Origin of the sequence: Oerskovia sp. Root918, assembly GCF_001428945.1 — a bacterium.
In the GTDB taxonomy this organism is placed as follows: domain Bacteria; phylum Actinomycetota; class Actinomycetes; order Actinomycetales; family Cellulomonadaceae; genus Oerskovia; species Oerskovia enterophila.
In genome coordinates this window covers 458,624-516,056 of sequence record NZ_LMJG01000001.1, presented here as the reverse complement: position 1 = coordinate 516,056, position 57,433 = coordinate 458,624, and the positions used below count along the sequence as shown (strand labels likewise).

Here is a 57,433-nt window from a genome sequence, read left to right as displayed (position 1 = left end):
CCGCGCAGTCCGCCCGTTGGCGGCCCTCCTCACGGTCGGCATGCTGGCCACGAGCCTGGCGGCGTGCTCGCCCGCCGACGACACCGACAGCGGGTCGGGCGGCGACACCGCCGCGAGCGACTCGCCCGAGGGGGTCGACGACGGCACGCAGCTCACGCTGTGGACGCGCGCCCCGATGGAGAAGCAGGCCACCCTGCTGGTCGACGCGTACAACGCGAGCCACGAGAACCAGGTCTCCCTGACCATCACGCCCAACGACGACTACGTCGCGAAGGTCGGCGCGGCGGCCGGCAGCGGGAGCCTCCCGGACCTCTTCGCCGCGGACATCGTCTACGTCCCGAACTGGACCTCCCAGGGCCTGTTCACCGACATCACCGACCGGATCGACGGGCTCCCCTACGCCGACGAGCTCGCGCAGGGCCACATCGACGCCGGGACGTACGAGGACCAGGAGTACGTCCTGCCGTTCGTCCTCGACCTCTCGGTCATGTTCTACAACAAGGACCTCTACCGCGAGGCCGGGCTCGACCCCGAGAAGCCGCCGACGACGCTCAAGGAGTACGGCGAGCACGCCAAGGCCATCAGCGCGCTGGGCAAGGACGGCGTGTCCGGCACGTACTTCGGCGGCAACTGCGGCGGTTGCACGCTCTTCACGTGGTTCCCGTCGGTCTGGGCCGGGGGCGACCAGGTCCTGAGCGCCGACGGCACCGAGTCCCTGCTCGCGAGCGACACGGCCAAGGACGTCTACGCGGTCTACAAGGACATGGTCGACTCGGGTGCGATCGGCACCGGTACCAAGGACGAGACCGGCGCGACGTGGACCGGCCCGTTCCAGGAGGGCAAGGTCGGCGTGATGCCGTACCCCGCGACCCTGCTGTCGACCGCGGCCGAGACGGTCGACGTCGGCGTCGCCCCGATCCCCGGGCCCGACGGCGGAGAGTCCACGTTCGTGGGCGGTGACGGCATCGGGATCTCCAAGGACTCGAAGAACGAGGCGGCCGCCTGGAACTTCCTCTCGTGGCTCACGAGCGAGGACGCGCAGGTCGAGGTCCTGGCCAAGAACAACGACGTCGTGTCCCGCGCGGACCTGGCCGACAACAAGTACGCGGCCGTCGACCCGCGCCTCGTGACGATCAACGAGGTCGCGGCCAAGGGCAGCACGCCCGTCGCGATCAACTTCCAGCAGGCGTTCAACGCTCCCGACAGCCCGTGGCTGACGCTCGTCCGTGGAGCGGTGTTCGGCGACGCGAAGAACATCGACGCCGACAACGACGAGATCACGGCCGTCCTCGACCAGTAACCAAGCTCCGTCCGCCGAGGACGAGCACCGTGGTGGGTGCGCACCGTCGCACCCACCACGGTCCACCCGAGTCAGAGAGGACTCCCGTGACCACGCACACCACGGCCCCCGTGAGCACCCCGAGGCCCGCGGCCCGCCCTGCCGGGCGCCGCCGCAAGCGCAGCGCCCTGCGCGGCCGGGGAGCCCAGGGCTGGCTCTACGCGATGCCCACCGCCGTCTTCGTCGGGCTCTTCTTCATCGTCCCGATCCTCCTCGTCGTGCAGATGTCGGTCTCCGACTGGCCCCTGCTCGCGGGCAACCGCGGCCCCAACTTCCCCGAGAACTTCCAGGACGTCGTCGCCAACAAGTACTTCTGGCCCTCGATCGTCTTCACGCTGAAGTACACGGTGATCGCGACGGTCCTCCTCCTGGGCCTCGGGCTCGGGATGGCGCTGCTGGTCCAGGAGAGCACGCGGTGGAAGGGGTTCCTGCGCACCGCGTTCCTCGTCCCCAGCGCGCTCGGCCTGGCGTCCGCCTCGCTCCTGTTCTACGCGCTCTACTCCCCTCAGTCCGGCCCGATCAGCCCCTTCCTCGAGAAGCTCGGACTGGTCGACGAGCCCATCTCCTTCCTCGGGACGCCCACGGCGGCCCTCTGGTCGACCGTCTTCCTCATCGTGTGGCGCTTCGCGGGCTTCTACATGCTCCTGCTCCTGGTGGGCCTGCAGAACATCCCCGGCGAGGTGTACGAGGCGGCGCGCATCGACGGCGCCAAGCCGTTCCAGATCTTCCGGAGCATCACCCTGCCGCTCCTGCGCCCCTCGCTCATGCTCTGCACGATCATGTGCGTCACGGGCTCGCTGCTCGCGTTCGACCAGTTCTACATCCTGACCAAGGGCGGCCCGGACAACAGCACCATCACGGTCGTCCAGCTCATCTACAACATGGCGTTCCAGGGCCAGAACGACCTGGGCCGTGCTGCCGCCCTGTCGATCCTCGTGCTCCTGGCCCTGATCGTCATCAACGCCCTGCAGTTCCGCGGCATGCGCCAGACGGACGAGAAGTGAGGACCCCGGACATGCCCACCACGACCGAGACCCCGTCCGCTCCCGTCCCCCCGTCCGCGACCGCCACGCCACCTGCGGCGGCACGGCGACGACGACGGGTCGGGCGCGCAGCCCCGACCACGACGCTCGGGGGCCTCGCCCTGCGTACGCCGTACTACGTCTTCACGGGCGGCCTCGCCCTGATCTTCCTCTTCCCGCTCATCTGGGCCGGCGTCGCCTCGGTCTCGCCGCAGGCGGGCAGCGCGCAGACCGACGGCTGGGGGTTCGGGAACTACGTGACCCTCGCGGGCTACCAGGCCGGGATCGGGCAGTACCTCCTGAACTCGGTCGTGGTCTCCGGGCTGACCGTGCTGTTCACCCTGGTGACCTCGCTCCTCGGCGGCTACGCGTTCGCCCGCTTCACGTTCCCCGGCAAGAACATCCTCTTCATGCTGACGCTCGGGATCCTGATGGTGCCCTACGCGACCCTGCTGATCCCGCTCTACGTCCTCCTGAACGCCCTGCACCTGCAGAACTCGCTCCTCGGGCTCGCGCTGGTCCTGACGATGTTCCAGCTCCCGTTCGCGACCTTCATGATGCGGATCTCGTTCGAGTCCGTCCCCACCGAGATGGAGGAGGCGGCGCTCGTCGACGGGTGCACGTCGTTCGGAGCCCTGCGGCGGGTGCTGCTGCCCGCGGTCAAGCCCGGGCTCATCACGGTCGGCCTCTTCGCGTTCCTCGCGGCCTGGAACGACTTCATCGCGCCGCTGATCCTCATCTCCGACTCGTCCAAGCTCCCGCTCCCGCTGGCCGTGGCCAACATGCGCCAGCAGATCATGGGCATCGTCGACTACGGGGCCACCGAGGCGGGCGTGGTCGTCCTGGCCCTGCCGTGCGTCGTCCTCTTCCTGCTGCTGCAGCGGCACTACGTCCAGGGCTTCATGTCGGGCGCGCTCAAGGGCTGACCTCCGGGTCGCCCGCGCAGTCCCGCCCCACCCATCACCTCGCCCATCCTCGTGGGCATCGACCTCACCGGAGGAAATCCGTGACCACCACCACCAGCCGGTCGACCGGCGGCCGACCGGTCGTCCCCAGCTCGTCGGTCCTGCGTCCGCTCGGGCTCGACGAAGTCCGGATCACGGGCGGCTTCTGGGCCGCCCGCCAGGAGACGAACCGCGCAGCCACGCTGGCCCACATCGAGCACTGGCTCGAGAAGGAGGGGTGGTTGGGCAACTTCGACGCCGCGGTCGAGGGCCGTCTGCCCGCGGCCCGCCGCGGGCGCGAGTTCTCCGACTCCGAGGTCTACAAGCTCCTCGAGGCCATGGCCTGGGAGCTGGGCAGGAGGCCCGACGACGAGCTCGACGCCCGCTTCGACGCGATCGTCCGGCGCGTGGCGGCCGTGCAGGAGCCCGACGGCTACCTGTCCACGATGTTCGGACGGCCTGGCCAGGGGGACCGCTACTCGGACCTCGAGTGGGGGCACGAGCTGTACTGCTACGGCCACCTGATCCAGGCCGCGGTGGCCCGCGCCCGCACGGGCGGCGACCAGCTCCTGGTCGACGTGGCCCGGCGGGCCGCCGACCACGTGTGCGCGACCTTCGGGCCCGACGGCCGCCAGGGGATCTGCGGGCACGCCGAGATCGAGGTCGCGCTCGCCGAGCTGTCCCGGGTCACGGGCGAGCGTCGCTACCTCGACCAGGCGGCGCTGTTCGTCGAGCGGCACGGGCACGGCACGCTGCGCGACATCGAGTTCGGTCGGTCCTACTTCCAGGACGACCAGCCGGTCCGCGAGGCGACCGTCTTCCGGGGGCACGCGGTGCGTGCCAACTACCTCGCGGCGGGTGCTCTCGACGTCGCCGCGGACACAGGCGACCACGACCTCCTGCACGCGGTCGCGACCCAGTGGGAGAACACCGTCGCCCGGCGCACCTACCTCACTGGCGGGCAGGGCTCGCACCACCAGGACGAGGCCTTCGGGGAGGACTTCGTCCTGCCCCCCGACCGGGCGTACGCGGAGACCTGCGCCGGGATCGGATCGATCATGACGAGCTGGCGCCTGCTGCTCGCCACGGGCGAGGCCCGCTACGCCGACCTGGTCGAGCGGACGCTCTTCAACGTCGTCGCGACGTCCCCGGCGCACGACGGCACGTCGTTCTACTACACGAACACCCTGCACCAGCGAGTCCCGGGAGCCGTCGCACCCGCGGACGTCGCGAGCGCACGCGCCTCGTCCTCCCTCCGGGCCCCCTGGTTCGAGGTCTCGTGCTGCCCGCCCAACGTCGCACGCACGTTCGCGAGCCTCGCCGCGTACTTCGTGACGGTCGACGAGGACGGCCTCCAGGTGCACCAGTACGCCGACGCGGAGATCCGCACGGCGCTGCCGGACGGCACGCCTGTCGAGGTCGACGTCCACACCGACTTCCCCGACTCGGGGGTCGTGACCTTCCGCGTGCTGCGGGACACGGACCGAGACTGGTCCTTGCGGGTGCGGGTGCCCGCGTGGTCGGCCTCGGCCCGCCTGTCCTCGGGCGGTGAGACGTGGAGCGTCGGGCCGGGCACCGCAGAGGTCCGGCGGACCTTCCTCGCGGGCGACGAGGTGCGCCTCGAGTTCGACGTGTCGCCACGTGTCGTGACGGCCGACGACAGGATCGACGCCGTGCGGGGCTGCGTCGCGGTCGAGCGCGGGCCCGAGGTGCTGTGCGCCGAGTCGCTCGACCAGACGGTCGACGACGTCGCCGAGCTCGTGGTCGACGCCTCCGTGCCGCTGCGCGAGGAGGACGGGGTCGTGGTCGCGACCGGGCGGAGGGCTGCGTCGACGGACCGTGCGTGGCCCTACCCGGAGAACGCGAGCGTCGGGCCGGAGGGCCAGGGCGACCGCACGGGTCCGGCCGGCGAGCCGCTCGACGTCGTCCTGACGCCGTACCACGACTGGGCGAACCGCGGGCCGTCGACCATGCGCATCTGGCTGCCGACGGCCTGACCCGACCCGTCCTGGGGTGCTCGGGCGGGGACCGGGGGTCCTGGCCCCGGACCGCCCGAGCACCCCAGGACGTCCCTCTCGAGCTGGTCGGTGCGGCTAGCCGTCGACGCGGACCACGAGCGCGGTCGCGAGCGCGGCCACGCCCTCGCCGCGGCCCGTGAGCCCGAGCCCGTCAGTGGTGGTCGCGGTGAGCGTCACGGACGCCCCGGCGGCGGCGCTCAGCGCAGCCTCCCCCTCTGCTCTGCGGCGCCCGAGGCGGGGACGGTTCCCGATGACCTGGACCGCGACGTTCCCGATCTCGAAGCCCGCGGCGCGGACCCGGCGCGCGGCCTCGGCGAGCAGCGACGCCCCGCTCGCCCCGGCCCACTCGGGCGCGCTCGTCCCGAAGTTCGACCCGAGGTCGCCCAGCCCGGACGCGGAGAAGAGCGCGTCAGCGGCAGCGTGCGCCGCGACGTCGGCGTCGGAGTGCCCGGCCAGCCCCCGCTCGCCCGGCCAGTGCAGCCCAGCGAGCCACAGGTCGCGTTCCTGCCCCTCGGGCGCGAACGCGTGCACGTCGGTCCCGATCCCGGTGCGGGGCAGGTTCGTCGGACGTCCTCCGTGTGCACTCATCGGGCGTCCTCCGTGAGCAGCTTCTCGATGTAGTAGAAGTCCCGCGCGGTCGTGACCTTCATCGCGAGCTCGTGACCGGGCACCACGAAGACCTCCTCGCCCAGCGCCTCGACCAGGCTCGCGTCGTCGGTCGCCGCGGTCGCCTCGGTCCGGGCCCGGGCGGCCCCTGCCACGTGCGCACGCACGAGCAGCGCCCGGTCGAACGCCTGGGGCGTCTGCACGGCCCGCAGCAGGGTGCGTTCCGGGGTCGAGGCCACCCGGTCGACCCCGTCCGGGAGACCGTGCTGCGGGTCGCGCGGTGCGACGACCTTGATCGTGTCGACGACCGGCACCCCCGGGATGACCGCCTGGTGGCCTTCGCGCACGGTCTCGACGATGCGTCGGATCATGGCGGCCGGGGCGAGGGGGCGGGCCGCGTCGTGCACGACGACCACGTCGACGTCCGCACGCGCGCGCGAGAGCCCGGCGGCCACGGACGACTGGCGCGTGGCTCCACCCGCGACGACGACGACGGGCACGCTCACGTGCGGGTCGTGCTCGAGCACGTCCGACATCGCGGACACGAGGCCGTTCGGGGCCGTGACGACCAGCGCGTCGACCACGCCCGACGCGGTGAGGCGGCGCGCGGCGTGCAGCACGAGGGGCAGGCCACGGAGCGGGACCAGGGCTTTGGGGAGATCGAAACCGAGGCGCGTGCCGGAGCCGGCGGCGGTCAGGATGGCGAGGGTCGTCACGATGTCACGGTAGACGATCTCGGCTCGTGGACCGTCGTCGGACCGCGGCCGAGACGATCGGTCGGGGCCGGAAGCCCTGCCCGACCCGCCGTGGTCGGGAGCCCCGCGAGGCCGAGCGCCCACAGACGACGACGCACGGGCTGCCAGCAGCCCGTGCGTCGTCGGTGGTACGTGGTGAGTTCGCGGCTCAGGAAGCCAGGACCTCGTCGAGGATGGCCTCGGCCTTGTCCTCCTCGGTGTGCTCGGCCAGGGCAAGCTCCGAGACCAGGATCTGTCGAGCCTTCGCGAGCATGCGCTTCTCCCCGGCCGAGAGGCCGCGGTCTGCGTCACGACGCGACAGGTCGCGGACGACCTCTGCCACCTTGATCACGTCGCCCGAGGCCAGCTTCTCGAGGTTGGCCTTGTAGCGGCGCGACCAGTTGGTCGGCTCTTCCGTGTATGGTGCGCGAAGAACCTCGAAGACCTTGTCGAGACCTTCCTGGCCGACGACGTCGCGGACGCCCACCAGGTCGACGTTGTCCGCCGGGACCTCGATCGTCAGATCGCCCTGAGCCACCTTCAGCTTCAGGTAGATCTTGTCCTCCCCGCGGATGGTGCGGGTCTTGATCTCTTCGATCTTTGCGGCACCGTGATGTGGGTAGACAACGGTCTCGCCTACTGTGAACGTCATCTGCAGATGTCCCCTTTCGCGGAGGTCGATCTTACCACGGGGGCCCCTGCGATTCCGAGCCCTCGCCTCGCTCGCGGCCCGCGAGAGCCCCGTGATTCCGCTGCTCACGCCCGCCGCACCCTGGCGATCGATGCCGTTCACGAGCGGTTCACGCTCCCGTGAGCCCGTGGGGCGCACGTCTCCGCAGCGCGGGAGACGCCCGAGGCCACCCCCTACGCAGCGACCGGGCGGCCGCAGGCATGCCCCCTCGTACCGTCCCCCGCGCTGCCCGAGCAGTGCATCCGCCGGAGCGACTAGGCTGTGGTCATGTGCGCCCGGGCGCCGAGCACCGGCCCCACCCGTCGCACACCGAGACTGCCCGCAGCACATTGGAGCGCACGTGACCAGCACCCCGTCCCGCTTGACCACGCCTCGGCGATCGCTCGTGCTCGCGATCCCCGCGATCGTGGCGGGCGTCCTCGCCGTGTCGGCCTGCTCGCCCATCACGACGGACATCGCCTACTCGCCGTCCGACGGCGTCCGGATCAACCTCACCGACGAGGTGCGCGGGCTCAACCTGCTCATCATCTCGGCCGCCGAGGGCGAGCCCGGCACGCTGCTGGGCGGCATGGCCAACGACTCCGACGAGCCCGTCGAGATCACGGTCGCACCTGAGGGGACCGACCCGATCGACGTGCCGCTCGAGGCCGGCGAGACGGTCTACCTGAGCGTCGACAACGGCTTCGAGGCGCAGTTCGGCAACATCGACGTGCCGCCGGGCGGCACCATCTCGGTGACCCTGACGTCGAGCACGGGCGAGACCCAGACCGCCGAGGTCCCGGTCCTGAACGGCCTCCTGCCGGAGTACGAGGACTACCTGCCCTGATCCGCGGCTGACGGCCCGGCCCCCGCAACGACGGAAGGGTCGGTGCCCGTCCCCCGCGCGACGAGCGGTGCACGACGGCGAGGCGCCCCCAGGAGGGGTGCCTCGCCGTCGTGCTTCCCTCGTGGGACGGACCGGAGAAATCACCCTGACGCGTGTCGGCGGCTCCCGATAGCATCCCGCCATCGGGATCGGCCGTCGTGGCCTCCCCCCTCGTAGAAACGGCACGCCCGTGGCTCTTGCCCGCCTCCGCCCCGCCCGCTCCCTCGCGGTCGGCGCAGTCCTCCTCACGTCGGCTCTCCTCGTCTCCGGCTGCAGCGCGATCCTCGGCCCGCAAGAGGCCCAGCGCGACGAGCCGAACGGCGAGGTCACCGCGGCCTCCGACGCCGACGTGTTCTCGCTCCAGCTCGGCGACTGCATCAACCAGGCGGAGTCCGACGCCGAGACCGAGGAGTTCGCGTCCCTGCCCGTCGTGCCGTGCGCCGAGCCCCACAACGGCGAGGTCTATGCAGAGCTCGAGCTCGAGGACGGCGACTTCCCCGGAGCCACCACGGTCGAGGACCAGGCCATGGAGCACTGCCACGGGCAGTTCGAGGCATTCGTCGGGCTGAGCTACGACGAGTCCACGCTCATCTTCTGGCCCATGTTCCCCAGCGAGCAGAGCTGGGAGCTCGAGGACGATCGCGTGATCCAGTGCTTCGTCGGCCCCGAGTCCGTGACGGAGACCGTCACGGGCACGCTCGCGGGTGCGGCGGTCTAGCGCTCCCGGCCCACCCAGGGCGTCGACGTCGAGGGCGGTCCGGCGACCGGCCACCCTCGACGTCGGCACACCGCGAGGTCACCCGAAGCGGCCCGAGATGTAGTCCTCGGTCGCCTGCACCGACGGCGAGGAGAACATCGTCGCCGTGTCGCCCATCTCGACGAGCTTGCCCGGCTTGCCCGTGCCCGCGATGTTGAAGAACGCCGTGCGGTCGCTCACGCGGGCCGCCTGCTGCATGTTGTGCGTGACGATCACGATCGTGTAGTCGTCCTTGAGCTCGGACATGAGGTCCTCGATCGCGAGCGTCGAGATCGGGTCGAGCGCCGAGCACGGCTCGTCCATGAGGAGCACCTGCGGGCGCACCGCGATCGCACGGGCGATGCACAGGCGCTGCTGCTGGCCGCCGGACAGCCCGGAGCCCGGGCGGTCGAGACGGTCCTTGACCTCGTTCCAGAGGTTCGCGCCCTGCAACGAGGACTCGACCAGGTCGTTCGCGTCCGACTTGGAGATGCGCTTGTTGTTGAGCTTGACCCCCGCCAGGACGTTCTCCTTGATCGACATCGTCGGGAACGGGTTGGGGCGCTGGAAGACCATCCCGACCTGGCGGCGGACCGCGACCGGGTCGACGTCGGGCGCGTAGAGGTCCTGGCCGTCCATGACGGCCTTGCCCTCGACGTGCGCTCCCGGGATGACCTCGTGCATGCGGTTCAGCGTCCGCAGGAACGTCGACTTCCCGCAGCCCGAGGGGCCGATCAGGGCCGTGACCGAGCGCGGCTCGATCGCCATGGTCACGCCCTCCACGGCGAGGAAGTCCCCGTAGTAGACGTTGAGGTCCGAGACGTCGATTCGCTTGGACATGATGTGCTTCCTTCCGGTGGCCGGTCGCGCGAGGTGCGCGGTCCGGCTCGACTGCTGGGCTCGGCTCAGCGAGCGGTCTTGGGCGAGAACAGGCGGCTGATGAGGCGGGCGATCAGGTTGAGCAGCATGACGATCAGGATCAGGGTCAGGGCCGCGGCCCAGGCCCGGTCGATCCCCACGCCGCCCTGCTCGTACTGGCGGTAGGCGAAGACCGGGAGGGTCGCCATGCGACCGTCGAAGAGGTCCCAGTTGACCTGCGTGATGAGACCGACCGTGAGGAGCAGGGGGGCCGTCTCCCCGATGACCCGGGCGATCGAGAGCATGACGCCCGTGACGATGCCCGCGATCGAGGTCCGCAGGACGACCTTGACGATCGTGAGCCACTTGGGCACGCCCAGCGCGAGCGAGGCCTCGCGCAGCTCGTTGGGGACCAGGCGCAGCATCTCCTCGACCGACCGGATGACGACCGGGGTCATGAGGAGCGACAGCGCGACCGCGCCCATGATCCCCGCGCGGTACGCGGGACCGAAGATCAGCGTGAAGAGCGAGAACGCGAACAGACCCGCGACGATCGAGGGGATGCCCGTCATGACGTCCACGAGGAACGTGATCCAGCGGGCCAGGGCGCCGCGCCCGTACTCGACCAGGTAGATCGCCGTGAGCAGGCCGATCGGGACCGAGATGACCGTCGCCGCGCCCGTGATGAGGAGCGTGCCGACGATCGCGTGCCAGATCCCGCCGCTCGTCATGTCGCCGTAGACGCCGACCATGTCGGTCGACAGGAACGTCGCCCCGAAGAGCTTCGCGCCGCGCGTGACCACGATCCACAGGAGCGAGACGAGCGGGATCAGCGCGAGCAGGAACGCGAAGGTCACGAGCGTGGTCGCGAGGCGGTCGGTGGCCCAGCGGGCGCCCTCGACGACGCGCGAGGTGATCGTGAGGCCCAGGGCGTAGAGCACGGCGCCCAGACCCAGGACGCCCGCGATCGTGGGGGTGCCCGTGATCGCGAGGATGCCGAGAGCGACGAGCACGCCACCCGCGGCGAAGGCCCACGGCGCCCAGCGCGGCAGACGCTTCTGCGTCGCGACGAGCTGGAGGGTGCCCGAGCCGTCGGGGACGCCGGGCGTGGCGGGGGTGAGGTCGGTGACCGTCATCAGTTCGCTCCCGAGAATTCCTTGCGGCGCGCGATGATCCAGCGCGCGATCATGTTGACGACGAACGTGATGACGAACAGCGCGAGGCCCGTCGCGATGAGGGTGCTCACCGCGAGGCCGCTCGCCTCAGGGAACTTCGAGGCGATGTTCGCGGCGATCGTCTGCTGCTGTCCCGGCTTGAGGAGGAACAGCGAGTAGAGGAACCCGGGCGAGATGACCATGAGCACGGCCATGGTCTCGCCGAGCGCGCGGCCGAGGCCCAGCATCGAGGCGCTGATCACGCCCGAGCGGCCGAACGGCAGGACCGCCATGCGGACCATCTCCCAGCGCGTCGCCCCGAGGGCCAGGGAGGCCTCCTCGTGGAGCACCGGGGTCTGGAGGAACACCTCGCGCGAGACCGCCGTGATGATCGGCAGGATCATGACCGCGAGGACGATCGAGGCCGACATGATGTTCTTGGCCGGGGCCTGGTATCCCGCGAACAGCGGGATGAAGCCCAGGGTCCCGCTCAGCCACGTGAAGAACGGGTTGAGGATCGGGAGCAGCCACAGGGCGCCCCACAGGCCGTACACGACGCTCGGGATGGCCGCGAGGAGGTCGATCAGGTAGCCGAGCCCCTGCGCCAGGCGCCGGGGCGCGTAGTGCGAGATGAAGAGCGCGATGCCCACCGAGACCGGGACCGCGATCGCGAGCGCCAGGATCGAGGCGAGCAGCGTCCCGAACACGAGCGGACCGACGTACGCGAGCAAGGAGTCCGCCTTGAACCAGGAGATCTCCTGGAGCTCCTCGGGGCTGGCCGTCAGCGCGGGCCACGCCTCGATGACGAGGAACACGGCCACCGCGGCGAGGACCACGAGGATGAGGATCCCGGCGCCGGTCGACAGGCCGGCGAAGACCCGGCCGGCCAGGCCGCCCTTGGTCGCGGGGACCTGGGGCTCGGACCCGAGCCCGGCTCGGGTGGAGGGAGGAGAGGTGACGGCCACTGATGCTCCGATGACTGAGGTGCGGCGGTGGTAGGACGACGATCCGGGGGTCACGCGCCCGTGGCGGGCCGCGCCGGGCTGACAGCCTCGACGCGACCCGCCCCTGGGTGTACGACCGTGTGCAGCTCTTCGATCAGCTCTTGACGGTGATCGAGTCGAGCGCTGCCTGGACCTCGGTGCGCAGCGCGCTCGAGATCGGGGCGGAGCCGGCGACGGAGGCCTCGGCAGCGCGCGCCTGGCCCTCCTCGCTGGCGACGTAGGTCAGGTACGCCTTGACGTTCGCGGCGTCCTCGGCCTTGTCGTAGGTGTCGCACGCGATCGAGTAGGAGATGAGGACCAGCGGGTAGGCGCCGGCCTCGGTCGTGGTGCGGTCGATCTCGACGACGAGGCGCTTGTCGGTCGCGTCCGCTGCACGCGGCGAGGCGTCGACGACCTTGGCCGCGGCCTCGGGCGAGAACGGCACGTACTCCTCGCCGACCTTGATCGCGGCCGTACCCAGGTCACCGGCGCGCGAGGCGTCGGCGTACCCGATGGCGCCCTCGGCACCCGTGACGGTGTCGACGACACCCTGCGTGCCCTGGCCCGACTGACCGCCGGACAGAGGCCAGTCGCCGCTGGCCTCGTGCGGCCACGCACCGTTCGAGGCGGCCGCGAGGTACTCGGTGAAGTTCTCCGTGGTGCCGGACTCGTCGGAGCGGTTCACGGGGATGATCGCGGTCGCGGGGAGCTCGACGCCCTCGTTCTCCGCGGCGATCGCCGGGTCGTTCCAGGTGGTGATCTCGCGGTTGAAGATCTTCGCGAGCGTCTCGGCCGAGAGCTGGAGGTGCTCGGTGTCGACACCGGGCAGGTTGTAGATCACGGCGATGGGGCTGATGTAGAGCGGGACCTCGATCGCCTCGCCGCCGAAGCAGCGGTCGGTCGCGGTCGCGAGCTCGTCCTCCTTGAGGGCGGCGTCGGAACCGGCGAACTGCGTCGCGCCGGACAGGAACTGCTCGCGGCCTCCGCCGGAACCGACCGCGTCGTAGCTGACGGTCACGCCGGGGGCGATGTCGCCGAAGCCGGCGATCCAGCCGGCCACGGCCTTCTCCTGGGACGAGGCGCCGGCACCGGCGAGCGTGCCCGTGAGGTCCTCGGTCGAGCCGCTCGCTGCGCCATCAGTGGTGGCGTCGCCACCGGAGTCGGTGCTGTTCGAGCCGCACGCTGCCAACGTCAACGCGAGCATGCCGACGGCTGCTGCGGAACCTGCGCGGGTGAATCGGCTGAGCTTCACTCTCTTCTTCCATCCTGTTCAACGCGGGGGCGGCACCAGCGAGCGCCGGTGACAACAACGACGCTAAGCAGGCCGGGTGACGCGCTCCGGTTGTCCGGGTGAACGACAGATGAACAGTGCACAGACTCTTGCGGCCTGTGGATAAACCCCCGCGCCAGGGGCTTCCACGGCCCCTCCCGGGAGCCAGCGGTTGCCTCATCCCGGCAGGTCGGGAACGCTGGCAGGAACAGGTCGTCGAGCAGACCGAGCCGGCACCTGCACGTCGTCGGCCCCTCGCTCACGGGCATCGCACGACCCGCACGGACGAACGTCAGGAGACCTCGCGTGAGCGACGACGGCACGAGCGACCACCCCGGCAGCGGCGCGAGCGAGGACGAGACCGCGCCGCGGTCCACCGACGTACCCGCGTCGTCCTCGACGCCGGACGTCCCCCTCGGGGCGGACGAGACCGCGCCAGCGGGCGACAGCGCCTCCTCCTCCGCTCCCGCCACGGCGTCGGGCACGGAGGCCGGAGCAGAGAACGTCACCGCGGCCGTGGCCGTCGAGGTCCCCGTGCCGCCCGGGCGCATGTACCCCCGCGTCTTCTACCCCGCGGCCGGTCTGATCCTGCTGTTCGTGCTCCTCGCGATGGTCTTCACCGACGGGACGACCGCTGTCCTGAGCACGCTCCAGGCCGACGTCATCGGAGCGTTCGGCTGGTACTACGTGCTGATCGTGGCCGGGTTCGTCATCTTCGCGCTGTGGATGGGCCTGAGCCGCTTCGGCGACATCGTGCTCGGCAAGGACGACGAGACCCCGCTGTTCCGGCTGCCCGTGTGGTTCGCGATGCTGTTCGCGACCGGCATGGGGATCGGGCTCGTGTACTGGGGAGCGGCCGAGCCGCTGACGCACTACGCGTCGCCCAAGCCCGGCGTCACGGGCGACCCGGCGGCCCTCGCGCAGGCCGCGATGGGACAGAGCTACCTCCACTGGGGCGTGCACGCCTGGGCGATCTACGTCGTCGCGGGCCTCGCGCTCGCCTACGCGATCCACCGCAAGGGGCGCCCCGTCTCGATCCGGTGGGCCCTCGAGCCCCTGCTCGGCGACCGGGTCAAGGGCCGCCTGGGCGACGTGGTCGACGTCGTCGCGGTGCTGGGCACCGTGTTCGGTGTCGCGACCTCGCTGGGCTTCGGTGTGCTGCAGATCGGGGCCGGGCTCGGCTTCCTGAACGTCGCCGAGCCGGGCCTGGCGCTCCAGATCGGTCTCATCATCGGGATCACAGCCGTCGCGACCCTCTCGGTCGCCTCGGGCCTGGGGCGCGGCATGAAGTGGCTCTCCAACGGGAACATGGTCCTCGCGGGCGTCCTCGCCCTCACGGTGCTCGTCGTGGGCCCCACGCTGTTCCTCCTGCGCGACTACGTGCAGTCCATGGGGTACTACCTCCAGAACGTCATCCGCCTGACGTTCGACACGACGGCCTTCCAGGGCGACGCCGGGCTCGAGTGGCAGTCGTCGTGGACCATCTTCTACTGGGGCTGGTGGATCTCGTGGGCCCCGTTCGTGGGCGTCTTCATCGCGCGCATCTCGCGCGGGCGCACCATCCGCGAGTTCGTCATGGGAACGCTCCTGGTCCCCACGCTCGTGACGTTCCTGTGGTTCTCGATCTTCGGCGGCTCGGCGCTCTACCGGCAGATCTTCGGCGACGGCGGGCTCGTAGGCGCCGACGGGAGCGTCGACACCGACACCGTGCTGTTCCAGCTCTTGGGCGACCTGCCGGGCGGCCCGGTCCTCACGGTGCTTGCGATCGTGCTCATCGGGGTGTTCTTCGTGACGTCGGCCGACTCGGGCTCGTTCGTCGTCGGGATGCTGACCTCGGGTGGCGACCCGCACCCCGCGGTCTGGAACCGCATCCTGTGGGCCGTGCTGTCCGGCCTCCTCGCGATGGCACTCCTGATCTCGGGTGGTCTCACCGCTCTGCAGACGGCTGCGATCCTCATCGCCCTGCCGTTCTCGGTCGTCATGATCGGGATGGCTCTGTCGACCGTGATCGCGCTGCGCGAGGAGCACAGCGCGATCCTGCGCGCCGAACGGGCCCAGGCCCGCCTGGTCCTCACCCAGCACGTCACGCGCCGCGTGACCGAGACCATCTCCGAGCAGTGGGACGAGCTCTACGGCAGCGACGTCCCTGGGCCGCCGAGGCCCGCCGACGAGCAGCGGACGCCCGAGCGCCGCGGCCCCCTGCGCGGGCGGCCGCGGCGCAGGGCGGACCGTGAGGGGCCGAGCGGGCCCGCCGGCCCGAGCGGCACTGGGTCGAGAGGCACCGAGCCGGGCGGGACGGGCGGTCCCTGAGGTCGGGCGCCACCGTCCCCGGCACTGTCGGCACTGCCAGCACTGCCGGGCCCAGTCGGGCACAGCAGTCCAACCAGCACCTCCGGGCACAGCCGTCCGACCAGCACCTCCGGGCCGCCGGAACCGCAGCGACACCCGCAGCGGGCCGGTCCTACGACTCGCCGTCGGCCACCTTGTAGCCGAGCCCGCGGACCGTGAGCAGGTAGCGCGGGGTCGCGGGGTCCGGCTCGATCTTCGAGCGGATGCGCTTGACGTGCACGTCGAGGGTCTTGGTGTCCCCCACGTAGTCGGCCCCCCACACACGGTCGATGAGCTGCCCGCGCGTCAGGACGCGGCCCGCGTTGCGCAGCAGCAGCTCGAGCAGGTCGAACTCCTTGAGCGGGAACGAGACGAGCTCCCCGTGCACCGAGACGGTGTGCCGCTCGACGTCCATCTTGACCGGACCGACCTCGAGCGCGCCGTCGTCCTCGGGCTCGCCCGCGGCGGCCTCCGCGCCGCCCTGGCGCCGCAGCACGGCGCGCACGCGCGCGAGGAGCTCGCGGAACGAGTAGGGCTTGGTCACGTAGTCGTCGGCCCCGAGCTCGAGCCCCACGACCTTGTCGATCTCGGAGTCCTTGGCCGTGAGCATGATGACGGGCACGTTGCCGCGTTGGCGCAGCTCGCGACACACCTCGGTGCCGCTCAGGCCGGGGAGCATGAGGTCGAGCAGCACGAGGTCCGCGCCGCCCGCGTCGTAGGCGGCGAGGGCCTCGGGCCCCGTGGCCGCCTCGACGACGTCGAAGCCCTCACGGGCCAGCTGGTAGGTCAGAGGGTCGCGGTACGACTCCTCGTCCTCGACGACCAGGATGCGCGTCACGCACCCACCTCCTTGGTTCTGGGGGACGTGCCGGGGTAGGGATCGGTCTGTGGGTCGCCCGCCCCGGAGGGGGCGGCGACGTCGGTCGGGGCCTGGCCCTCGGGTCCGGGGGTGCTCTCGGTGCCGTCGGCGCTCCGCGCGCCTCCGGCGCCTTCAGGGCGGCCAGTGCCCTCGGTGCTCTCAGCGCCCGCAGCGCCGTCGGTGCCGTCGGTGCCGTCGCCCCCCGACGACGCGGCCTCCACCGCGGTCGGGTCCGCCGCGGGGATGCGCAGGGTGAACGTCGAACCGCGGCCGGGCTCGGACCACATGGTCACCTCGCCGCCGTGGTCCGCCGCGATGTGCTTGACGATGCTCAGGCCCAGGCCCGTGCCGCCCGTGTCGCGCGAGCGCGCGGGGTCGACCCGGTAGAAGCGCTCGAACACGCGCTGCTGCTCGCCCTCGGAGATCCCGATGCCCTGGTCGACGACCGCGATCTCGACGAGGTCTCCCACGACGCTCACGCCGACCCCGACCCGCGTGTTCTCGCCCGAGTAGGCGACCGCGTTGTCGAGCAGGTTCCGGACCGCGGTCACGAGCAGCGCGTGGTCGCCGTAGACGACCGCGTCGAGGTCTCCGCCGACCGTCAGGACGATGCCCTTGCCCTGGGCGTTGGTGCGCGCCCGGTCGACGGACTCCTCGACCACGCCGCGCACGGGCACGGTCGTGACGGCCTGGAGCGCGCCGGCGACCTGGAGGCGCGAGAGCTCGATGATCTCCTGGACCAGCGCGGACAGGCGCGTGGCCTCCTGCTGCATGCGCCCCGTGAAGCGGCGGACCGCGACCGGGTCGTCCGCCGCGTCCTGGACGGTCTCGGCGAGCAGCGCGAGCGCCCCCACCGGGGTCTTGAGCTCGTGCGAGACGTTGACGACGAAGTCGCGGCGGATCGCGTCGATGCGCCGCGCCTCGGTCCGGTCCTCCGCGAGCACGAGGATGTGGTGCGGTCCGACCTGCGCGACCCGGACCTGGAGCATGACCATGCCGCGACCGACGGGACCGCGCGGGAGCTCGAGCTCCTCGTCGCGGATCACGCCGTCGCGCTGGACCTCGGCGATCATGTCGAGGATCGCGGCGTGCACGACCGCGTCGCCCCGCACCACGCCCAGGGCGTAGGCGGGCGGGCTGGCCCGCACGACCTCGCCCTCGCTGTCGAGGACCACGGCGGCCGAGCGCAGCACCGCGAGCACGCGCACGAGCCCTTCGTCGAGCTCGGGGGCCTCGCCGTCGGGCATGCGGTGCGTGCTGCGCTCGCTGAACCGGAACGCGAGCGTCGCGAACACGCCGACGAGCAGCCCGATGACCCCGGCGACGAGCAGCCCGACGCCCTCCTGGATTCCTTCCACGGCTCCAGCGTACGGTCGGAGACGGCCGCGCCCGACCGTTCCTGGCCGTTCCGGGACGGTTCGGTCACCGCGCGTCCAAGAGTTCACCTGGCGGCGTCCTGTCGTTCACCTGACCGTTCACCTCCCCGTTCACCTGGCCTGACATGGTGGGGGTTGCTGGTCACCATGAAAGGGATGCGATGCGGGAAATCTTCGAGGCCGAGCTCAAGCAGGTCGGTGACGACCTTGCCGAGATGAGTCGCTTGGTCGAGTCTGCCATCAGTCGGGCGGGGACGGCGCTGCTCACTGCAGACCTCCAGCTCGCACAGTCCGTGATCGCGTCCGACCACGCGATCGACGCGCTCGAGCGCGAGCTCGACGAGCGCTGCGTCCTGCTGCTCGCGCAGCAGCAGCCGGTCGCGACCGACCTGCGTGTCGTCGTGAGCGCGCTGCGCATGAGCGCCACGCTCGAGCGCATGGGCGACCTCGCGCGTCACGTCGCCCAGGTCGCGCGCGGCCGTTACCCGGCGCACGCGATCCACCCCCTGCTGGAGGGGACGTTCGCCCAGATGCACGACGCCGCGACCCGGGTCGCGCGCCGCACCACGACGCTCCTGACGACGCGCGACCTGACGGTCGCGGCGAACGTCGAGCGCGACGACGACCTGCTCGACCACCTGCACCAGGACACGTTCGCGGCGATCCTGGGCCCGGACTGGACGGGCACCCCGCAGGAGACGGTCGACGTGACTCTCGTGGGCCGGTACTACGAGCGGTTCGGCGACCACGGCGTCTCGATCGCCAAGCGCGTGACGTTCCTCGTCACGGGCGACTTCGCGGACGACCGCGGGCAGGCCGCGCGCGCCTAGCCGTCCCCCAGGTCCCTCCCGCTGCCGACCACGTGCTCGGCAGCGAGGGGCCGGCGGCGCCTCTCCCAGCGCAGAGCACCAGGACGCACGTCTCCCCCGCACCATGAACGCCCGACGGCGCCGCTCCCCTCGCGAGGGGAGCGGCGCCGTCGGGCGTTCGCGTCAGTGCGTCGAGGTCAGCGACCCTGGTTCGCGACCGCGGCCACCGCGGCTGCCGCGGCGTCCGGGTCCAGGTACGTGCCACCCTTGACGATCGGCTTGAAGTTCTCGTCGAGCTCGTAGACGACCGGGATGCCCGTGGGGATGTTCAGGCCCGCGATGTCCTCGTCCGAGATGTCGTCGAGGTACTTCTCGATCGCGCGGATCGAGTTGCCGTGAGCGGCGACCAGGACGGTCTTGCCGGCCTTGAGGTCGGGGATGATGTCCGACTCCCAGTAGGGCATCTCACGCTCGAGGACGTCCTTGAGGCACTCGGTGAGGACCTCGGGCTCGCCCGCGTAGCGCGGGTCGGCGTCCTGCGAGAACTCCGAGCCCTTCTCGATCGCGGGCGGCGGCACGTCGTAGGAACGACGCCACAGCATGAATTGCTCCTCGCCGAACTCCTCGAGCGTCTGCTTCTTGTCCTTGCCCTGGAGCGCACCGTAGTGGCGCTCGTTGAGGCGCCACGAGCGCTTCACGGGGATCCAGTGACGGTCGGCGGCGTCCAGGGCGAGGTTCGCCGTGGTGATCGCGCGGCGCAGAAGGGAGGTGTGGACGACGTCGGGCAGGATGCCGGCCTCCTTGAGGAGCTCGCCTCCGCGCTTCGCCTCCTCGACGCCCTTCTCCGAGAGTGCGACGTCCACCCAGCCGGTGAACAGGTTCTTGGCATTCCATTCGCTCTCGCCGTGGCGGAGCAGCACGAGGGTGTAGGTCATGGTGACCATCATCCCGTACCGCAGCGGCCGTGGCAGCGCTGTCCCGGGAAATGGTCACCGAACATCTACGGAACGGGAATCACCTGCTCGGGAATGGTGACGCGCGCCACGCGTTGCACTCGGTATGCCGATCACCGGAGAGTACGCACCGAGCCCCAACGACCGCGCGCGCAAGCAGACCGAGCTCTACGAGAGCTCGGGCGGGACCAAGGGCACGACCATGAACGGGATGCCCGTCGTCATCCTGTGGACCCTGGGTGCGAGGAGCGGGAAGATCCGCAAGACCCCGCTCATGCGCGTCGAGCACGACGGCGACTACGCCGTCGTGGCCTCGCTCGGCGGAGCGCCCCAGCACCCCGTCTGGTACCACAACGTCGTGGCGGACCCGCACGTCGAGCTCCAGGACGGCCCCGAGCGCCACGACTACACGGCGCGCGAGGTCACGGGCGAGGAGAAGGCCCTGTGGTGGAAGCGCGCGGTGGAGGCGTACCCGCCGTACGCGGACTACCAGGAGCGCACCGACCGGGAGATCCCTGTCTTCGTGCTCGAGCGCCGGGGCTGACCGGAGCGGTCGTCGGGGGCGCCCGGCCGAGCAGGGTGCCCCCGACGGGAGCGGCCCGGCGACGGCGTCAGAGGGCCGGGCCGTCGCCCCCGCTGACGGGTTCCCCCGTCAGCGCGGTCGCGCGGCCCGCACCTCGGCCGCCTGCGCGTACACCGACAGCATGGCCTCGGCCGTCGCGTCCCAGCCGTAGCGCTCGCTCACGCGCCGGGCGCCGGTCGCGAGCTCGGCGCGGCGAGCGTCGTCGGCGAGGAGGTCGCTCAGCGTGCGCGACCACGTCCACGGGTTGTGGTCGGGGACCAGGATCCCCGACACGCCGTCCTCGACGACCGTCCGCAGCCCGCCCACGGCCGCGGCGACCACGGGCGTGCCCGATGCCTGCGCCTCGGCCGCGACCAGCCCGAACGACTCGTTGTGCGAGGGCACCGCGACGACGTCCGCCGCCCGGTAGTAGCGCACGAGCTCCTCGCGCGGCACGGGCGGGCGCACGATCACGTGGTCGGCGACCCCCATCTGGAAGGCCAGCGCCTCGAGCTCGCGCACGGCCGTCAGGCGACCGCTCGCGCCGCCCAGGACCACGAGGGTCGGCAACGGTTCGTCGTGGTCCGCGAGGACGCCGAGCGCCCGGACCAGGACGTCGGGCGCCTTGAGCGGCTGGACGCGACCCGCGAAGAGCACGAGCCGACCGGCTGTCGGGAGCCCCAGGGCCGCCCGCAGCGCCTCCTTGGTCTCCCCCGGCGCGGGGGGCGAGAACAGGTCCAGGTCCACACCCGGCGGCACGACGTGCACCTTCGCGGGGTCGGCCCCGTACTCCTCGACGAGGTCCTTGAACTCTTCGGGCGTGCTCGCCACGAGCGCGTCGGCCTCCGCGACGACCTGCTCCTCGCCGATGATCCGGCCGAGCGGCTCGGGGGCGTCGCCCGGCGCGAGCGCGGCGTTCTTCACGCGGGCCATGGTGTGCATCGAGTTCACGAGCGGCACGTCCCAGCGGTCCGCAGCGAGCCAGCCCGCCTGCCCCGAGAGCCAGTAGTGCGTGTGCACCACGTCGTACCACCCCGCGTCCCGTCGTGCCTCGGCTCGCAGGACCCCGGCCGTGAAGGCGCAGAGCTGGCCGGGCAGGTCGTTCTTGTCGAGCCCCTCGAACGGACCGGCCACGACGTGGCGCACCAGGACGCCGTCCTCGGCCTCGACCACGGGAGGCTGGGCCGACGACGTCGCGCGCGTGAAGATCTCGACCTTCGCCCCGCGCCGCGCCAGCGCCCGCGACAGCTCGGTGATGTACACGTTCATGCCACCCGCGTCGCCCGTACCGGGCTGGTCGAGCGGGGAGGTGTGCACCGAGAGCATCGCGATGCGCGGCGAGTCCTTCACGACGCTCAGGCCTCCACGACGCAGGCCGGGACAGGGATCGCGAGCTCGTCGACGAGCGTGCCCGCGCCGTCCGCCCGGTCGATCCGCAGGACCGTGAGGTTGGACGAGTTCTGGTTCGCCACGACCACCAGGTCTGCCTCGGGGGTCCCGTCGGCCGCAGGAGCCAGCACCGCGAAGTGCCGCGGCCACGCCCCGCCCAGCGGGGTGTCGGCGAGGTGCTCGAGGACCGGACCTGCGGCGTCGGGCCCCAGGGCGTCGCGCGAGACCGCGAACGTCGAGAGCACGTCCGCCCCGCGGATCGCGACGAACAGGCGCGAGCCGTCCGCGCTCAGCGCGACGTGCGACGGGTAGCTGCGGCCACCCTCAGGCAGCGGGGCCGCGGTCGCGGGGACCGAGCCGGCGACCTCGAACGAGCCGTCCACGGCCGGGACCAGGACGTACACCCGCGCGTCGAGCTCGGTCGCGACGAACAGGGCAGCAGGAGCACCGTCGACACCGGCGGCGCCGGGCAGGACCGCGAAGTGGCGCGGGCCCGCACCGCCCGGGAACGTGGCGACGACGCGCGCGGGCACGCCGCCCTCCACCTGGGCGCGCAGGTCGTCGACCGTGCGCGGGTAGCTGCGCAGCTCGTCCGTCCCCAGGTCCACCACGACCGGGTCCCCCGCGACGGCCCCGACGAAGTGGGCGTGCGGCCCCTCCTGGCGGTCGGCGTCGGGTCCCGTGCCCTGGTGACCGAGCCGCAGCGCCTCGGTCGGGGCACCCTCGACGTCGAGCGGCAGCACCGCGAACGTGCCGTCGCCGTAGTTGGTGACCCACAGGGCTCCGTCGACCGCCACGACGTGGCACGGGTAGGAGCCGCCGCTGGGCACGCTGCCCAACGGTTCGAGCCCGCCGTCCGCCGTGAGGGCGAACCCGCTCACGGCACCGTGCTCGGTCTCCGTGACCGCGTACAGCCGGGTACCGGCCGGGTCGAGCGCGAGGAACGACGGCGACGGCGTGACCGCGACCAGTGCAGGCTCGCCCAGCTCACCCGTCGCGGCATCGACCTCGAGACGCCAGATCCCCTCGCCGCTCCCCGCGTCCGCCCCGTCCGGGTACGTGCCGAGCCACAGGGTCCGAGAGTTCGCGGCAGCCACGGGCGCCGACGAGGTAGAAGTCATGCACAGAGCCTAGTAGCACCCGGACATGCGTCAGGGGCGCCCTGACCAGGCCTCCGCACTGCGGAGAACCGGTCAGGACGCCCCTGAGGGAAGACGTCGGCGAATTCAGTTCGCCGCGTCGAATGCCTGCTGGATGTCGGCCGAGATACGACCGCGCTCGCTCACCGTGTAGCCGTTGTTCCGGGCCCATTCACGGATCTCCGTCGCACGCGACGGGCCGGCAGCAGAGGAACGTGCCTTCTTGGCGGCCGGACGAGCAGCGCCACGCGTGACCTTGCGAGCGTGACCGACCCACTTCGAGAATGCTTCACGCAATTCCTCGGCGTGCGCCGAGCTGAGGTCGATCTCGTAGGAGACGCCGTCGAGGGCGAACGTCACGGACTCGTCGGCAGACCCACCGTCGACGTCGTCGACGAGAATTACCTGAACCTTCTGTGCCACTGTGCTACCTCGCGTCTTCGAGAATTGATGCTGGTATCTCGAAGTGTGCCATTCTCACGGAATCACGTCAAAGCGAAAGCAGCGTGTCCGGCTAGCGAGAAGTCGTCGACGATTCCTGTGCGGCCCGTTGCTGACGCTCTGCCGCGTCCGCCTGGGCGTCGAACTCGGCCATGGCGAGGCGTTCCGTGCGGTCCGAACGGATGATGGCGCGCATCGCGAAAAAGAAGAGGATACCGACCCCGACCGACGGGATCAGCGCATAGACGGCCGGCCAGAAATCAGTCATGCCCGCCAGTCTACGACCGACCGGTGGGTGCCGGGTACGTCGCCCGCGACGCACCCGGCACCCACGGAGCCGGCGGGAGGCTACTGAGCCGGCTTGACCAGCGGGAAGAGGATCGTCTCGCGGATTCCGTGGCCGGTCAGCGCCATCAGCAGGCGGTCCAGCCCCATGCCCATGCCGCCCGACGGGGGCATCGCGTACTCCATCGCTGTGAGGAAGTCCTCGTCGAGACGCATGGCCTCGTCGTCGCCCGCGGCCGCCAGGAGTGCCTGCGCCTCGAAACGCTGACGCTGGATGACCGGGTCGACGAGCTCCGAATAGGCCGTGGCCAGCTCGAAACCGCGGACGTAGAGGTCCCACTTCTCGACCTGCCCCTTGACGGTGCGGTGGTCGCGGGTCAAGGGAGACGTCTCGACCGGGAAGTCGCGGACGAATGTCGGTGCATACAGGTGGTCGCCCACGAGGTGCTCCCAGATCGCCTCGACGAGCTTGCCGTGACCGGCACGCTTGGTGTCATAGGAGATCTCGAGGCGGTCCGCGATCTTGGACAGGTGTTCCACCGGCGTTTCCGGGGTGATCTCCTCGCCCAGGGCCTCGGACAGCGAGTCGTACATCTTGAGCTGCGCCCATTCACCGCCGAGGTCGTATTCCTCACCGCCCGGAAGCTCGACCACCGTGGTTCCCAAGGTGTCCAGGGCGGCACGCTGCACCAGGTTCTGGGTCAGCTCGGCCATGGTGTTGTAGTCGCCGTACGCCTCGTACGCCTCGAGCATCGCGAATTCCGGGGAGTGCGTCGAGTCGGCGCCCTCGTTGCGGAAGTTGCGGTTGATCTCGAACACGCGCTCGACACCGCCCACGACCGCACGCTTGAGGAAGAGCTCGGGGGCGATGCGCAGATACAGCTCCATGTCGAACGCATTCATGTGCGTCGTGAACGGGCGGGCCGCCGCACCGCCATGAATGGTCTGCAGCATGGGCGTCTCGACCTCGAGATAGCCGCGCTCGTGGAAGTTCTCTCGCAACGACCGCACCACACCCGCGCGCAGGCGGACCATGTCGCGCGCAGCAGGGCGGGCGATGAGGTCGACGTAACGCTGACGGACCCGGCTCTCCTCCGAGAGCTCCTTGTGCAGCACGGGCAGCGGGCGCAGCGACTTCGCGGCGATCTTCCACTCGTCCGCGAAGATGCTCAGCTCACCGCGGCGCGAGCTGATGACGCGCCCGTGGGCGAACAGGTGGTCCCCCAGGTCGACGTCGGCCTTGAACGCGGCGAGCGACTCCTCGCCCACCACGGCCTGGCTCAGCATGACCTGGAGGCGGTTGCCCTCACCGTCCTGGAGCGTGACGAAGCAGAGCTTGCCGGTGTTGCGCAGGAACACGACACGACCGGCGACGCCCACCACGTCGTCGGTCTCCTGACCGCTCTCCAGGTGCTCGTACGCCGCGCGGACCTGGGCGATCGTGTGCGTGCGCGGGACCGAGACCGGGTAGGCCTCCTCGCCCTGCGCCAGCAGGCGCTCACGCTTCTCGCGCCGGACCCGCAGCTGCTCGGGGAGGTCGTCGGACTCGTCGACGGGCACCGGGGCGGTGGGCACGACGGGCGTCTCGTCGGAGGCGGGCACGGCAGCGGCAGCGGGATCGGGGGAGGTCACGCGTCGATTCTACCGGGGAGCGCCGGAAGGGATTCCGGCGCTCCCCCGCAGTGCTCGTGCAGCCCGGGGGCCGCGGCCGGGCTCCGGGGCCCGCTGCTCAGCCGATCAGGTCGAGGGCCAGGTCGAGGATGGGCGCGGAGTGCGTGAGCGCCCCGACCGACAGGTAGTCGACCCCGGTCCCGGCGACCTCGCGCGCCCGGTCGAGCGTCAGGTTGCCGGTGGCCTCGAGCTCGATCTTCGCGGGGCCACCCGGGGCGCCCTCGCGCTCACGCACCCGGCGGACGGTGTCCGCGAGCACGGGCGTGGGCATGTTGTCGAGGAGCAGGAAGTCGGCGCCCGCGTCGAGGGCCTCCATGGCCTGGTCGGTCGTGTCGGCCTCGACCTGGATCAGGACGTCGGGGAACATCCGGCGGACGGCCTCGATCGCGCCCGCCACCGAGCCCGCGGCGACGACGTGGTTGTCCTTGACCATCGCGACGTCGTAGAGCCCCATGCGCTTGTTCGTGCCACCGCCCGCGCGCACCGCGTACTTCTCGAGGGCGCGCAGGCCCGGCGTGGTCTTGCGGGTGTCGAGCACCTGGGCGCCCGTGCCGTCGAGCTCTCGGGCCCACGCACGGGTCGCGGTCGCGACCCCGCTCGCACGGCTCGCGAGGTTGAGGAGCGTGCGCTCGGCCGTGAGGATGACCTGGACCGGGCCAGTGAGGGCCGCGAGGACGCGGCCGCGGGTCACGGCGTCGCCGTCCTGTGCGGCGAAGGTGACCGCGACGGGTGCGAGCCCGAAGCGCTCGGCGACCTGCCGGGTGACCTCCTCCACGACCACGAGGCCGGCCACGACGCCGTCGGCGCGTGCCACGAGGTGGGCGGTCCCCGTGCCCGACGGCGGCACGGTCGCCTGGGTGGTCACGTCCCGTCCGGGCGTGGGGCCGAGGTCCTCGTCGAGGGCGCGCGTGACGATGTCGGCGACCCACCGGGGGTCGAGACCGGGCTCGATGAGAGAGGGAGAGTTCACGCGCTCACGCTACCGCTGCTCGGCCGCGCGACCCCGCCCGCTCCGCACCTCAGACGAGCCGCAGCTCACCGTCGGCGCCGAGCGTGACCTCGATCCGCCGGGCCCACGCGGGCTCGACCTCGGGGAAGTCGGTGCGGAAGTGTCCGCCCCGGCTCTCCTCGCGCAGCAGCGCCGCCTCGGTCAGGACGGTCGCCACCTGGTGGACGTTGGTCGTCTCCCACTCGGCGGTCTGCGGCACGGCGACCACGTCGGTCGCCCGGTGGGCGTCCGTGCGGACCGCCGCGAGCCTGTCCGCCGCGGTACGCAGCCCTTCGCCGTCCCGGATCACGCCGGGCCCTGCCGACGAGATCGACTGGACCCGCGAACGGGCCGCTGCGGGCACGAGCGCGGCCTCGCCCGCCCGCTCGACGGGCTCGCCGAGCGGCAGCTCGCCGGCCGCGACGCGCGCGGTGATCTCCTGCGCGGCACGGTAGGCGAAGACCAGGCCCTCCAGGAGCGAGTTCGACGCGAGACGGTTCGCGCCGTGCACCCCGGTGCACGCGACCTCGCCCACGGCGTAGAGGCCGTCGAGCGTCGAGCGCCCGTGCAGGTCCGTGACGATCCCGCCCGAGTGGTAGTGCTGGGCGGGCGCGACCGGGATCGGTTCCTCGGTCAGGTCGATGCCCTGCTCGAGCAGGCGCTCGGTGATCGTCGGGAACCGCTTGCGCAGGAACTCGGCACCGAGGTGCCGGGCGTCGAGCAGCACGTGGTCCGAGCCCGTGGCCGCCATCTGGCGCACGATCGCGTGCGCCACGACGTCGCGCGGCGCGAGCTCGGCCATGGGGTGGACCGCGGGCATGAACCGGTGGCCGTCGGTGTCGAGGAGGATCGCGCCCTCACCGCGCACGGCCTCCGAGATCAGCGGGAGCTGCCCCTTGGCGCCGAGGCCGAGCCACAGCACGGTCGGGTGGAACTGGACGAACTCGACGTCACCGAGCGTCGCGCCGGCCCGCAGCGCGGCGGCCATGCCGTCGCCCGTGGCCTGCGGCGGGTTGGTCGAGGAGCGGAAGACCTGGCCGATCCCGCCGGTCGCGAGCACGACGGCCCGGGCGAGGGCCGCACCCACGCCGTCGCGCGAGCCCTCGCCCCGCACGTGCAGCGTGACGCCGCACGCCCGCTCGCCGCCCGGGGCGTCGGGCGAGGTGGTCAGGACGTCGAGCACGAGCGCGTTCTCGATGACCTCGATGCCGGGGTCGGCGAGCACGGCCTCGAGCTGGGCGACGAGCGCCCGGGAGATCTCCGCGCCCGTGGCGTCGCCGCCTGCGTGCGCGATGCGGTCCGCGTGGTGGCCTCCCTCGCGCGTGAGCGCGATGTCGCCGTCGGGTGCGAGGTCGAAGTTCGCGCCGCGCCCCACGAGCTCTCGCACGCGCTCGGGTCCCTCGGTCACGAGGACCTCGACCGCGGCCGGGTCGCACAGTCCCCCGCCCGCGGCGAGCGTGTCCTCGAGGTGCGCGGCCGGGGAGTCCGACGGGTCGAGCGCCGCGGCGATGCCGCCCTGCGCCCAGACGGTCGAGCCGGACGACAGCTCACCCTTGGTCACGAGCAGGACGCGCGGGACGTGCGTGCGCAGCTCGAGCGCCGCGGTGAGCCCCGCGATGCCGGAGCCGACGACGATCGCGTCGGCCGTCGTCGTCCACCCCGGGGCAGGCGCCGCCAGGCGGCGGGCGAGACGGCGGGGAACCCGGCCGTCCACGCCCGGCAGGTAGCCCTGCGCGGACTCGCCGACGGGCACCTGCACGGCCTGGGTCACTCGACCGACGCGGACTGGAAGGGGGCGATGGGCAGCCCGCTCGGCTTGAGGTCGTAGCCCTCGGGCACGAGGCCCGGCTCGTCGCTGACCTCGACGATGCGGTTGTCACCGTCGACGAACACGACGTTCGGCAGGAAGTGCCGCGCCTCGTGGTCGGCGATCATGCCGTAGGCGATGAGGATGACCGTGTCCCCCGGGTGCACCAGGTGCGCGGCCGCACCGTTGATGCAGACCTTGCCCGAGCCGCGCTCGCCGGGGATCGCGTACGTCGTCAGGCGTGAGCCGTTGGTGACGTCGACGATGTCGACCTGCTGGCCGGAGATGATGTCGGCGGCCTCGAGGAGGTCCACGTCCACGGTCACGGACCCGACGTAGTGGAGGTCCGCCTGCGTCACGGTGGCGCGGTGGATCTTCCCGATCATCATGGGTCGCTGCAAGGAAGCGGGGCGGCGCGTGCCGTCCTGCGGTCCCGTCTGGGTCACTGCGTGCCTCCTGGGCGGGCCGTGCGGGTGACGGGGGGCGCCACGTCCACGGCCAGGTTGTCGATCAGTCTGGTGGAGCCCACGCGCGCCGCCACGAGCAGCAGCGCAGGTCCCACGTACTCCGGTTCCAGGTCGTCCACGGTAGTCGGGTCGACCAGTGCGAGGTAATCGACCACAACGCCGGGGTGCTCGTTGAGCATTCCCGAGGCCACCTCGATGGCCCCCGCCCCGCCCTGGCCGGCTGCCGCGGCCGCGGCCCCGGCACGCAGCGCCCGGCTCAGGGTCAGCGCGTCGGCCCGTTCCTGCGCCGACAGGTACGCGTTGCGCGAGGACAGCGCGAGCCCGTCGTCGTCGCGCACGATCGGCACCCCGACGACCTCGACGTCGACGTTCAGGTCGGCGACCATGCGGCGGATCGCGAGGAGCTGCTGCGCGTCCTTCTCGCCGTAGAACGCGACGTCCGGGCGGGTCAGGTGCAGCAGCTTGAGCACCACGGTCAGGACACCGTCGAAGTGTCCGGGGCGGAAGGCCCCCTCGAGGACCGTGCCGATGCGCCCCGACGTGACGCGCACGATCGGGTCGCCGCCGGGGTACATCTCCTCGACCGAAGGGGCGAACACCAGGTCCACGGCCGGGCGGCCCGGTGCGGGCTCGTCGAGCCCTGCGAGGAGCGCCACGTCGGCGTCGAGGTCGCGCGGGTAGCGGTCGAGGTCCTCGTCGGGCCCGAACTGCAGGGGGTTCACGAACACCGTGACGACGACCTGTCCCGCGGGGCCGACGCGCTCGCGCGCCGCGCGCACGAGCTGCAGGTGCCCGTCGTGGAGCGCCCCCATGGTCATGACGACGGCTCGCGCAGCGGTCCGCGGCGGTGCGTCCGGGCGGGGACCCGCCGTGCCCGACGGCGCAGCCCCCTCGGGCGCTCCGGCGGCGGTCCCGGCAGGGGCCTCCAGGGCCGTGCGCAGCGCGGCACGTGTGCGGACGACGAGCGGCTGCACCCGGGTGACGGGCGGGGGGACGGACATCACTGACCTTCCTCGAGGACGTCGAGCAGCTCCTGGGCCTGGCGGGCGTCGATGTGCCCTGCGGCCAGTGCTCGGCTCGTGGCTCCGCGGCTGAGCTCGCGGTAGGACGCGGGCACGTCGGTCGCGGCGACGTGCGGCGCCGACTCCTGGGCCGAGGTCACGGCCAGCGCGCGCAGCACCTCGAGGTGCTCGGCGACCGTGCCCACGTCCCCGCGCGACACCGGACCCGTCAGGGCCGAGATGGCCCCCGGGCCCGCTCCCCCGCCCGCGTCGGCGGAACGCGTCGCGCCGTCGAGCGCCGCCGAGAGCAACGGGGCCAGCACGCGCCCCGGCTGCTCGACACCAGCGGCCTCGAGGGCCTGCGCGGCCTGCGCGACGAGGACCACGAGGTGGTTCGCCCCGTGCGCGAGGGCTGCGTGGTAGAGCCCGCGAGCCTCCTCCTCGACCACGACGGGCTCGCCGCCGAGCTCGACCACGAGGGCCTGCCCGATGGGCTGGACCGGGGCCGGTCCCGTGACCGCGAACGTCGTGCCCTCGAGGCGCGACAGGTCGAGCGAGGTGCCGGAGAACGTCATGGCGGGGTGGATCGCGAGCGGGATCGCGCCCAGCGCGCGCGCCGGGTCCAGCACTCCTGCGCCGTACCGTCCGGACGTGTGCACGACGATCTGCCCGCCCTGCCACGCCCCGACCTCGGCGAGGCCCGAGACCAGGCCCGGGAGGGCGTCGTCGGGCACCGCGAGCAGGACCAGCTCCGCGCGCCGCACGACCTCCTCGACCTCGAGCACGGGAACCCCGGGCAGGAGCATCTCGATGCGCTCGCGCGAGGCCTCGGAGATGCCGCTCGCCCCGACCACCGCGTGGCCCGTCGCGCGCAGCGCGCTGCCGAGCACGGCCCCGACGCGGCCCGCTCCGACTATCCCCACGCCCAGCCGTCCGGGGCGCCGGCGTTCCGGCATGCCTTGGTCGGTCATCCCTCAGTCACCTGTTCCTTCACCGCTCTCGATCCGTTCGACGGCCGCCGCGACCTCGTCGCGCCGCATCCACAGCTCGGGCCCCGCGTGCGCGCGCGCCTCGCGGGCGCGCCGGGCCTGCTCGTCCATGAGGGCTCCCGCGACGTGCTCGTCGAGGTGCGGCACCGACGGCGTGACGGGCCCGGGCACCGAGTGCACCGCGAACGTCGCGACCCGCAGGCGCCGCTGCCACGGACCCTGCTGCAGCCCCAGCGACTGGGTGCGCTCGTGCGGCACGATCTCCACCCGGCGCACCAGGCGCCCGCGCCGCAGGACCAGCGCTCGGCCCGTGACCGCGAAGCCGTTGCGGCGCCACGAGAGCGGGTCGAGGATCCGGGCGCGCTGCGGGGCCGTCGTGAAGTGGGCCCCCTCGTCGATGCCTGACAGCGCCTCGTCGAGCAGCGCGCGCGGGTCGACCGTGCCGAGGTCCGGCAGGACGAGCCACACCGCGCCCAGCGCCTCGTCGCGCGTGCCGACGGGCAGCAGGACGCTGTTGTTCGTCGTCCCGTCCGCGCTCTGGCCGTAGCCCGCGACGTTGACCTCGACGCGCCACCAGTCGGCGCTGCGCCACAGGAGACCCTGCGTGAGGCGGATCGCCTGCACGCGCCCGGGCGGGATGGTCTGCGAACGGGTCTCGAGCAGGCCGTGGCGCAGCCGGATGCCGTCGGGCGAGATCGCGCTGCGGAAGTTGAACTCGCGCGTGAACCGGCCGAACAGGTAGCCGCCGACGCCCAGGACCAGCGGGAGCGCCGTGAACAGCGTCCCGATCTCGCGCGTACCGACAGCGACGCCGATGAGGCCGAGCACGGCCAGGACCAGGACGATCATGGCGACGGTACGGATCAGCGACCAGATCAGGCGGCCCGGAGGGACCTCCATGACGGGCTGCTCGGGGGCCTCGGGGGCTTCGAGGAGCACGTGCCCGACGACGTCGCCCACCCCGGGAGCACCGGCGCCGGCTGCGTCGACGGGGGGCCCCTGGACGGAGTCACCGCGGGGAGCGTCACCGACGGCAGGGCTTCCGGCGGTGTCCCCTGCCGAGGTCCCCGGGACGGCCGCGGGCCGCGCGGGCGTCGTGCCGAGACGCAGGCCCGCTGCCCGGGCGAGCAGCTCGGCCCGCAGGTGGTTCGCCTCGTCGAGCTTGAGGAAGCCGAGCTTGATGCCCGAGTCCGAGCCCCCCGCGACCTCGAGCTTGAGCTCGGCGAGCCCGAACAGCCGCGCGACGAGCGGCTGGACGATGTCGACGGCCTGGAGGCGGTCGAGGCGCGCCTTGCGCTGCTGCCGGAACAGGACGCCCGTGTGCAGGCGGACCGACTCGTCGTCGATCGCGTAGGTCGTCATGCGCCACGCCAGGGCCGAGTAGCCCAGGCCGATCAGGCCGATCACGAGGATCGCGCCCAGGATCTGCCACCAGCCGTTGCCGGCCAGCATGTTCTGCCCCTCGGGGAGCCCCTCGAGGGTGCGGTTGCCGACGATGACGAGCAGGACCGCGATCACGGACCACCCACGGACCACCGGGGTCACGGGGTGGACGCGGTGCCAGGTCAGGTCGGTCGGCGGAGACTCGGGCGGAGTGCTGCGCTCGGTCATAGCCCGGCCAACCGTGCCTCTCCGCGGGACGCGAGACGGTCGCGCAGGCGCTCGGCCTCAGCGGGCTCGAGCCCCTCGATCGACGCGTCGGTCGCGGGCGACGCGGTGTGCAGCTGGACCTGCGCGATCCGGAGCTTGCGGGCCAGCGGGCCGGCCTGCACGTCGACGTACTGCATGCGCCCGTAGGGCACCACCACGAGCGAGCGGAACATCACGCCCTTGCGGATCAGGAGGTCCTCGTCGCGCTCCGCGTAGCCGATCGCACGGACCTGCCGGGGCACGACCAGGGCGCACCAGATGCCGATCACGAGAGCGACGGCCGGGATGATCCACAGCCACACGAGGCTGAAGACCAGCGCGAAGACGGCCCCCAGGACGAACGGCACGAGGAGCGAGATCGCCACCGTGACGAGCCGCGCGGTGACGAGCCGGCTCGAGACGCCCTGCCAGGTCACCCCCGGCGGGTCGAAGGGTCCGCTGGGTGCCGTCGCCGGGACCCGGTCGACGGGATGATCGGAGGCGTGGTCGGTCATGGCCTCATCCTCCCATCCGGGGCGCGCCCACCGCGTCGTCCGAAGTGCGGACGCGCGTCAGCCTGCGGAGTCGGCCTCGGGCTCGTGGTCACCGGGAGCCCGCGACCGACCACCCGGGCCCGGCTCGGTGTCCTCGGGCGGGAGCTGGCAGAACTTCTCCACCACGAGCCCGACGACGGCGAGCACCAGCGCGCACGCGGCCGCGATCCCTGCGGCGACCGCCCGGTCGCGGCGCGCCTCGATCGCGAGGTCGCCGAGCACCGCGACGACCTGCGCCAGGTACCACCCGGCGAGGAGCGAGCCTGTGAGGGCCGCCGCCTTCGCCAGCACCAGGGTGCGCGCGGCGCGCAGCGGGTCGAGCGACGGCCGACGTCCCTTGAGGTACGAGCGGACCGCCCACCCCGCCCAGAACACTGCCACGGCCAGCCCGACCAGGGCCACGTCCACGACCCACGGCACCGCGGGCAGATAGGTCGCACGGCGCTCGAGCCCGACGACGACGAGCCACCCGAGCAGCGTCGTGGCGACCGTGACGAGCAGGAGCGTCGTGACCTTGGTGCGTTGCATCAGCTCGACGGACCGCGCAGGTCGGCCGGGAAGGACATGGGCACGCCCGTGATCGGTTCCTGCTTGACCGGCTGCGCAGGGGGGACCGGCTGCGCCGGGTGCACGGGCTGGAAGGCGCTGGCCGGCGCCTCGTGGACCGGGCGGAACGCCGGCGCGGCCGGCTCCGGGGCCTGGGCCGGGGCGTCGACAGGCTGCGGGGCGAACGCCGTCGGCGCCGGGAGCTGCGCCTCAGGGGCATGCTGCGCAGGAGCCGTCAGTGCGGACCAGCTCGGCGCGACCGGGGCCGGGGTGTCCGAGGAGCCCGCCGGTGCGCCGCCGAGGCGGTCCGTGGCGCCCTGCGCCGACGAACCCGGTTCCGGGGTGGTCGGGGTCTGCTGAGCGGACACGTCCGCCCACAACGGCGGGACCTGCGGGTGCGGGGGCTCCTGGCCGTCCTGCGGGTGCACGGGGTGGAAGGCCGGGACGAAGGACGCCGGCTCGGCGGGAGCGGCCGGGACCGCAGGCGCGGCCGGCTGCTCCTGGACGTCGGGAGCCGGGGCGGGTGCTGGTGCAGGTGCCGGTGCAGGTGCCGCGACGAACGCGGGCTGGTCGTGCGAGGCCCGAGGGGCCTCGGGCTCAGCCGGAGCCTCAGGGGCTGTGGGCTCGACCGGAGCGGGCTGTGCCGGGGCGCTCTGCACCGGGGCGGCGGCCGGCTCGACGACGGGCACCGCCGGCGGTGTCGCCGCAGGAGCGGGCTCGGGCTCCGCGTCCGTCAGCCAGTCGAGCGCGAGCCAACGGATGCCGCCACGGTCCGGAGCCGTCGCGGCGAGGGTCGCGACCGGGCCGCCGCCGAGCCCGGGCAGGAAGGCCTCCGGGGCGACCTGCGCCCAGGGCTCCAGGACGAACGCGCGCTCGTGGGCGCGAGGGTGCGGCAGCTCGAGGTCCTCGGTGATCTCCGCGACGGTGCCGTAGACGATCAGGTCGACGTCCAGCGTCCGCGGCCCGTTGCGCTCCGCGCGCACCCGCCCGTGGGCGTTCTCGACTCCCTGGCAGGCCCTGAGCAGGGCCCGCGGGGACAGGGTGGTGCGTGCGAGCAGGATCGCGTTGAGGTAGTCGGGCTGGTCAGGTCCGCCGACCGCCGCGGTCCGCGCGAGGGGCGAGACCTCGGTGATCTCCAGGCCGGAGATCCGGTCGAGGTCCGTAACGGCGTCGCGAAGCGTCTGCTGGGCGTCGCCGAGGTTCGCACCCAGAGCGAGGACGACCGGCACGAAGCCCGACGGCGCCTCGTCGAGGCGATCGGTCTCGACCACGGGCGCGGGCTCAGGCTCGGCTGCTGCCCCCGCCGCCGGCTCGAGAGCCGGGACCGGGACGGGCTCGGGCGACGGCTCGGGCGCGACCGCGAGCGGCGTCACGGGCGAGGCGTCGACGGCCTCGCCCGACGGAACCGTCTCGGCGGGCTCGACGGCCTCTTCGACCGCGAGCGGCTCGGCGTGAGCGGCGGCCTCGATCTCGACGGGCAGCACGTGCGCGAGGCCGGGCTCGACGGGTGCCATCGGCGCCGGGTCCTGCGCCGGGGACTCGACCGGCGCCGCCACCTGCTGGGCAGGCTCGGCCGGCTCGGCCGCGGCGGGCTCGACGGGGACCGCGGGGACCGAGGTCCCTGCGGGCTCGGCAGGAGCCGCGACGTCCGCCGGTGCGGCGTCCTCCGCAGCAACCTCCGGCACGTCGGCCACGACCGGCTCGACCAGCTCAGCGGGAGCGACCGGCACGTCGGCCACGACCGGCTCGGCAGGTACGACAGGCTCGGCAGGTGCGGGCTCGTACGCTGCGGCTCCGTACCCCGCGAGCGGCTCGACGCTCACAGGGGCATCGAGGGGCGCCGCCTCGTCGGCAGGCTCGTCCGCAGCGACCGGCTCGGGCACGGGCGCGATCTCCTCGACGGCCTCCGGGACGGGCTCTGGGGTCACGACCACGGCCGAAGGCTCGGCCTCGTACGAGACCGGTGCGACGTCGTCGGGCACGACGGGAGCGTCCTGCGGAGCCGAGGCCTCCAGGACGGCCGCGGGCTGCGCTGCGACCTCGTCGACGGGAGCCGGCGCGCTCAGCGCGTCCTCAGGTGCGCTGTAGAACGAGTCGAGCGCCTCGACGAACTCTGCGTCGGAGATGCTGCTCGTCACGGACTCCGCGGGAGCGCCGAGGTCCTCCGGAACCGCAAGGAAGCCCTGGTCGGTCGAACGGTCGGGGGCCGCGACGGGCGCCGCGGGCGGGATCGACGGTGGCATCACGGCGGGCGCCTCGAGCGGCGTCCCGGCGGTGGGGCCGGGCTCTCCGACCGCGACGTTGCCGAGCACCGCGGGGGTGATCGAACCGACCGGGAGAGGGACCACACGAACGGGCTCGACCGCGACCACGGGCACCTTCACGCGGTCGCGGCGGATGACGACCTCGACGTCGTCGAACGGCACCGTGATGGGCGCCTGCGGCTTGTGGATCGCGACGTCGACCGCCTCGATCGACGCGTGGCGCAGCGCGACCGCGGCGACGCGCTCGGCGACCGTCTCGATGAGGTCCGCGGGCGAACCGGCCAGCACCGCGACGACGTCCTCCGCGACGACCGCGTAGCTCACGGTGTCCTCGAGGTCGTCCCCGGACGCGGCGCGCCGCGTGTCCAGGTGCAGCACGACGTCGGCACGGAAGAGCTGACCGTCGATCCGCTCGTGCTCGAAGACACCGTGGTGCCCCGTCGCGCTGAGCCCCGTGAGCCGGATCTGGTCGAGAGGGCGACCGTCGGTCCCGTGCACCGCTCCCTGGAACGCTGTGCTCACGTCGTACTCCTGTCGTCGCTGTCGTTCGTTCCGCTGTCCTTCGCCCGCTGCGCCACCCGGTCGGGCAGGTCTGCGGGGCCAGCGGTCGTTCGTCCCGCCGGTGTGCCGGAGGTGACCGCCTCGGCGACCGTTCCCCCGGAGGCATCTTCCCCCGTCGCCCCGGCCCGAGTCCACGCCGCGGCGACCCGCACCGCGTCCGCCGAGGACCGGACCGCGTGCACGCGCACGCACCAGGCACCCGCTGCCGCCGCGAGGGCCGTGATGGCCGCGGTCGCCCCGTCGCGTGCGAGCGGGGGGACGGGCTCGCCGTCCGGGCCTGCGAGCAGGTGACCCAGGAACCGCTTGCGCGATGCGCCGACGAGGACCGGGAAGCCCAGCTCCCGCAGGACGTCCAGGTGCGTCAGGAGCGGCCAGTTGGTGGAGCCCGCCTTGGAGAACCCCAGGCCTGGGTCCAGGACGATCTGCTCGTCCCGCACGCCCGCCGACCGCAGCGCCTCGACGCGTAGGGCGAGCTCGTCGCGCACGTCCGTCACGACGTCGTCGTACTGCTCGAGGTCGTCCATGACGTCCGCGTGCCCGCGCCAGTGCATGACGACGAACACGGCCCCGGTGCGCGCGACCACACCGGCCATGTCCGGGTCCGCGAGGCCCCCCGAGACGTCGTTGATGATGCGCGCGCCCGCCGCGACGGCCTGCTCGGCGACGAGCGCCCGCGTCGTGTCGACGCTGACGACCGCCCCCTGGGCCGAGAGCGCGGAGATCACGGGCAGGACCCGGGCCAGCTCGTCCTCCACCGGGACGCGCCCCGCACCGGGGCGGGTGGACTCGCCCCCGACGTCGAGGACGTCCGCTCCCTCCGCGAGGAGCTCGAGGCCGTGCTCGATCGCCGCGCGCGGCTCGAACCACTCGCCACCGTCCGAGAAGGAGTCGGGCGTGACGTTGACGACGCCCATGACGAGCGTCCGGTCGAGGTCCCCCAGCTCGGGCAGGAGAGCGGGGGCCGTGCCGTGCTGCGTGTACCGCACTGCGTCGTGCCTACCGTCCCAGGATCAGGCTCATGGCCTCGGCGCGGGTCGCGCCGTCGCGCATCTGGCCGCGCACGGCCGAGGTCACGGTCCGCGAACCAGGCTTGCGCACGCCCCGCATGGACATGCACAGGTGCTCGCACTCGACCACGACGATCACGCCGCGCGGCGCGAGGTTCTCGACGAGCGCGTCGGCGATCTGCGACGTCAGGCGCTCCTGGACCTGGGGGCGGCGCGCGAAGACGTCGACCAGGCGGGCCAGCTTGGACAGCCCCGTGATGCGACCGTCCACGTTGGGGATGTACCCGACGTGCGCCACGCCGTGGAACGGCACCAGGTGGTGCTCGCACGTCGAGTAGACCTCGATGTCCTTGACCAGCACCATCTCCTCGTGACCGAGGTCGAACATGGTGGTCAGGACGTCCGAGGGCTCCTGGCGCAGGCCCGCGAAGATCTCGCGGTAGGCGCGAGCGACACGGGACGGGGTCTCCTGGAGGCCCTCGCGGTCCGGGTCCTCGCCCACGGCGAGCAGGAGCTCACGCACTGCTGCGCGGGCCCGCTCCTCGTCGTACTCGGGGACGTCCGCCGGGGCGCGCAGCCCCTGGTCGGGCACCTGGGCCACGTCAGACCTGCCCGTCGTCGACCACGCGGTCCGCGGGGACCTCGCCGATGCGCTCGGGCGGGAGCTCGTCGGCCGCCGCGGCGGCCTCGTCCTGCGGGACCACGACGGGGTGCCCCTGCGGGTCCTTGGGCAGCGTGGCCTTCTCGGCCTCGGTCATGACCGGGGGCCGCTGCGAGACCGAGCGCTGCTCGCTCGAGAGCCAGACCTCACGCGCGTCGCGCTTGACGACGGGAGCGAAGATCTCGGCGAGCTCGGCCTGGTTCAGCGTCTCCTTCTCGAGGAGCTCGAGGACCAGGTGGTCGAGCACGTCGCGGTACTGGACGAGCACCTCCCAGGCCTCGTCGTGGGCCGACTCGACCAGGCGGCGGACCTCGTGGTCGACCGTGCCCGCGACCGACTCGGAGTAGTCGCGCGTGTGGCCCATGTCGCGACCCATGAAGGGCTCGCCCGCGCCGATGCCGAGCTTGATCGCGCCGACGCGCTCGCTCATGCCGTACTCGGTGACCATCTTCTTGGCGATCGCGGTCGCCTTCTCGATGTCGTTCGAGGCGCCCGTCGTGGGGTCGTGGAACACGAGCTCCTCGGCCACGCGGCCGCCCATGGCGTAGGCGAGCTGGTCGAGCAGCTCGTTGCGCGTCGTGGAGTACTTGTCCTCGAGCGGCATGACCATGGTGTAGCCGAGCGCACGACCACGCGGCAGGATCGTCACCTTGGTGACGGGGTCCGTGTAGCGCATGGCCGCGGCGACCAGGGCGTGACCGCCCTCGTGGTACGCCGTGATCTTCTGCTCCTTGACGTTCATCACGCGGGTCCGCTTCTGCGGGCCGGCGATCACGCGGTCGATGGCCTCGTCGAGCGCGCGGTCGTCGATGAGCTGGGCACCCGAGCGCGCGGTGAGCAGCGCGGCCTCGTTGAGCACGTTCGCGAGGTCCGCACCCGTGAAGCCGGGGGTGCGGCGCGCGACGGCGGCCAGGTCGATCTCGGGGACGATCGGCTTGCCCTGGGCGTGCACGGCCAGGATCGCCTCGCGGCCCTTGAGGTCAGGTGCCTCGACCGCGATCTGGCGGTCGAAACGGCCCGGACGCAGGAGCGCGGGGTCGAGGATGTCAGGGCGGTTGGTCGCCGCGATGAGGATGACGTTGGTCTTGACGTCGAACCCGTCCATCTCGACGAGGAGCTGGTTCAGCGTCTGCTCGCGCTCGTCGTGCCCGCCGCCCATGCCGGCACCGCGGTGGCGGCCGACGGCGTCGATCTCGTCGACGAAGATGATGGCCGGCGAGTTCTCCTTGGCCTGCTGGAAGAGGTCACGGACACGGCTCGCGCCGACGCCCACGAACATCTCGACGAAGTCCGAGCCGGAGATCGTGTAGAACGGCACGCCGGCCTCGCCGGCGACGGCGCGCGCGAGGAGGGTCTTGCCGGTCCCGGGAGGCCCGTAGAGGAGCACGCCCTTGGGGATCTTGGCGCCCACGGCCTGGAACTTGTCCGGCTCGGCGAGGAACTCCTTGATCTCGTAGAGCTCCTCGACGGCCTCGTCCGCGCCGGCGACGTCGGCGAACGTGACCTGCGGGGTGTCCTTCGAGGCGAGCTTGGCCTTGGACTTGCCGAAGCCCATGACCTTGGAGCCGCCGCCCTGCATGCGGGACAGCAGGAACCAGAACACGAGCCCGATGATGAGGAACGGCAGGATGAGCGAGAGCGCCGACGCGAGGAACGAGGGACGCGCGATCTCCGAGTTGTAGCCCTTGGGAGGGTTCGCCTCGGTCACGGCGTTCACCACGGCCTCGCCCTGGGGTGCGACGTAGAAGAACTCCACGCTCTTGCCCTGCGACTTGCCGTCGACCTCGTAGTCCTCGGTGAGGGTGAGCTGGACGCGCTGGTCCCCGTCGACCAGGAGGGCCTGCTCGACCTTCCCGTCCTGGAGGAGCTCGAGCCCGGTCGAGGTGTCGACACGGTGGACGCTGGGTCCGGACAGGGCCATGAAGGCGATCCCGAGGATCGCCAGACCCACCACGATCCAGACGATCGGCCCGCTGAGAATCTTCTTGATGTTCATCGGCGACGGGGACGAGCCCCCGCATCCCTCCACTCGCGCAATGGTTCCGCCAGTGAAGTTACACGCACAACCTGGCAGTTGGCTGGTCTGTTCGCCCAGGGCGTGGCTTCGAGGAGCGGCGTCCCGCGCGGGTCACGGCCTGAGCCGCGGGCTCGCCCCGCGGTGCCCGGCGGCGGGGGCGCGACCGAGGTCGTCGCCCCCGCCGCCGTCACCGGTCGGGGCTGGGGTGAGGCGTCAGGACGAGTAGACGTGCGGGGCGAGCGTGCCCACGAACGGCAGGTTGCGGTACTTCTCCGCGTAGTCCAGGCCGTAGCCCACGACGAACTCGTTGGGGATGTCGAAGCCGATGTAGCGCACGTCGACCTCGGTCTTCGCGGCGTCGGGCTTGCGGAGCATCGCCGCCACCTCGACCGACGCGGGGCCGCGGCTGCGCAGGTTCGACAGCAGCCACGAGAGCGTGAGGCCCGAGTCGATGATGTCCTCGACGATGAGCACGTGGCGCCCCGTGAGGTCGGCGTCGAGGTCCTTGAGGATGCGCACGACGCCCGAGGACTTGGTGCCCGAGCCGTAGGACGAGACGGCCATCCAGTCCATCTCGACGTCGTGGTGCAGGCGGCGGGCGAGGTCGGCCATGACCATGACCGCTCCCTTGAGGACGCCCACGAGGAGCAGGTCCTTGCCCGCGTAGTCGCGGTCGATCTGCTCGGCGAGCTCGTCCAGCCTCCCGCGGAGCTGCTCCTCGGTGAGGAGGATGTTCTCGAGGTCGTTGCCGACGTCGGATGAGTCCACGGGTTTCACTCCTGTGCTGGTTCTGCTGATGGGGTTCGCGCGAGCGAGGGAGGCCGTTCCGGCCCCAGGAAGAGTCTCCCACGGGTGCGCGAGGCGCGAAGGTCGCCCGGGAGGTGCGCGGGGCCCTGGCCCCGCCACGCGGTGACCAGGGCGTCGAGCGTCGCGACGTGGCTCGCGAAGAGCGAACCGGCGGGACTCCCGGCCTCCTGGGCCGCGGCGCGCAGTGCCCGACGGCGCAGCGCGGCCGGGGCGTCCGCCAGCACCTGGGTGTCGAGCACCACAGCGACGTCCGGTCGGGTCACCGGCCGTTCGTCACGCGTCCCGACGGGCCGGGCGCCCCGCGAGGCCGGGTCGTCGACGTCCGCTCCGACCGGTTCGCGAGGTTCGTCGGGCTCGGTGACCCGCGCCCGGTCGAGCAGCCGGGCCGCGAGGTCGTCGAGCAGGTCGGCGTCCTCGCGGAGCTGGTCGGCCGTCCGCGCCAGCGTGACCGCGACCCCCGGGCCGAGCACGTCCTCGAGCACCGGGAGCACCCGGGTGCGCACCTGCGAGCGCAACGGCAGGTCGGCCGCTCCGGCCTGCGTCGGCGCGCAGGCCGGGACGCCGTTCGTGGGGTCGGTCCACCACGTCAGCCCGTTCGCAGCGCACACGGCCTCGGTGTCGGTGCGACGCAGCCCCAGCAGAGGACGCCGGTAGACCCCGCGCTCAGCCGCCATGCCCGCGAGCGAGCGGGCCCCCGACCCGCGCGCGAGACCCAGCAGCACGGTCTCGGCCTGGTCGTCGAGCGTGTGCCCCAGCAGGACCGCGGCCGCCCCCGTGCGGTGAGCGACGTCGTCGAGCAGGGCGTAGCGCGCGTGCCGCGCGGCCGCCTCGAGCCCACCCCGGCTCCCGACCCGCACGCCGCGCACCTCGACCGGATCGAGGCCCAGCGCGCGGCACTGCTCGCCCGCGCGCGCCGCGACGTCGGCGCTCCCTCCCTGGAGGCCGTGGTCCACGACGACCGCACCGGCCCGCAGGCCGTCGCGCGACGCCACGAACGCCGTCGCGGCCGCGAGCGCGAGCGAGTCCGCCCCGCCCGAGCAGGCCACGAGCACGAGCGAGCCGGGCGCGAGGTCGCGCAGCGCGGCACGCACCGCACGGCGGGCCGCGGCGTCCGCGGGACGAGGTCCGACCACCCTGCGCCCCGTCAGCCGTGGACCCGGCGCACCCAGGCGCCGGGTTCCGCGATCTCGCGGGCCGAGGGCAGCGTCCCGGGGCTCGTCCAGACCGCGTTGAGGCCGTCACGCCCGACCTGCCTCTCCACGGCACGGACGAACGCCGCACCGTCGCGGTACTGCGCGAGCTTGGCGTCCATCCCGAGGAAGCGGCGCAGCACCGTGTCGAGCGTGCTGCTGCCCTGCCCGTCGCGTCGCGCCTCGAACTGGGCACGGATCCGACGCACCGTGGGGACCGTCCGTCGCCCGACGGCGTCCATCATGACGTCCGCGTGGCCCTCGAGCAGCGCCATGACTCCCGACACCTCCTCGAGGACGGCCTTCTGGTCCTGCGTGAGCAGGCCCTCGGCCACGCCGCCGCCCTCGCCGCGGACCGCACGCACGACGACGCGGCCCGCGGTCGCGACCTTCTCCCGCAACCGGGCGTCGGCCAGATGACGCGACGACTCCGAGAGCCCCACGAGCAGGTCGTGCGCGCGGGCCCGCAGGTGGTCGGCGAGCCACGGGGCCGCCGCGAACTGCAGGGCGTGCGTCTGCTCGTGGAGGCACACCCAGAGGCGGAAGTCGGCCGGGACCAGGTCCAGGTCCCGCTCGAGCTGAAGGACGTTGGGCGCGACGAGGAGCAGGCGGCCAGGGGGTGCGCCGCCGTCGGGGCGACCGTCTGCGGCGCTGTCAGCACTACCGCCTGCGGCGCGGAGTCCGCTACCGCCTGCGGCGCTGTCAGCACTACCGCCTGCGGCCCTCTCCGCGCTACCGCCTGCGGCGCTGTACGGATCGAACTGTCCCAGCACCCTGCTCGACAGCGCCGCGAGCACCGCCCCCACCTGCGCCGCGCCCACCAGGGCCGTCGTCGCCGAGACCGGCTTGTCGTCCTTCCCCGTCAGCGCGTCGGCGACTCCGTCGGTCAGGCTCGCCATGACCTCGGTGTTCGCCCGCGCCCAGCGCGGGCGGTCGACCACGAACACCTGCGACAGCTCGGCAGGCTCCTCGCTCGCGACGCCCCCCGGTGCTGCTGCGCTGCCGGGCAGGGCGGCCGGCACCATGCGCGTGACGCGCAGGACGTGCGGGACCGCGTCCGACGCCGCTGCCCGCAGGCCAGCGACGAGCTCCGCGAGCTCGTCGCGCGAGGCCAGGGGACCCGGCCGGGCCACCCGTCCGGCGATCTGCGCTGCTGCGGACCAGTCGACGAGCGGCGTGCCGAGCACGGGAGACGTCATCGCCCCACCGTAGCCGCTGCGCTCAGCCGGTCGACCGTCGCGCCCGTTGCAGACGACCCGCAGCACGCGATCAGTCCGCGAGGCCCCCGACGAACCCGTCCATGAGCAGCCGGGCCCCGTACGACCCGCCCTCGGGCAGCGCGTCCGCGAGGAGGACGAACACGAGCTGGCGCTCCTGCGCCGTGACGACCGTCCCGGCGAGCGAGGTCACTCCTGGCAGGCTGCCCGTCTTGGCACGGACCAGACCGCGGCCGGGCGACGCCAGGAAGCGGTCGTCGAGCGTCCCCGACAGGCCCGCGATCGGCAGGCCCACGGCGCCGGCCCGCAGCCCGGGCTGCGCAGGGTCCGTCAGGAGCATGAGCGTCGCGGCGAGCTGGTCCGCGGTCACGGCCGAGCCGTCCCCGAGGCCCGAGCAGTCCGCGAGCACCGCCCCCTGCATGTCCACCCCGAGCCGCTCCATGCTCGCGCGGACCGCCTGGGTCGCGCCGTCGAACGTCGCGGGCAGGCCCGCGTCGATCGCGACGAGGCGGCCGACGACCTCGGTGATGGTGTTGTCGGAGTGCTGGAGGAAGTAGCCCACGACCTCCTCGAGGGACGCGGACTCGACCGACCCGAGGACCGTCGCGTCGGCCGGGGCCTCCCCGCGCTCGGGGGCGCCCGTGACCGTGATGCCCACGTCGGCGAGCCGCTGCGCGAAGATCTCGGCCGCGGCGAGCGAGGGGTCGGGGCTCCGCTTGGCGTACTCCGCGTCGCTCAGCCGGGCCACGTCGACCCCGAGGGCCGTGACGGGCGCGACGTAGCCCGCGGTCACGTTCCCGGCGAAGACCGCCGGGCTGACGGTGGGACCCGAGAAGTACCGGTCGTCGACCACGAGCCGCACCGTCGTCGCGCCCGTGAGCCGGAGCTTGCCGGCCACCTGGGCGGCGAGGTCGGCGAGCCCCGCCCGCCCGTTGACCGCCAGGGGATCGCCCTCCCCAGCGGCGAGCATCATGTCGCCGCCACCCACCAGGGCGATCGTCCCCGCCCCGACGTCGACCACCTTCGTGGTGAGCGTCACCTCGGGACCGGGCGACGCGAGGGCCGCGGCGGCCGTGAAGATCTTCTGCGTCGAGGCCGGGATCATGGGTGTGCCCGCGCTGCTCTGCGCGAGCACCTCGCCCGTGATCCGGTCCAGCACGACGCCGCCGGCACGGCTCCCCATCTGAGGATCCTTGACGAGCGCGTCGAGCCCGGCGGAGATCTCCGCCGCGTCCGGCACCGGTGCGCCCTCGTCGAGCACCGGGAGCGTCTGCGCAGGTGACGCGGTGTCCACGGCGCCCGGAGGCGTCGGGAAGGGTGCTGCAGGCGCGACCGCGGGTGCGGTCGTGAGGATCCCGGGGACGACGTCGTACGCGTCGGCCGTCAGGTAGCCGCCCGCGAGCACCACCACGATCCCCGCAGTGATGCCCGTCCGCGCTGCCCAACCCATCTGACCCTCTTCCCTCCTGCCGGCGGCCCTTCGGGTGGGACCGCTCTCCGTGCGCATTATCACTCAGGAACCACAACGTTCCCGGGGTCCGGCCACTGCTGTCCCAGGTCGTTCGTGTCACACTAGAGGGCGCATGATGGCCCGGTCTCTCCTCGAAGGTCACGCCGCCCCTCGGGACGGCCCACCTCCACCTGGCAGGGAACCGCCGGAGCCGCGTGCGCACGACAGCCGATTTTCATGACCGCCACACCGCGACCGAGCGGGTGCGCCGGTTCAACTGGAGGAGAACAGTGGAGTTCGACGTCACGATCGAGATCCCGAAGGGCCAGCGCAACAAGTACGAGGTCGACCACGCGACAGGTCGCATCCGCCTTGACCGCATGCTGTTCACCTCGACGCGCTACCCGGACGACTACGGGTTCATCGAGGGCACCCTCGGCGAGGACGGCGACCCGCTGGACGCCCTGGTCCTGCTCGAGGAGCCTACGTTCCCCGGCTGCCTGATCCGCTGCCGCGCGCTCGGCATGTTCCGCATGCGCGACGAGGCCGGGGGCGACGACAAGGTCCTGTGCGTCCCCACGGGCGACCAGCGTGCCGCGTGGCGCCAGGACATCGACGACGTGTCGGACTTCCACCGTCTCGAGATCCAGCACTTCTTCGAGGTCTACAAGGACCTCGAGCCGGGCAAGTCCGTCGAGGGCGCCCACTGGACCGGTCGCACCGAGGCCGAGGCCGAGATCGAGCGTTCCATCCAGCGCGCGATCGACAGCGGCTACCACACGCCCGGCCACTGACCCTCCGCACACCGCGCAGGGTCGGCCGCCGAACGGCCACGAACCACCACGAGGACCCGGTCTCCACCAGGAGGCCGGGTCCTCGTGCGTCCGAGGGCGCCGGACTCCGACCGACCACCGTCGAGACGGCCCCTACGGCCGCCCCGCGTACGGCATCGAGCTCTTCCAGCGCACCGCGCTGATCTTCACGGGCACGCCGGCGTAGATGGCCTCGATCATCTGGCCGTTCCCGACGTACATCGCGACGTGCCAGATCGAGCTCGGGTCCTGCGGATCGCTGCCGTAGAAGATGAGGTCGCCGGGTCGTAGCTGGTCGTAGCCGATCTTGGCGACCTTCGCGTACTGCGAGCGCGAGGTCCGCGTGATGCTCACTCCCACGCTGGCCCAGGCCTGCGACGTGAGTCCCGAGCAGTCGTACGCGGGCCCGTTGCCGCCCCACAGGTACGGCGCGCCGATCTTGGTGCGCGCCCAGTCGACCGCGGCCTGCCCCTTGGCGGCGCCCGAGCCGGGCGAGGTCACGGGAGGCGTGACGGGCGGGGTGACCGGGGGCGTCACGGGCGGCGCCACGGGAGGGGCCACCGGCGGAGCGACCGGGGGGTCGGGCGTCGTCACGGGAGGCACGACGGGCGGGGCCACCGGGGAGCTCCCCCCGCCCGACGGCGGAGCGGGCGTCCCGGCGTCGGGCGCCGGGGGCGCAGGAACGGCCAGGGCGTCCCGCTCGGCCTGCGCCTGACGCTCGGCGGCGAGCTCGCGCTCGGCGTCGAGCGCGTCCTGGCGCGCCCGCTCGACCTCGACGGTCGTGGCACGCGCTGCGGCGAGGTCGGCGATGAGCTCGTCGCGCCGGGCGGCTGCGGCCCGGATCGAGCCCTCGATCGCCTGCTGCGCCTCCTGCGCCGCGGCGAACGTCTCCTCGGCTCGCTCCGAGGCCGCGACGCGCGCCTCCTCGGCGGCGGTCGCCCGCGCCCTCGCGGCGTCCGCGAGCGCCCGGGCGGTGCGGTGGCCGTCGGCGACGGTCTGGACCTTGCGGCCGGTGAGCTTCTGGGCGCGCTCGGACTCGACGATCTGGTCGAGCCCGTCCGACTCCACGACGACCTGCAGGGCGTCGAGCGACCCGCCCGACTGCCGGGACGCGCGGTAGACGGCCCCCATGGCCGAGCGGGACTCGGCCTCGCCGGCCTCGGCCGTCGTGAGGGCGGTCTGCGCCGCGTCGACCTCGACGCGCGCCGCGTCGAGCTCAGCCTGCGCGTCGGCGTAGTCCTCGGCCGCGAGGCCCGCCCGGATCCAGGCGTTGTCACGCTGCTCGGCGAGCGTGGCGAGGTCGGCCTCGATCTCGGCCACCCGTGCCCCTGCCGCCTGCTCGTCCTGCTGGGCCGACCGGACGTCGTCGTCGGTCGGGGGTTCGGCCCGGACGGCCGGGGCGATCCCGCCACCGAGCGTCACGACCAGGGCTCCGACGAGCGCTGCGCGACCCGTCCGCCGTGGTGACGTGCTCTCGAGGGGCGCGCTGCGCCGTCGGGCAGAGGGGAACAGGCGCACCACGGTTCCCCGATCGGTCGACGACACGCCCTTGCCGCGCGGGCGGACGGGCGCCGCCGCGGGCGCGGCGGACGTCCAGTCTCCCCGGTGCCGCGGCGCCGCGCGAGCCGACCACGGCCCGCACCGGGTCAGGCGACCGTCTCGCGAGACCCCCAAATCTCACATGGCAAGACGCGGGTTTCGCCGGATGAGATACCGACCTACTCTCGACAGCATGACCTGCCGCCGAATGTGTAGCTGACCCCCAGCGCACGTTCGCCTGCCTGCGGACCCCCTCCGGGACGAGCTGCACCCGCCGACCACGACGTCGGCAGGAGCACGCCAGCCTCGCCCGGAAGGCCCGCACCCCCGCGTGCGCACCAGTCCACCCACTGCCCCGCCGCGGACCCCGGCCAGGAACGGCCCCCTCTGCGGCTCCCCTCCCCCCTTCCAGGAGCCATCATGAGCACCGAGCCCCGCTGGTCCTTCGAGACCCGCCAGATCCACGCCGGCCAGACGCCCGACCCCACCACCGGGGCGCGCGCGCTGCCCATCTACCAGACCACGTCGTTCGTCTTCCCCGACGCGGGCGTCGCAGCCGACCGCTTCGCCCTCAAGGACCTCGGCCCCATCTACACGCGCATCGGCAACCCGACCGCCGAGGTCGTCGAGAACCGCATCGCCAACCTCGAGGGCGGCGTGGGCGCACTCCTCCTCGCGTCGGGCCAGGCCGCGACCACGTTCGCGATCCTCAACGTCGCCGAGGCGGGCGACCACGTCGTGGCCAGCCCGTCGCTGTACGGCGGCACGTACAACCTGCTCCAGTACTCGCTCGCCAAGCTCGGCATCGAGACCACGTGGGTCACCGACCCGCACGACCCGCAAGCCTGGCGCGACGCGGCCCGCCCGAACACCAAGGCGTTCTTCGCCGAGACCATCCCCAACCCGAAGGCCGACATCCTCGACATCGAGGCCGTGGCCGCCGCCGCGCACGAGGTCGGCGTCCCGCTCATCGTGGACAACACGGTCGCGACGCCCTACCTGCTGCGCCCCATCGAGTTCGGCGCGGACATCGTCATCCACTCCGCGACCAAGTACCTCGGCGGGCACGGCTCGGCGATCGGCGGCGTGATCGTCGACTCCGGGAACTTCGACTTCTCGAAGGACCCCGAGCGGTTCACGAGCTTCAACACCCCGGACCCCAGCTACAACGGGATCGTGTACGCCCGCGACCTGGGCGTGGACGGCATCCTGGGCGCGAACCTCGCGTACATCCTCAAGGCGCGCGTGCAGCTCCTGCGCGACCTCGGGTCGGCCATCTCGCCCTTCAACGCGTTCCTCATCGCCCAGGGCATCGAGACCCTGTCGCTGCGCGTCGAGCGCCACGTCGAGAACGCCAAGACCGTCGCGACCTGGCTCGAGTCGCGCGACGACGTCCTGTCGGTGGGCTACGCGGGTCTCCCGTCGAGCCCCTGGTACGCCAACGCGCAGAAGTACACGCCGCGCGGTGCGGGCGCGATCGTCACGTTCGAGCTCGACGGCGGGGCCGAGGCCGGCCAGGCGTTCGTCTCGGCGCTCGCGCTCCACTCGAACGTCGCCAACATCGGCGACGTCCGCTCGCTCGTCATCCACCCGGCGTCCACGACGCACGCCCAGCTCAGCCCCGAGGAGCAGGTCACGGCGGGCGTCACGCCCGGCCTCGTCCGCCTGTCCGTCGGGATCGAGCACGTCGACGACATCCTCGCGGACCTCGAGGCGGGCTTCATCGCCGCCAAGTCCGCCCAGGGAGCCGACGCCGCGGCCGCTGCCTCGGTCGTGGCGGAGTAGGGCACCGGGACCCACGATGACGATTCTGGACGGCCGGGGCGCCCCCGGTGCCCCGGCCGTACAGTGGTCGGCAATGACTCCCCCACCCCCTTCCGCGTCCTCCCGCCCGCCCGCGCGGCGCGGGTCGGACTCGCGCGCACGGGCCAAGGCGCCCGTGCCGGCCACGGCCGCGTGGCGCGAGGGGGACGACGCCGGAGCCCGCCTCTTCGCGGACGTCGGCACGTTCGACCTCGAGGCCGGGGGGCGCCTGCCGGACGTCCGCGTCGCGTACGAGACCTGGGGCACGCTCGCGCCCGACGGCTCGAACGCCGTGCTCGTCCTGCACGCCCTGACGGGCGACTCGCACGTCGTCGGTCCTGCCGGCCCTGGCCACCTGTCGGCCGGCTGGTGGGAGGCCATGGTCGGGCCGGGCGCCCCGATCGACACCGACCGGTACTTCGTCGTCGCACCCAACGTCCTGGGCGGCTGCCAGGGCACCACGGGGCCCGCCTCGGCGGCCCCCGACGGCCGGCCGTGGGGCGGGCGCTTCCCGCGCATCACGACGCGCGACCAGGTCGCCGTGGAGATCGAGCTCGCGCGGGCGCTCGGCATCTCGTCGTGGGCGCTCGTGATCGGCGCGTCCATGGGCGGGCTGCGCGTGCTCGAGTGGGCGATCCTCGGCCCCGAGTCCGGCATCTCGGTCGAGTCGGTCGCGGTCATCGCGTCGGCCGCGCAGACCTCGGGAGACCAGATCGCCTGGGCGCACCCGCAGATCGGCGCCATCCGTGCGGACCCGAAGTACCGCGGGGGCGACTACTACGACGTGCCCGACGACCAGGGACCCCACGTGGGCCTGGGCATCGCGCGGCAGATCGCGCACGCGACCTACCGCAGCGCCCGCGAGCTCGACGAGCGCTTCGGCCGGCTGCCCCAGGGCGGCGAGGACCCGTTCACGGACGGGCGCTACGCCGTCCAGTCCTACCTGGACCACCACGGGGACAAGCTCTCGCGCCGCTTCGACGCGAACTCCTACGTCGTGCTCACCGAGTCCATGCTGACCCATGACCTGGGCCGCGACCGCGGGGGCGTCGACGAGGCCCTGGGCCAGATCACGGCCCGCACGCTCGTCGTGGCCGTCGACACCGACCGCCTGTTCCTCCCCGAGGACTCGGCACGCATCGCGCAGAAGGTCCCGGGCGCGCAGCCCCTGCGGCTGCTGCACTCGGAGTTCGGTCACGACGGCTTCCTCATCGAGTTCGACCAGCTCGGGCCGATCGTCACGCAGTTCCTGGCGGAGCGCGCGCAGGTCTGAGAAGCCCCCTCGCGCCGGGCCGGACCTGGACCGCGCATCGGCCGTTCCGGTCCCCGTGGCCTGCGCGGTGCGTGACGCCGCGCCCCCGACCAGGCACGATGTCTCCATGACCGCAGACCTGACCGAGGCCACCGCCGCCCTCCACGCCCAGTGGGACCGCCTGGAGAGGTGGCTCGGCTCGCTCGACGACACCCTGGACGACGCGGTCGACCAGCCCAGCGTCCTGACGGGCTGGACCGTGGGCGAGCTCGTGTCGCACCTGGGGCGCGCCATGGACGCGCTCGTGGCCGCGACGCCCGTCGCGCCCGGCACCAACCCTCTGACCCTCGCCGAGTACCTCGGCACGTACCCCGAGCGCGCCGAGCAGATCGCCCAGGTGACCCGTGCGCTCGACGAGGAGATCGCCGCCGACCGCCTCACCGCGGTCTCGGGCTACGCGCGCCGGGCGTTCGCGCGCCTCGACGAGCTCGCCCCGACCGAGACCGTGATCCAGGCCCGTCGCGGGCCCATCACGCTGCGCGACATGGTGGTCTCCCGGCTCATCGAGCTCGTCGTGCACGCCGACGACCTCGAGCGCAGCCTGCCCGGGGTCGCGGAGAAGGCCGTCGACCGCGGCGCCCTGGACCTGGTCGCGGCCGAGCTGCTGCGCATCGTCGTGACGCGCGGCGGGTGGAGCCTCGAGGTCGTCGACCCGCGCCTGTGGGTCCGGCTCGCGACGGGCCGCACCCCGTACGACACCGACGACCTGGCTCGCGCCCTCGCGCCGCTCCACACCTCGGACTCGGTCCCGGACCTGGGGCGCATGCTGCCGCTGCTCTGAGGTCCGCCGCGCTCGGTGCGGCGGACCCGCACCATGCCGCGGCCGCACCAGGGCCCGGCCGCCCCAGGCCGCCCGACTATGCTCGACCGGTGGTGAACGACGCGCGGGTGACGGTCCTGGCAGGCGGTGTGGGTGGCGCGAAGCTCGCCCACGGCATGGAGCTCGCGGGGGCCGACCTCACGGTCGTGGTCAACACGGCCGACGACGTCGAGCTGCACGGGCTCGCGATCAGCCCCGACCTCGACACCGTGACCTACACGCTCGCGGGACTCGCCGACGACGTGCGCGGCTGGGGCCTGGCCGGGGAGACGTACGCGACGCTCGAGGCCATGCGACGCCTGGGCGAGGACACCTGGTTCACGCTGGGCGACAAGGACCTCGCGACCCATGTGGTGCGCACGGCGCGCCTGCGCGCCGGGGCCACGCTGACCGAGGTCACGGCGCAGATCACGGGCTCGCTCGGGGTCCGCGCACGCCTGCTGCCCATGACGGACGACCTCGTGGCGACCGTGGTCGAGACGGCCGACGGGCCGCTCGGCTTCCAGGAGTACTTCGTCGCCCGCCAGCACCGCGACGAGGTCCTGGGGCTGACGTTCGTGGGGGCCGAGCAGGCGTCCCCGGCGCCGGGCGTGCTCGACGCAGTCTCCGGTGCGGACCTGCTGGTCGTCGCGCCGTCGAACCCGTTCCTGTCGATCGCCCCGGTCCTGGCCGTGCCGGGGGTGCGCGAGGCCCTCGCGTCCTCGACCGTGCGGCGTGTCGCGGTGAGCCCGATCATCGGGGGCCGCGCGCTCAAGGGGCCGGCGGCGTCGGTGCTCGCGAGCCTGGGGCACGACGTCTCGGCCCTGGGTGTCGCGCGCCTGTACGTGGGGCTGGTCGACGTCATGTGCATCGACGAGGCCGACCGGGACCTCGCGCCCGCGATCGAGGCCCTGGGCCTCGAGGTGCTCGTGACGGACACGGTCATGGGTGGCGCGGAGGGACGCGAACGACTGGCTCGCGAGCTCCTCGCCGCGGCATCGGCATGACGCCCGACGGCGTCACGCACCGCGGGAGGGCCGGTGCGGCGGGTGCGTCCCCAGCCCGGCAGCGGGTGGTTGCCGTGGTGCCGCTGCGCGACGGGTTCTCGGGCAAGTCGCGGCTCGCGGCGGTGCTCGATCCTGCGGAGCGGAGCCGGTTGATCGCGGTGCTCGCACGGCACGTGGTCGGGACGCTGCTCGCGAGCGAGGCCGTGGAGCGGGTGCTGGTCGTGACGTCGGACCCCCGGTTCGCATGGCGTGCGCTGGGGAGCCTGGTGCCGCCCGTGCCGCCGCCCCTGGACGACGCCCCGGGTTCGCCGAGAGCGACGGGTGCGCCCGTCGAGGGCGACGGCCCCGGCGCCGAGGGGGACGGCCCCGGCCGGCTCCAGATCGTCCTGCAGCCTGCGAGCCGCCCCGGCCTGAACGCCGCGCTCGACGTCGGTCGTGAGCTCGTGGTCGGCACCTCGGGCAGCTCGGGAGCTGTCGACGGGCCTGCGGGACCCGCGCGACTCCTCGTCGCCCACGCAGACCTCCCTGCCCTCACGGTCGAGGACGTCGAGTCGCTGCTCACCGAGGACTCACCCGTCGTGGTCGCGACCGACCGGGTGCGTGCGGGCACCAACCTCCTGGTGCTCGACGCCGACGCGCCGTTCACGTTCCGGTTCGGCGTCGGGAGCCTCGAGGCCCACCTGGCCGAGGCGGACCTGCGGGGCGTGCGCGCCGCCGTCGTGCACCGGACCGGGACCGCCGTGGACCTCGACACGCTCGACGACTGGGCCGAGCTGCCCGCGGATGTGCGGTCGCGGGACGAGTTGTCAGAGCTCCACCGGGCCATGGACCGGGCCAGTTCTGACACCTGAGCCGCGCGCCTGTCAGGACGGGGGCGGTAGGACCGGTCGCGCACGTCCGGCACCTCGGCGTGAGCGACGCTCCGTTGCCGGCACTCCCGGCCGGTGGCATCGTGACCGCATGGGGATCGAGGTGCGGCCCGCGACGGTGTTCGTCGACGTGAGGACGATGGTCGGGCCCAAGCGGCCCGACGCCAACGTGTGCTGGTGCCTGAGCTACCGCATCGGTTCGAAGGAGAACGTCGCGCTCGTAGGCCCCGAGCGCGGGGCGCTCGTCGAGAAGCTCTGCCGCCAGGACCCTCCGCCGGGGGTGCTCGCGTACGAGGGGGACGAGGTCGTGGGCTGGGCCGCGGTCCACCCGCGCGCCGACACGAGCTTCGCGCGCAACCGCAAGATCCCGCACGTCGACGACCTCGACGTGTGGTCGGTGTGGTGCCTGCGGGTGCGGCCCGGGCACCGTGGCGCGGGGATCTCGCACCGGTTGCTCGAGGGCGCGGTCGCGTTCGCGCGCGAGCACGGGGCGCCCGCGGTCGAGGGCTACCCGCTCGACAACGAGGGCAGGAAGATCGACCTGACCATGGCGTACGCGGGCACCAAGAAGCTCTTCGAGGACGCGGGGTTCACCCAGGCAGCGACGACCGACTCGGTGCTCAACGGTTTTCCGCGCGTCCTCATGCGGCTCGACCTGCGCTGACCCCGACGAGCTGTCAGAGCTGCACCGGGCTATCCCCCGGTTCACTTCTGACAACTGGTCCGTGGAGCGAGAACACTCCTCCAGTCATCTCCGGCAGTCCCTCACCACCCGCTGCAGGTCACCACCCGCCGTGGTGCACCACGTCCTCGAGCGGTCGCCGTGGGCGCCTCGTCGGCGACCCGCCCGACGACGCAGCACCGGTCCCCAGCCATGCCGCGCCCTCCCGAGGAGCCGGGTCCGCCGCGTGCCCCACCGCGACCACCCCGGTGACCAGGAACTCGCGCGGCACCCCGAGCTCGGCGCGCAACGCCTCGACCTGTCCGGGCGGCACCCCGAAGAAGCACGCCCCGAGCCCCTCGTCGACCGCCGTCTGGAGCATGAGCAGCGACGCCATGCCCGCGTCGACGTGCCAGTACGGCACGTCCCACGGCGACTCCCCCTCGCCCGCAGCCTGAGCCGCGGCGCGCGCCTTGTCGTCCTCGGCGTACCGCGCCAGGTAGGCGTCACGCGACGTCAGGACCACCACGAGCACGGGGGCGGTCCGCATCCCGGCGAGCCACCGGCTCTCCTTCGCGGCGCCGCGAGGGGCCGCGTTCCCCTCGCCGGCCGCACCCCCGGCGGAACCGGCCACCCCCTCCCCGCCCCCGCCCGGCTCTCCCGCCGCCACGGGCGAGGTCGCGGACCAGAAGCGCGCGACGTCGTCGGGCCGGTCGAGGACCACGAACGCCCAGCCCTGCGTGAAGCCCGCGTTCGGTGCGCGCACCGCATTGCGCAGCATGCGCTCCACGGCCCGCGGCGCGACCGGCTCCCCCGTGAAACGACGGACCATGCGGCGACGGCGGACGACGTCCTGAAACTCCATGCCGACCATGCTGCCAGCCCGCGCCCACGCCGCGGGACGCACGCTGCGCCCGCCCGCACCGAGCACGGCCGGTCCAACGACCCCCTCGCCGCTCCTCCCCGCGCGCCACTGCCCCTCGGGTGCCAGGATGCGTGAGTCGCGCCGTCGGGCCCGACCCCGCACCAGCCCGTCGCAGGAAGGCCCAGCCAGTGAGCCAAGAACGCACGAGACCCGGCGCGGGCACCATCACGGTCGCCGGGCTCGCCGTCATGAACATCGTCGCGGTCGTGAGCCTGCGCGGGCTGCCCGCCGAGGCCGAGTACGGCCTCGCCTCGACGTTCTACTACCTGTTCGCGGCGCTCTTCTTCCTGGCGCCCGTGGGCCTCGTGGCCGCCGAGCTGGCGACCGGCTGGCCCGAGGAGGGCGGCATGTTCCGCTGGGTCGGCGAGGCGTTCGGGAGCCGCTGGGGGTTCCTCGCGATCCTCATGGTCTTCATCGAGGGCTGCATCTGGTTCCCGACCATCCTCACGTTCGCCGCGGTCACGCTCGCCTACACGGGGTCCGACGCCGAGGCCGCCCAACAGATCTCGAGCAACAAGCTGTTCGTGCTCGTGGTCGTCCTCGGCGTGTTCTGGCTCGCGACCCTCATCGCGCTGCGCGGCGTCAAGTCGTTCTCGCAGGTCGCGAAGTGGGGCGGGATCGTGGGGACGCTCGTGCCCGCCGCGCTCCTGGTGGGCCTCGCGGCCGCCTATCTCGCGGGCGGCAACACCTCGCAGGTCGAGCTCTCGTGGGGCGCGTTCGTGCCGGACCTGTCGAAGTTCTCGAACATCGTGCTCGCCGCGGGCATCTTCCTGTTCTACGCGGGCATGGAGATGAACGCGGTGCACGTGCGGTCGATCAAGAACCCGATCCGCAACTACCCGATCGCGATCCTCGTGGCCGCGCTCGGTGCCGTCGTCGTCCTCGTCCTGGGCACCCTCGCGATCGCGGTGGTCGTGCCCGAGGGGCAGATCAACCTCACGCAGAGCCTGCTGACCGCGTTCAACACGCTGCTCGACTGGGCGGGCATCGGCTGGGCCGGGCCCGTCCTGGCCGCGATGCTGGCCGTGGGCGTGCTCGCGGGCGTCGTGACCTGGGTCGCGGGCCCCGCGACGGGCCTGCTCTCGGTGGCCCGCGCGGGCTACCTGCCTCGGTGGTTCCACCGGACCAACCGCGCGGGCATGCCGTCGCGCATCCTGCTCGTGCAGGCGGCGATCGTGACGGCCCTGTCCGTGATGTTCGTGATCCTGCCGTCGGTCCAGGCCGCGTACCAGCTCCTGAGCCAGCTCACCGTGATCCTGTACCTGGTCGCGTACGTCCTGATGTTCGCGGCCGTGATCGCGCTGCGGTACTCGCAGCCCAGCCGTCCGCGCCGCTACCACGTGCCGGGCGGGATGGTGGGGGTGTGGGTCATCGGTGGGTGCGGGCTGCTCGCGGCCACGCTCGCGCTCGTCGTGAGCTTCGTGCCTCCCGCCCAGATCGAGGTCGGCAGCGCGACGACGTACGTGGGGCTGCTCGTCGGTCTCAGCGTGGTGTTCGTGGCGCTGCCGTTCTGGGCGTACAGCGCCCGCAGGCCGTCGTGGCGCGACGAGACGCTCGACTTCGCGCCCTTCACCTGGCAGGTCGCGGCGCCGGTGGGAGCACCTCTCCCGGACGGCCCGGTCGCGGCTCCGGGCAGCGCACCGGGCGACCGGGCGGCGGACCACCGGGACCGGTGAGCCCGGCCGACGTCGGGAGTCCTAGAGCCGCTCGGCGAGCAGCTCGACGAGCGCCTTGCCCTGCACTCCCCCGAGCTGGTCGGCCTGGGTGCGGCACGAGAACCCGTCGGCCAGGAAGATGTCGTTCGGTCCGGCGGCCCGCAGCGCGGGCAGGAGCGCGTTCTCGGCGACCTGCACCGACACGTCGTAGTGCCCCTTCTCCATGCCGAAGTTCCCGGCGAGCCCGCAGCACCCGGCGAGCGTGTCGATCGTGGCGCCGGCACCACGGAGCAGCTTCTCGTCGGCCTGGAAGCCCATGACGGAGTGCTGGTGGCAGTGCGGCTGGACGACGGCCGTGACGTCGGACAGGTCGGGGACCTTCCACCCGGTCTCGGGTGCGGGCCGCGTCTCGGGGCGCGTGAGCAGCTCGGCGACCGTGTGGGTGGCTCCCGCGACGGCCTTCGCGCGCGGGTCGTCGGGGAAGAGGTCGAGCAGGTCCGAGCGCAGCACCGCGGTGCACGACGGCTCGAGCCCGACGATCGGGATCCCGTTGACCGCGAACGGCCCCAGGACCTGGAGCAGGTTCTCGAGGCGCTTGCGGGCACCGTCGAGCTGGCCGGTGCTGATCCAGGTCAGGCCGCAGCAGGCCTGCTGGTCGGGCACGATCACGTCGTAGCCCGCGGCGTCGAGCACCGTGACCGCGGACTGCGGCACCGAGGGCGCGAGCGCGTCGCTGAACGAGTCGGTCCACAGCACGACCTGCGGCCGCTTGCTGGTCCTGGGCCGCCCGGGCGTCTGCCCGACGGCGAGCCCCGGCACCCCGTTCGTCGCGCCTCCGCGCTTCCACCAGGTGCGGAAGGGGACCTCGGCGAAGCGGGGGACCTCGCGGCGCGAGTCCATGCCGCCGAGCGTGAGCACGAGCTTCGCGACGGGACGGATGCCGAGCACCGCGTTGATGAGCCGCGGCATCATGCCCGCGAGGCGAGCCCAGCGCGGGAGCCAGCCCAGGGCGTAGTGGTTCATGGGGCGCAGCTTGCCCTGGTAGGTCCGGTGCAGCACCTCGGCCTTGTACTGGGCCATGTCGACCCCCGCGGGGCAGTCGGCCGAGCAGGCCTTGCAGGACAGGCACAGGTCGAGCGAGTCACGGACCTCGGGCGACGTGAGGCCGCCCACGAGCGTGCCGTTGATCGCGTCCTGGAGCACGCGGGCGCGGCCGCGCGTGACGTCCTTCTCGTCCTTGGTCGCCTGGTACGAGGGGCACATGAACCCGCCCGACGCCGAGGAGTCCGCGCGGCACTTGCCGACGCCGACGCAGCGGTGGACGGCCTGGGTCATGTCGCCGTGGTCGTGGCTGAACGAGAAGCCGCCCTTGGTCGGCAGCACCGGCAGCGCCCTGGGCCGGCGCAGGTCGGCGTCCACGGCGCTGGGCCGCACGATCACGCCCGGGTTGAGCACGTCCTGCGGGTCGAACAGCGCCTTGATCTGCTCGAACAGCGAGATGGCCTCGGGTGAGTACATGACGGGCAGCAGCTCCGAGCGCGCGCGGCCGTCGCCGTGCTCGCCCGACAGCGAGCCGCCGTACTTGGCCACGAGGTGCGCGGCCTCGGTCATGAAGGTGCGCAGCACCGAGCCCGACATCTCGAGCGGGATGTCGATGCGCAGGTGCACGCACCCGTCGCCGAAGTGCCCGTACGGCAAGCCGTCGACGCCGTAGCGCGCCATGAGCTCGTCGAGGTCGCGCAGGTAGGCGCCCAGCTTCTCCGGAGGGACCGCGGAGTCCTCCCAGCCCGGCCACGCCTGCTCGCCCGCGGGGGTGCGCCCGGCCAGCCCGGCGCCGTCGGCCCGGATCTGCCACATGGCCGTG

Annotated in this window: 51 protein-coding genes (2 of these 51 cut by a window edge); 17 read left to right on the top strand and 34 right to left on the bottom strand. The window is 72.8% G+C overall.

Annotated features, from left to right (window positions below):
• The 4 genes from ASE27_RS02270 to ASE27_RS02255 all read left to right on the top strand — a co-directional run.
• On the top strand, nucleotides 1–1,300 hold the 3' portion of the coding sequence (locus tag ASE27_RS02270) for an ABC transporter substrate-binding protein (protein ID WP_056645256.1). Its footprint begins 23 nt before the window's first position; only the last 1,300 of its 1,323 coding nucleotides appear in the window; the start codon falls outside the window, past its left edge; the stop codon is at nucleotides 1,298–1,300.
• An 86-nt stretch (nucleotides 1,301–1,386) separates the two neighbouring features.
• Nucleotides 1,387–2,343, top strand: coding sequence for a carbohydrate ABC transporter permease (locus ASE27_RS02265; protein WP_235534067.1), 957 nt, complete (start codon nucleotides 1,387–1,389; stop codon nucleotides 2,341–2,343).
• A gap of 11 nt (nucleotides 2,344–2,354) precedes the next feature.
• A complete protein-coding gene (locus ASE27_RS02260; RefSeq protein ID WP_082608407.1) occupies nucleotides 2,355–3,287 on the top strand; it encodes a carbohydrate ABC transporter permease in 933 nt (310 codons plus the stop codon).
• Between the two features lie 80 nt (nucleotides 3,288–3,367).
• Nucleotides 3,368–5,302 (top strand): glycoside hydrolase family 127 protein, encoded by a 1,935-nt coding sequence (locus ASE27_RS02255; protein ID WP_056645253.1) that lies wholly within the window; start codon nucleotides 3,368–3,370, stop codon nucleotides 5,300–5,302.
• 96 nt (nucleotides 5,303–5,398) lie between these two features.
• Here the strand turns inward: ASE27_RS02255 and ispF are convergent, their stop codons facing one another.
• The 3 genes from ispF to ASE27_RS02240 form a co-directional block, all read right to left on the bottom strand.
• Entirely contained in the window at nucleotides 5,399–5,911 is a 513-nt protein-coding gene (gene ispF / locus ASE27_RS02250; protein ID WP_056645251.1) for a 2-C-methyl-D-erythritol 2,4-cyclodiphosphate synthase, read from the bottom strand.
• Complete coding sequence (gene ispD, locus ASE27_RS02245; RefSeq protein WP_056645248.1) at nucleotides 5,908–6,645, bottom strand: 2-C-methyl-D-erythritol 4-phosphate cytidylyltransferase; 738 nt, start codon at nucleotides 6,643–6,645, stop codon at nucleotides 5,908–5,910. The genes ispF and ispD overlap by 4 nt, the downstream gene beginning before the upstream one ends.
• A 187-nt stretch (nucleotides 6,646–6,832) precedes the next feature.
• Nucleotides 6,833–7,315 carry a CarD family transcriptional regulator gene (locus tag ASE27_RS02240; protein WP_030144079.1) on the bottom strand — a complete coding sequence of 161 codons (483 nt, stop codon included), beginning with the start codon at nucleotides 7,313–7,315 and terminating at the stop codon, nucleotides 6,833–6,835.
• Nucleotides 7,316–7,694: 379 nt separating this feature from the next.
• On the opposite strand from ASE27_RS02240, the gene ASE27_RS02235 reads away from it, so the two are divergent.
• Both ASE27_RS02235 and ASE27_RS02230 read left to right on the top strand, forming a co-directional pair.
• Entirely contained in the window at nucleotides 7,695–8,180 is a 486-nt protein-coding gene (locus tag ASE27_RS02235) for a hypothetical protein (protein WP_139107879.1), read from the top strand.
• Nucleotides 8,181–8,409: 229 nt separating this feature from the next.
• Nucleotides 8,410–8,937 carry a septum formation family protein gene (locus ASE27_RS02230; protein WP_056645244.1) on the top strand — a complete coding sequence of 176 codons (528 nt, stop codon included), beginning with the start codon at nucleotides 8,410–8,412 and terminating at the stop codon, nucleotides 8,935–8,937.
• 78 nt (nucleotides 8,938–9,015) lie between these two features.
• Here ASE27_RS02230 and pstB read toward each other — a convergent pair whose 3' ends face one another.
• From pstB to pstS, 4 genes are all read right to left on the bottom strand, one after another.
• Nucleotides 9,016–9,795: a phosphate ABC transporter ATP-binding protein PstB gene (pstB, locus tag ASE27_RS02225; RefSeq protein ID WP_056645242.1), complete on the bottom strand. Its 780-nt coding sequence runs from the start codon at nucleotides 9,793–9,795 to the stop codon at nucleotides 9,016–9,018.
• Between the two features lie 65 nt (nucleotides 9,796–9,860).
• Complete coding sequence (gene pstA / locus ASE27_RS02220) at nucleotides 9,861–10,949, bottom strand: phosphate ABC transporter permease PstA (RefSeq protein ID WP_056645240.1); 1,089 nt, start codon at nucleotides 10,947–10,949, stop codon at nucleotides 9,861–9,863.
• Nucleotides 10,949–11,932, bottom strand: a complete 984-nt coding sequence (pstC, locus tag ASE27_RS02215; RefSeq protein ID WP_056645239.1) for a phosphate ABC transporter permease subunit PstC — start codon at nucleotides 11,930–11,932, stop codon at nucleotides 10,949–10,951. The genes pstA and pstC overlap by 1 nt, the downstream gene beginning before the upstream one ends.
• A gap of 133 nt (nucleotides 11,933–12,065) precedes the next feature.
• On the bottom strand, nucleotides 12,066–13,154 hold the full coding sequence (gene pstS, locus ASE27_RS02210) for a phosphate ABC transporter substrate-binding protein PstS (protein WP_056646555.1): 1,089 nt from the start codon (nucleotides 13,152–13,154) through the stop codon (nucleotides 12,066–12,068).
• A 372-nt stretch (nucleotides 13,155–13,526) separates the two neighbouring features.
• Between pstS and ASE27_RS02205 the strand changes: the two genes are divergently transcribed.
• Nucleotides 13,527–15,530, top strand: a complete 2,004-nt coding sequence (locus ASE27_RS02205; protein WP_369818973.1) for a BCCT family transporter — start codon at nucleotides 13,527–13,529, stop codon at nucleotides 15,528–15,530.
• A 151-nt stretch (nucleotides 15,531–15,681) separates the two neighbouring features.
• On the opposite strand, the gene ASE27_RS02200 is transcribed toward ASE27_RS02205, so the two are convergent.
• Together ASE27_RS02200 and ASE27_RS02195 are read right to left on the bottom strand one after the other, a co-directional pair.
• Complete coding sequence (locus ASE27_RS02200; protein ID WP_056645236.1) at nucleotides 15,682–16,386, bottom strand: response regulator transcription factor; 705 nt, start codon at nucleotides 16,384–16,386, stop codon at nucleotides 15,682–15,684.
• Nucleotides 16,383–17,765, bottom strand: a complete 1,383-nt coding sequence (locus ASE27_RS02195; protein WP_082608405.1) for a cell wall metabolism sensor histidine kinase WalK — start codon at nucleotides 17,763–17,765, stop codon at nucleotides 16,383–16,385. The genes ASE27_RS02200 and ASE27_RS02195 overlap by 4 nt, the downstream gene beginning before the upstream one ends.
• Nucleotides 17,766–17,944: 179 nt before the next feature.
• Here ASE27_RS02195 and phoU point away from each other — a divergent pair, with 179 nt between their 5' ends.
• Nucleotides 17,945–18,613, top strand: coding sequence for a phosphate signaling complex protein PhoU (phoU, locus tag ASE27_RS02190; protein WP_056645233.1), 669 nt, complete (start codon nucleotides 17,945–17,947; stop codon nucleotides 18,611–18,613).
• A 176-nt stretch (nucleotides 18,614–18,789) separates the two neighbouring features.
• On the opposite strand, the gene ASE27_RS02185 is transcribed toward phoU, so the two are convergent.
• The gene (locus ASE27_RS02185; protein ID WP_056646553.1) at nucleotides 18,790–19,527 is read right to left on the bottom strand and encodes a phosphoglyceromutase; all 738 of its coding nucleotides are present in this window, start codon (nucleotides 19,525–19,527) and stop codon (nucleotides 18,790–18,792) included.
• A gap of 124 nt (nucleotides 19,528–19,651) precedes the next feature.
• Between ASE27_RS02185 and ASE27_RS02180 the strand changes: the two genes are divergently transcribed.
• On the top strand, nucleotides 19,652–20,089 hold the full coding sequence (locus tag ASE27_RS02180; protein ID WP_056645232.1) for a nitroreductase family deazaflavin-dependent oxidoreductase: 438 nt from the start codon (nucleotides 19,652–19,654) through the stop codon (nucleotides 20,087–20,089).
• A 108-nt stretch (nucleotides 20,090–20,197) separates the two neighbouring features.
• Here the strand turns inward: ASE27_RS02180 and mshA are convergent, their stop codons facing one another.
• The 21 genes from mshA to dacB form a co-directional block, all read right to left on the bottom strand.
• Nucleotides 20,198–21,433, bottom strand: a complete 1,236-nt coding sequence (mshA, locus tag ASE27_RS02175) for a D-inositol-3-phosphate glycosyltransferase (RefSeq protein ID WP_056646551.1) — start codon at nucleotides 21,431–21,433, stop codon at nucleotides 20,198–20,200.
• Nucleotides 21,434–21,462: 29 nt separating this feature from the next.
• Nucleotides 21,463–22,617 carry a beta-propeller fold lactonase family protein gene (locus tag ASE27_RS02170; protein WP_056645229.1) on the bottom strand — a complete coding sequence of 385 codons (1,155 nt, stop codon included), beginning with the start codon at nucleotides 22,615–22,617 and terminating at the stop codon, nucleotides 21,463–21,465.
• 105 nt (nucleotides 22,618–22,722) lie between these two features.
• A complete protein-coding gene (locus tag ASE27_RS02165) occupies nucleotides 22,723–23,058 on the bottom strand; it encodes an Lsr2 family protein (RefSeq protein WP_056645228.1) in 336 nt (111 codons plus the stop codon).
• A gap of 91 nt (nucleotides 23,059–23,149) precedes the next feature.
• Entirely contained in the window at nucleotides 23,150–23,344 is a 195-nt protein-coding gene (locus ASE27_RS02160) for a hypothetical protein (protein ID WP_056645226.1), read from the bottom strand.
• 80 nt (nucleotides 23,345–23,424) lie between these two features.
• Nucleotides 23,425–24,936, bottom strand: coding sequence for a lysine--tRNA ligase (gene lysS, locus ASE27_RS02155; protein ID WP_056646549.1), 1,512 nt, complete (start codon nucleotides 24,934–24,936; stop codon nucleotides 23,425–23,427).
• A gap of 154 nt (nucleotides 24,937–25,090) precedes the next feature.
• Nucleotides 25,091–26,002, bottom strand: coding sequence for a carboxylating nicotinate-nucleotide diphosphorylase (nadC, locus tag ASE27_RS02150; RefSeq protein WP_056645224.1), 912 nt, complete (start codon nucleotides 26,000–26,002; stop codon nucleotides 25,091–25,093).
• A gap of 49 nt (nucleotides 26,003–26,051) precedes the next feature.
• The gene (locus ASE27_RS02145; RefSeq protein WP_056646547.1) at nucleotides 26,052–27,734 is read right to left on the bottom strand and encodes an L-aspartate oxidase; all 1,683 of its coding nucleotides are present in this window, start codon (nucleotides 27,732–27,734) and stop codon (nucleotides 26,052–26,054) included.
• Nucleotides 27,735–27,787: 53 nt separating this feature from the next.
• The gene (gene panD / locus ASE27_RS02140; RefSeq protein ID WP_235535351.1) at nucleotides 27,788–28,216 is read right to left on the bottom strand and encodes an aspartate 1-decarboxylase; all 429 of its coding nucleotides are present in this window, start codon (nucleotides 28,214–28,216) and stop codon (nucleotides 27,788–27,790) included.
• Between the two features lie 53 nt (nucleotides 28,217–28,269).
• On the bottom strand, nucleotides 28,270–29,295 hold the full coding sequence (panC, locus tag ASE27_RS02135) for a pantoate--beta-alanine ligase (protein WP_056645222.1): 1,026 nt from the start codon (nucleotides 29,293–29,295) through the stop codon (nucleotides 28,270–28,272).
• Nucleotides 29,295–30,266 carry a Rossmann-like and DUF2520 domain-containing protein gene (locus ASE27_RS02130; RefSeq protein ID WP_056645221.1) on the bottom strand — a complete coding sequence of 324 codons (972 nt, stop codon included), beginning with the start codon at nucleotides 30,264–30,266 and terminating at the stop codon, nucleotides 29,295–29,297. Before ASE27_RS02130 ends, panC begins: the two co-directional genes overlap by 1 nt.
• A gap of 3 nt (nucleotides 30,267–30,269) precedes the next feature.
• Nucleotides 30,270–31,895, bottom strand: a complete 1,626-nt coding sequence (locus tag ASE27_RS02125) for a PH domain-containing protein (RefSeq protein ID WP_056645219.1) — start codon at nucleotides 31,893–31,895, stop codon at nucleotides 30,270–30,272.
• Nucleotides 31,892–32,428: a PH domain-containing protein gene (locus ASE27_RS02120; RefSeq protein ID WP_056645217.1), complete on the bottom strand. Its 537-nt coding sequence runs from the start codon at nucleotides 32,426–32,428 to the stop codon at nucleotides 31,892–31,894. The genes ASE27_RS02125 and ASE27_RS02120 overlap by 4 nt, the downstream gene beginning before the upstream one ends.
• A gap of 57 nt (nucleotides 32,429–32,485) precedes the next feature.
• Nucleotides 32,486–32,995: a DUF3180 domain-containing protein gene (locus tag ASE27_RS02115; protein WP_082608403.1), complete on the bottom strand. Its 510-nt coding sequence runs from the start codon at nucleotides 32,993–32,995 to the stop codon at nucleotides 32,486–32,488.
• Nucleotides 32,995–35,799, bottom strand: a complete 2,805-nt coding sequence (gene folK / locus ASE27_RS20785; RefSeq protein WP_235535323.1) for a 2-amino-4-hydroxy-6-hydroxymethyldihydropteridine diphosphokinase — start codon at nucleotides 35,797–35,799, stop codon at nucleotides 32,995–32,997. Before folK ends, ASE27_RS02115 begins: the two co-directional genes overlap by 1 nt.
• Nucleotides 35,796–36,752 carry a dihydropteroate synthase gene (gene folP / locus ASE27_RS02105; protein WP_082608517.1) on the bottom strand — a complete coding sequence of 319 codons (957 nt, stop codon included), beginning with the start codon at nucleotides 36,750–36,752 and terminating at the stop codon, nucleotides 35,796–35,798. The genes folK and folP overlap by 4 nt, the downstream gene beginning before the upstream one ends.
• Before the next feature lie 82 nt (nucleotides 36,753–36,834).
• The gene (gene folE / locus ASE27_RS02100) at nucleotides 36,835–37,437 is read right to left on the bottom strand and encodes a GTP cyclohydrolase I FolE (protein WP_056646542.1); all 603 of its coding nucleotides are present in this window, start codon (nucleotides 37,435–37,437) and stop codon (nucleotides 36,835–36,837) included.
• A gap of 10 nt (nucleotides 37,438–37,447) precedes the next feature.
• Entirely contained in the window at nucleotides 37,448–39,502 is a 2,055-nt protein-coding gene (gene ftsH, locus ASE27_RS02095; RefSeq protein WP_056645215.1) for an ATP-dependent zinc metalloprotease FtsH, read from the bottom strand.
• 234 nt (nucleotides 39,503–39,736) lie between these two features.
• Nucleotides 39,737–40,291: a hypoxanthine phosphoribosyltransferase gene (gene hpt / locus ASE27_RS02090; protein ID WP_056645212.1), complete on the bottom strand. Its 555-nt coding sequence runs from the start codon at nucleotides 40,289–40,291 to the stop codon at nucleotides 39,737–39,739.
• Nucleotides 40,292–40,296: 5 nt separating this feature from the next.
• Nucleotides 40,297–41,463 (bottom strand): tRNA lysidine(34) synthetase TilS, encoded by a 1,167-nt coding sequence (gene tilS, locus ASE27_RS02085; protein ID WP_056645210.1) that lies wholly within the window; start codon nucleotides 41,461–41,463, stop codon nucleotides 40,297–40,299.
• Between the two features lie 11 nt (nucleotides 41,464–41,474).
• On the bottom strand, nucleotides 41,475–42,719 hold the full coding sequence (locus ASE27_RS02080; protein ID WP_056646540.1) for a zinc-dependent metalloprotease: 1,245 nt from the start codon (nucleotides 42,717–42,719) through the stop codon (nucleotides 41,475–41,477).
• Nucleotides 42,720–42,789: 70 nt separating this feature from the next.
• The gene (dacB, locus tag ASE27_RS02075; RefSeq protein ID WP_056645208.1) at nucleotides 42,790–44,187 is read right to left on the bottom strand and encodes a D-alanyl-D-alanine carboxypeptidase/D-alanyl-D-alanine-endopeptidase; all 1,398 of its coding nucleotides are present in this window, start codon (nucleotides 44,185–44,187) and stop codon (nucleotides 42,790–42,792) included.
• A gap of 290 nt (nucleotides 44,188–44,477) precedes the next feature.
• On the opposite strand from dacB, the gene ASE27_RS02070 reads away from it, so the two are divergent.
• A complete protein-coding gene (locus ASE27_RS02070; protein ID WP_056645206.1) occupies nucleotides 44,478–44,981 on the top strand; it encodes an inorganic diphosphatase in 504 nt (167 codons plus the stop codon).
• Nucleotides 44,982–45,113: 132 nt separating this feature from the next.
• Here ASE27_RS02070 and ASE27_RS02065 read toward each other — a convergent pair whose 3' ends face one another.
• Nucleotides 45,114–46,517 (bottom strand): NlpC/P60 family protein, encoded by a 1,404-nt coding sequence (locus tag ASE27_RS02065; RefSeq protein WP_157257339.1) that lies wholly within the window; start codon nucleotides 46,515–46,517, stop codon nucleotides 45,114–45,116.
• 441 nt (nucleotides 46,518–46,958) lie between these two features.
• Between ASE27_RS02065 and ASE27_RS02060 the strand changes: the two genes are divergently transcribed.
• From ASE27_RS02060 to ASE27_RS02035, 6 genes are all read left to right on the top strand, one after another.
• Nucleotides 46,959–48,323, top strand: a complete 1,365-nt coding sequence (locus ASE27_RS02060; protein WP_056645202.1) for a bifunctional o-acetylhomoserine/o-acetylserine sulfhydrylase — start codon at nucleotides 46,959–46,961, stop codon at nucleotides 48,321–48,323.
• A gap of 73 nt (nucleotides 48,324–48,396) precedes the next feature.
• Nucleotides 48,397–49,614, top strand: coding sequence for a homoserine O-acetyltransferase (locus ASE27_RS02055; RefSeq protein WP_056645200.1), 1,218 nt, complete (start codon nucleotides 48,397–48,399; stop codon nucleotides 49,612–49,614).
• A 106-nt stretch (nucleotides 49,615–49,720) separates the two neighbouring features.
• Nucleotides 49,721–50,434 carry a maleylpyruvate isomerase N-terminal domain-containing protein gene (locus ASE27_RS02050; RefSeq protein ID WP_056645198.1) on the top strand — a complete coding sequence of 238 codons (714 nt, stop codon included), beginning with the start codon at nucleotides 49,721–49,723 and terminating at the stop codon, nucleotides 50,432–50,434.
• Nucleotides 50,435–50,523: 89 nt separating this feature from the next.
• Nucleotides 50,524–51,459 carry a 2-phospho-L-lactate transferase gene (gene cofD, locus ASE27_RS02045; protein WP_235535322.1) on the top strand — a complete coding sequence of 312 codons (936 nt, stop codon included), beginning with the start codon at nucleotides 50,524–50,526 and terminating at the stop codon, nucleotides 51,457–51,459.
• 77 nt (nucleotides 51,460–51,536) lie between these two features.
• Nucleotides 51,537–52,310, top strand: coding sequence for a 2-phospho-L-lactate guanylyltransferase (locus tag ASE27_RS02040; protein ID WP_235535321.1), 774 nt, complete (start codon nucleotides 51,537–51,539; stop codon nucleotides 52,308–52,310).
• A 109-nt stretch (nucleotides 52,311–52,419) separates the two neighbouring features.
• Complete coding sequence (locus tag ASE27_RS02035; RefSeq protein ID WP_056645194.1) at nucleotides 52,420–52,992, top strand: GNAT family N-acetyltransferase; 573 nt, start codon at nucleotides 52,420–52,422, stop codon at nucleotides 52,990–52,992.
• Nucleotides 52,993–53,110: 118 nt separating this feature from the next.
• Here the strand turns inward: ASE27_RS02035 and ASE27_RS02030 are convergent, their stop codons facing one another.
• Nucleotides 53,111–53,854: a nitroreductase family protein gene (locus tag ASE27_RS02030; protein ID WP_056646536.1), complete on the bottom strand. Its 744-nt coding sequence runs from the start codon at nucleotides 53,852–53,854 to the stop codon at nucleotides 53,111–53,113.
• A 188-nt stretch (nucleotides 53,855–54,042) separates the two neighbouring features.
• Between ASE27_RS02030 and gadC the strand changes: the two genes are divergently transcribed.
• Nucleotides 54,043–55,590, top strand: coding sequence for a putative glutamine/gamma-aminobutyrate antiporter GadC (gene gadC, locus ASE27_RS02025; protein ID WP_200955872.1), 1,548 nt, complete (start codon nucleotides 54,043–54,045; stop codon nucleotides 55,588–55,590).
• A gap of 21 nt (nucleotides 55,591–55,611) precedes the next feature.
• Here the strand turns inward: gadC and ASE27_RS02020 are convergent, their stop codons facing one another.
• A protein-coding gene (locus ASE27_RS02020) for an FAD-binding and (Fe-S)-binding domain-containing protein (RefSeq protein ID WP_056646535.1) crosses the window boundary here: on the bottom strand, nucleotides 55,612–57,433 show its 3' portion. It continues 1,022 nt past the right edge of the window; the window shows 1,822 of its 2,844 coding nt (coding positions 1,023–2,844); its start codon lies off the right edge, out of view — the gene reads right to left on this strand; the stop codon is at nucleotides 55,612–55,614.

Coding starts and splice junctions, on each gene's coding strand:
- panD (WP_235535351.1), bottom strand. CDS start 28,216: ATGATGATCGGGAAGATCCACCGCGCCACCGTGACGCAGGCGGACCTC.
- pstS (WP_056646555.1), bottom strand. CDS start 13,154: ATGCTCGCGTTGACGTTGGCAGCGTGCGGCTCGAACAGCACCGACTCC.
- ispF (WP_056645251.1), bottom strand. CDS start 5,911: ATGAGTGCACACGGAGGACGTCCGACGAACCTGCCCCGCACCGGGATC.
- dacB (WP_056645208.1), bottom strand. CDS start 44,187: ATGGGTTGGGCAGCGCGGACGGGCATCACTGCGGGGATCGTGGTGGTG.
- mshA (WP_056646551.1), bottom strand. CDS start 21,433: ATGCTCTCGGTGCACACCTCCCCGCTCGACCAGCCCGGTACGGGCGAC.
- ASE27_RS02170 (WP_056645229.1), bottom strand. CDS start 22,617: ATGACTTCTACCTCGTCGGCGCCCGTGGCTGCCGCGAACTCTCGGACC.
- folP (WP_082608517.1), bottom strand. CDS start 36,752: ATGGGCGTCGTCAACGTCACGCCCGACTCCTTCTCGGACGGTGGCGAG.
- ASE27_RS02080 (WP_056646540.1), bottom strand. CDS start 42,719: ATGACGTCTCCCGTGCTCGGCACGCCGCTCGTCGACTGGTCCGCAGCA.
- ASE27_RS02260 (WP_082608407.1), top strand. CDS start 2,355: ATGCCCACCACGACCGAGACCCCGTCCGCTCCCGTCCCCCCGTCCGCG.
- ASE27_RS02050 (WP_056645198.1), top strand. CDS start 49,721: ATGACCGCAGACCTGACCGAGGCCACCGCCGCCCTCCACGCCCAGTGG.
- ASE27_RS02125 (WP_056645219.1), bottom strand. CDS start 31,895: ATGACCGAGCGCAGCACTCCGCCCGAGTCTCCGCCGACCGACCTGACC.
- ASE27_RS02180 (WP_056645232.1), top strand. CDS start 19,652: ATGCCGATCACCGGAGAGTACGCACCGAGCCCCAACGACCGCGCGCGC.
- phoU (WP_056645233.1), top strand. CDS start 17,945: ATGCGGGAAATCTTCGAGGCCGAGCTCAAGCAGGTCGGTGACGACCTT.
- ASE27_RS02035 (WP_056645194.1), top strand. CDS start 52,420: ATGGGGATCGAGGTGCGGCCCGCGACGGTGTTCGTCGACGTGAGGACG.
- ftsH (WP_056645215.1), bottom strand. CDS start 39,502: ATGAACATCAAGAAGATTCTCAGCGGGCCGATCGTCTGGATCGTGGTG.
- ASE27_RS02240 (WP_030144079.1), bottom strand. CDS start 7,315: ATGACGTTCACAGTAGGCGAGACCGTTGTCTACCCACATCACGGTGCC.
- ASE27_RS02055 (WP_056645200.1), top strand. CDS start 48,397: ATGACTCCCCCACCCCCTTCCGCGTCCTCCCGCCCGCCCGCGCGGCGC.
- ASE27_RS02160 (WP_056645226.1), bottom strand. CDS start 23,344: ATGACTGATTTCTGGCCGGCCGTCTATGCGCTGATCCCGTCGGTCGGG.
- ASE27_RS02120 (WP_056645217.1), bottom strand. CDS start 32,428: ATGACCGACCACGCCTCCGATCATCCCGTCGACCGGGTCCCGGCGACG.
- ASE27_RS02115 (WP_082608403.1), bottom strand. CDS start 32,995: ATGCAACGCACCAAGGTCACGACGCTCCTGCTCGTCACGGTCGCCACG.
- ASE27_RS02185 (WP_056646553.1), bottom strand. CDS start 19,527: ATGACCTACACCCTCGTGCTGCTCCGCCACGGCGAGAGCGAATGGAAT.
- panC (WP_056645222.1), bottom strand. CDS start 29,295: ATGTCCGTCCCCCCGCCCGTCACCCGGGTGCAGCCGCTCGTCGTCCGC.
- pstB (WP_056645242.1), bottom strand. CDS start 9,795: ATGTCCAAGCGAATCGACGTCTCGGACCTCAACGTCTACTACGGGGAC.
- ASE27_RS02060 (WP_056645202.1), top strand. CDS start 46,959: ATGAGCACCGAGCCCCGCTGGTCCTTCGAGACCCGCCAGATCCACGCC.
- pstA (WP_056645240.1), bottom strand. CDS start 10,949: ATGACGGTCACCGACCTCACCCCCGCCACGCCCGGCGTCCCCGACGGC.
- ASE27_RS02130 (WP_056645221.1), bottom strand. CDS start 30,266: ATGACCGACCAAGGCATGCCGGAACGCCGGCGCCCCGGACGGCTGGGC.
- ASE27_RS02030 (WP_056646536.1), bottom strand. CDS start 53,854: ATGGAGTTTCAGGACGTCGTCCGCCGTCGCCGCATGGTCCGTCGTTTC.